This is a genomic window from Amycolatopsis sp. 195334CR, assembly GCF_017309385.1.
Classification (GTDB): domain Bacteria; phylum Actinomycetota; class Actinomycetes; order Mycobacteriales; family Pseudonocardiaceae; genus Amycolatopsis.
Window position 1 is genome coordinate 452949 of the sequence record NZ_JAFJMJ010000003.1, and the last position, 55630, is coordinate 508578.

A 55630-nucleotide genomic window follows, 5' to 3' on the forward strand; every position below is an offset into this window, starting at 1 on the left:
GGTCACCAACCTGACCGCGCCCTACCTGACCGTGGCCCGCGCGCACGGCATCCCCGAACGCCGCCTGGTGTGGGGGTACGCGCTGGGCAACTCGGCGATCCCGGTGCTCACCGCGCTGGGCACGCGCTTCGCCGCGATGCTCAACGGCGTCGTGGTGGTGGAGGTCGTCTTCTCCTGGCCGGGCGTCGGCTCGCTCGTGGTGCGCGCGCTGGAGACCCGCGACTACCCGCTGATCCAGGCGACCGTGCTGGTCACCGCCGCGCTGGCGATCCTGGCCCAGCTCCTGATCGACCTGCTCTACCCGCTGCTCGATCCGCGGGTGCGCCTCGGAAAGGCGGCAGCACGATGACGACGGTGGAAGAACGTCCCAGCCGCGTGACGCCGAAGCAACTGCGCGACGCCGGGGTCACCCGCCGCTCCCGCACGGCCCGCGCCAAGATCCGGATCGGCGCGGTGCTGACCGGGCTGGTCGTGCTGCCGGTCGCGCTGGCCGACCTGCTGCCGATCCCCGACGCCAACGAGCAGAACCTGGGCGAGCGGCGGCTGCCACCGCTGACCGGCGGGCACCTGTTCGGCACCGACCAGCTCGGCCGCGACATGCTCGCCAGGGTGCTCGACGGCGGTCAGGTCTCGGTGCTGATCGGCGTGCTGGCGGTGGTGGTCTCCGGGTTGATCGGGCTGGCCGCCGGTGCCGCGGCCGGCTACTTCGGCGGCTGGGTGGACGCGGTGGTCTCACGGCTGCTCGAAGCCCAGATGTCCTTGCCGCTGCTGATGATGCTGTTGCTGGTGGTGGCCCTGTTCGGCCCGTCGGTGCCGGTGATCACCACGGTGATCGCGATCGCGCAGTGGCCGGAGGTGGCCCGGCTGACCCGGTCGATGGTGCTGGTCGAACGCGAGAAGCCGTACGTGGACGCGGCCCGCACGCTCGGGCTGACCCATACCGGCGTGCTGTTTCGCCACGTGGTGCCGAACGTGGTGCGCCAGACCAGCCTGGTGGTGCTCCTGCTGCTGGCGCAGGCGGTGCTGCTGGAAAGCGCGCTGAGCTACCTGGGCGCCGGGCCGGAACGCCCGTTCGCCACCTGGGGCCGGCTGATCTCCGACGGCCAGGACTACGTGACCACCTCGTGGTGGCTGGTCACCCTGCCCGGGCTGGTGATCGTGCTGCTGGTGGTCGGCGTGAACCTGCTCGGCGACGGACTGCGCGATCGACGGGGCCGGAAGGGAGCTGGCGCATGAGCAGGCTGGTGGAGCTGGAGGACTTCCAGGTCGAACTGGTCACCGACCGCGGGGTGGTCCGCGCGGTGGACGGGATCTCGCTGCACGTCGATCCCGGTGAGACGGTGACGCTGATCGGCGAGTCGGGTTCGGGCAAGTCGACCACGGCGATGGGCCTGCTCCGGTTGCTGCCGCCGGATCTGGCCGTGCTGTCCGGGAAGGCGCTGCTGGCCGGGCACGACGTGGTGGCCGATCCGGCTGCGGTGACCGGGCTGCGCGGCCGGGTCGCCGGGCTGATCCCGCAGGACCCGATGACCGCGCTGAGCCCGGTGCACACGATCGGCCGCAGGCTCACCGAACTGGTGCGCCTGCGACACGGCGGCAGCCGCCGCGAAGCCCGCGAGAAGGCGCGTGAGCTGCTGGAACGGGTGCACGTGCCCGATCCGGAACGGCTGCTCGACCGCTACCCGCACGAGCTCTCCGGCGGCCTGCAGCAACGCGTGCTGATCGCCTGCGCGCTGGTGGGCGAGCCGTCGCTGCTGATCGCCGACGAGCCGACCAGCGCGCTCGACGTGACCGTGCAGGCCGGGGTGCTGGACCTGCTGATGGAACTGCAGGAGCGGACCGGGGTGGCGATCCTGATGATCACCCACGACCTCGGGGTGGCGCGCCTGGTGTCCGACCGGCTCCACGTGATGCGCCAGGGGCGGTTCGTCGAGAGCGGCGAGGTCGAGCAGGTCGTGCACGCGCCGGTCCACCCGTACCCGAAGCAGTTGCTGGCCGCCGTGCCGCGGCTCGCCGCGAAGGAGGTGCGGGCGTGACCGCCATCCTGAAGGTCGAAGACCTGGTCGTCGACTTCCCCGGCCGGGCGGGCCGGAAGTTCCGCGCGGTGTCCGGCGTCGGTTTCGAGCTGGGGCGCGGCCGGACGGTCGGCATCGTCGGTGAATCCGGCTGCGGCAAGAGCACCATCGCCCGCAGCATCGTCCGGCTGCAGCGGCCCACCTCGGGCCGCATCCTGCTCGACGGCACCGACATCACGCACCTGTCCGAACGGCGGCTGCGGCCGCTGCGCGCCCGGGTGCAGATGATCTTCCAGGACCCGTACGCCTCGCTCGACCCGCACCTGACCGCGGGCGAGATCGTCGGCGAACCGCTGAAGCTGCGCGGAATGCGCGAGGGCCGCCGCCAGGCCGCGCGGGAGCTGCTGGACCGCGTCGAACTGCCGGAAAGCGCGCTGGACCGGCGGCCCGCCGAGTTCTCCGGCGGTCAGCGCCAGCGCATCGGCATCGCGCGGGCACTGGCGTGCCGGCCGGACGTGCTGGTCTGCGACGAGGCGACCAGCGCGCTCGACGTGTCGGTGCAGGCCCAGGTCCTCGCGCTGCTCAAGAGCATCCAGGCCGAGACCGGCGTGGCCTACCTGGTCATCTCGCACAACCTCGGTGTGGTGCGGGATCTGGCCGACGAGGTGCTGGTGATGCGTCACGGCGAGGTGGTCGAGCACGGCCCCGCCGAGCGCGTGCTCACCGCACCCGAAGCCGGCTACACCCGCGCGCTGCGGGACGCGGCACTGGACCCGGCGGCCATCACCGGCCGCAAACCCCGGCACCTGCTCAGCGCCATCACCACGGAGAGGAATTCATGACACCCAGGCTGGTTCTCGGCACGATGACCTTCGGCGACACCGTCACCGCGGCCGACGCGGAGAAGATGCTGGACACCGCGCTCGACGCCGGGATCACCGACGTGGACACGGCGAACGGGTACGCGAAGGGCACCACCGAGGAACTGCTCGCCCCGCTGCTCGCGCCCCGCCGCGACCGGATCCGGCTGGCCACCAAGGCGGGTATGCCGCACCCGGACGCCGGTACGCACTCACCGCTCTCCCCGGCCGGGCTGCGGTCCAGTGTGGACGGTAGCCTGCGCCGCCTCGGCGTGGACCACATCGACCTGTTCTACCTGCACCAGCCGGACGGCGCGGCTCGCTTCGAGGACACCTTGGCCACCGTCGCCGAACTGGTCGAGGCGGGCAAGATCCGGCAGCTCGGCGTGTCGAACTTCGCCGCGTGGCAGATCGTCGAGCTGAACCGGGTGGCCGACCAGGTCGGTGCGCCGCGGCCGGTGGTGGCGCAGCAGCTGTACAACCTGCTGGCGCGGCGGATCGACGAGGAGTACGCGGCGATGGCGGCCGCGACCGGGCTGGAGACGATGGTCTACAACCCGCTCGGCGGCGGCCTGCTCACCGGCAGGCACCGGTTCGACAGCGACCCGGCGGCCGGCCGGTTCGGCGACTCGGTGCTCGCCGAGATGTACCGGAAGCGCTACTGGGACGCGCAGTTGTTCGAGGCGGTCGAAGCGCTGGCCGCGATCGCCGACGGCGCCGGGATCCCGCCCACCGAACTGGCGCTGCGCTGGCTGCTCTCGCGGCCCGTGGTGAACGCGGTGCTGCTCGGCGCTTCCAAGCTCGACCACCTCCTCTCGAACATCGAGTCGTTCGGCCGCGGTCCGCTGCCCGAGGACGTCGTCGCCGCCTGCGACGAAGTGGGCGCGCGGCTGCGTGGCCCGATGCCCGCCTACAACCGCTGAGAACAGGAGCAGTTTTTCCCATGAGCGCACTGGAATTCGCCCGCAAGGTCCGGAGCCGGCAGCAGGCCGTCGGGTACTGGGTGGTGCTCGACGACCCGATCGCCACCGAACGGCTCGGCCGCCTCGGTTACGACTACGTGGCCGTGGACGCCCAGCACGGGCTGATCGCCTACGAGGGCATCCGCAACGCGATGCTGGCGATCGACGCCGGGGCCACGTCGGCGGCCATGGTGCGGGTCGAGCAGAACGACCCGTTCGCCATCGGCCGGGTGCTCGACGCCGGGGCGACCGGGGTGATCGTTCCGTTGATCGACAACGCCGAGGACGCCGCGGCGGCCGTGCGCGCCGCGCGGTACCCACCCGAGGGCCGCCGGTCGTACGGGCCGATGCGGTCGCAGCTGCGCGTTGGCCCGACCCCCGCGGTGGCCAACGAATCCGTGCTGGTGCTGGCGATGATCGAGACGCCGGAAGGGCTGGACAACGTCGACGAGATCGCCGCGACGCCCGGCGTCGACGGACTGTACGTCGGCCCGTCCGACCTTCGCCTCGCCGTGGGCGGGGCCACCTCGACCGATCCGGCCGTCGACGAGGTTTTCGAGCAGGCGGTGGAAAAGATCGCCAAGGCGGCCGAATCGGCGGGCATCGCGGCGGGCATCCACACCCCGGCCGGCGAGGTCGCGAAGCGGCGGCTGGCGCAGGGGTACACCTTCGCCACGGTGGCCTGTGACCTCGTGCACCTGGAGCAGGCGGCCAGGGCGCACCTGCGGGCCGCGCGGGGTGAGCAGTGAAGCTGACCGAAGCCGGGCCCGGTCGTGTCGAGGCCCGGCTCACCGCGTCGACCGCGCAGTCCCACGCGGCCAATCTCGCCGTGCTGCCCGGTGGCGACCTCGGTTGCGTGTGGTTCGGCGGCACCCAGGAAGGCGTGCACGACATCCGGATCTGGTTCTCCCGGCTGGCGCCCGACGGTGACACCTGGTCGGAACCGGTCGCGCTGACCGGTGATCCCGAACGCTCCGAGCAGAACCCCGTGTTGTTCACCGCGCCGGACGGCGAGCTGTGGCTGTTCTGGACCGCGCAGCACGCGGGCCGCCAGGACACCGCCGAGGTCCGGGCGCGCCGGTCCGCCGACGGCGGCCGGACCTGGGGCGAACCCCGGGTCCTGCTCCCGGCGAGCCCCACCGGCGGGGTGTTCGTCCGGCAGCCGCCGCTGGTCACCGCGTCCGGTACCTGGCTGCTGCCCGCGTTCTGCTGCCTCACCCCGGCCACCGGCACCTGGTCCGGCGGCGACGACACCAGCGCGGTGTTCGCCAGCGAGGACGCGGGCGCCACCTGGACCCGGTACGACGTGCCGGGCAGCCGCGGCTCGGTGCACATGAACGTGCTGCCCGCCGAACACGGGTTCGTGGCGTTCTACCGGAGCCGCTTCGCCGACGTGATCCGGACGAGCACCTCGCCGGATGGTCTCAAGTGGACCGAGCCGGAACCGACCTCGTTGCCGAACAACAACTCCTCGGTGCAGGCGACCCGGCTCGCCGACGGCGGGCTGGCGCTGGTCTACAACGCGAGCAGCGCCGCCGACGCCACCCACCGGCGTGCCGGGTTGTACGACGAGGTGGACGACACCGGCGCGCTCGGCGGTGAAGAACGCCCGGCCGTGCCCGTTTCCGGTGACACCGGCGACCGGGAAGCGTTCTGGGGTGCGCCTCGCGCGCCGCTCGCGCTCGCCACCTCATCCGACGACGGCCGGGCCTGGCACCGCCACCCGGATCTCGCCACGGGCGACGGGTACTGCCTGACCAACAACTCCCGCGACGGCGTCAACCGGGAGCTGTCGTACCCGTCGATCGCGCAGGACGACCGGGGCCGGGTGCACGTGGCCTTCACCCACCACCGCTCATCGATCCAGTACGTCCGGCTCGACGCGGACTGGCCCGGCTGGCGGGAGCACGCATGAGCCTGACCCTGATCACCACGCCGACCTTCGGCCGGTACTCCGAGGAACCGTGGAACATGCTGCGCGAGGCCGGGGTCCGCGCCGAACGACCGCGGGAGGACGGCGCGCTACCACGTGCCGACCTGTTCGCCCGGTTGTCCGAAGTGGACGCCCTGATCGTCGGGCTCGACCCGATCGACCGCGAGGTGTTCGAGGCGGCACCACGGCTGAAGGTCGTCGCGAAGCACGGCGTGGGGTACGACAACATCGATCTCGACGCCGCCCGCGACCACGGCGTCCGGGTGGTCTACGCCCCCGGCAGCAATTCGCGCGCGGTCGCCGAACTGACCTTCGGCTTGCTGCTCGACGTGGCCCGCGGGATCGCCGAGAACGACCGAGCCGTGCGCGCGGGCCGGTGGCCGAAGACCTTCGGCGGTGAGCTGGCCGGGCGCAGCCTCGGCATCGTCGGCTTCGGCCGGATCGGGCGGATGATCGCCGGGTACGCGAGCGCGTTCGGCATGACCGTGGTGGCGCGCGACCCGTTCCTGCCCGCCGACGCCTTCGGTGCCGTGCCGTCCGCCGATCTGGAGACCACTTTGGACAGTGATGTGGTCAGCCTGCACCTGCCCGCGGTGCCCGGTGCGCCGCCGCTGCTGGACCGCGCCCGGCTGACCGCGATGCGGCCCGGCGCGATCCTGCTCAACGCCGCCCGCGGCGGGCTGGTCGACGAGGTGGCCGCCGCCGAACTGCTGCACAGCGGGCACCTCGGCGGCGCGGGCTTCGACGCGTTCGCCGTCGAGCCGCTCGCGGGCAGCCCGCTGCTGACCGCGCCCAACGTGGTGCTGACCGCGCACATCGGCGCGTGCACCAGGGAAGCCAACGCCGCGATGGGCACCGCCGTGGCCGAAGGCGTGCTGCGCGTGCTCGACGGAGCCGAGCCACGCCACGCCGCCGTCTGAACTCCCCCACCCCGCAAAGGAAATCATGAAGATCGAGCGCGTCCGCATCGACAAGGCCAAGTTCGACATGGTCGACTTCGCCAAGCACCCGACCGGGTTCTCCCTGGTGTACACCCCGGGCAGCCGCAAGCCGACCAGCGCCTACGCGATCCGGGTCTACACCGACGAAGGCGTGGTCGGGCAGTACGTCGGCGGCAACTCGATCGCCGCGGCGCAGGTGGGCATGTTCGGCGACTACCTGATCGGCAAGGACCCGCTGCAGCGCGAGCTGATCTACAACGACGTCAAACGGCAGCTGCGCAAGTTCGACAAGATGGGCATGGGCTTCGTCGACATCGCGCTGTGGGACCTGGCGGGCCGCACGCACGGCGCGTCCATCCGCACCCTGCTCGGCGGTTGGAAGACCCGGCTGCCCGCGTACGCCTCGACCGCCGCCGGCGACCGCAACGGCGGGCTGGACAGCCCCGAGGCGTACGCCGATTTCGCGGTGGCCTGCAAGGAACTCGGGTACCGCGCGTACAAGCTGCACGTCTGGGACGAGTACGACGTGCCGGAGGTCGTCCGGACCATCACCAAGGTGCGGGAGGCCGTCGGCCCCGAGATGGACCTGATGCTCGACCCCGGCTGCAAGCTGGAGACCTTCGCGCACGCGGTGCAGGTCGGCCGCGCCTGCGACGAGGCGAACTTCCTGTGGCTGGAGGATCCCTACAAGGACACCGGCATCTCGGTGTTCGGGCACAAGCGGCTGCGCGAGCTGATCCGCACTCCCCTGTTGCAGACCGAACACGTGCGCGGCCTGGAGCAGCACGTCGACTTCGCCATCGGCGGCGGCACCGACTTCGTGCGCGCCGACGCCGAGTACGACGGCGGCATCACCGGCGCGGTGAAGATCGCGCACGCCACCGAGGGCCTCGGCCTGGACGTCGAACTGCACACACCCGGCCCGGCGCAACGGCAGCTGATGGCCTCCCTGCGCAACACCAACTACTACGAAATGTCCTTCGTGCACCCCAAATCCAGTGAGATCGGGCGCAGTCAGCTGATCTACGCCGACGACTACCGCGACGGCCTCACCGCGATCGGCGCCGACGGCTGCGTGCCGGTCCCCGAAGGCCACGGCCTCGGCGTCACCTACGACTGGGAAGCCATCGAGGCGCACACCGTCGACACCGTGGAGTTCTCGTGACCACGGCCACGAAGGGCGACCTGTACGCGCTCAGCGCGGACGACGTGCGGGAGCCGCCTGCCACCCTGCGCGGGCGGCTGCGCTACCTCGGTCCCGGCATGATCCTGTCCGCCGCGGTGGTGGGTTCCGGCGAGCTGATCCTGACCACCTCGCTGGGCGCCCGCGCGGGCTTCGCGTTGCTGTGGCTGATCATCGTGGCCACCACGGTGAAGGTCTGGGTGCAGATGGAGCTGGGCAGGCTCACCGTGCTGTCCGGGCGGCCCGCGCTGGAGGCGTTCAGCGACGTCCCGCCCCGCACGCGGCGCGGCAGCTGGATCAACTACCTGTGGATCGGCATGGACTTCGCCAAGATGTTCCAGCGCGGCGGGATCATCGGCGGCACGGCGGCCGCCTGCTCGGTGCTGTGGCCGATCGCCGGCGAGCCGCTGAGCTCGACCTCCACCGCGGTGTGGACGGTGATCATCGTGGTGGTCACCATCGCGCTGCTGCAGAGCAGCCGGTACTCGGTGGTGGAGACCGCTTCGGTGATCGCGGTCGCGTTGTTCACCATGGTGACCGTCGGCCTGGCGCTGGCACTGCCGTTCACCCAGTTCGGCTGGGACGCCGGGGACATCGCGGGCGGGCTGGAACTGGCCGTGCCCGCCGGGGCGCTCGGGCTGGCGGTCGCGATGTTCGGCTCCACCGGCGTCGGCGCGGACGAGATGACCACCTACACCTACTGGTGCATCGAGAAGGGTTATGCCCGGTGGACCGGGCCCGCCGACGGCTCAGCCGAACGCGACCGCCGCGCCGAGGGCTGGCTCAAGGTGATGCGGCTGGACGTGGCGGTGTCGTGGCTGGTCTGCACCCTGTGCACGCTGTCGTTCTACGTCATCGGCGCGGCCGTGCTGAACCCGCAGCAGCTGGTGCCGCAGGGCAACGCGATGATCACCACGCTGTCCAGGATGTACACCGACACCCTCGGCCCGTGGGCGGAGGTGGTGTTCCTGGTCGGCGCGATCGCGGTGCTGTTCTCCACCAACGTCGGGTCCACCGCGAGCGTGCCGCGCCTGTGGACGAACACGCTCGGCGTGCTGGGCGTGCTGAACTGGCGCGACCCGGCGGTCCGGCGGCGCACGATCCGGGTGCTGACGTTCTGCTTCCCGCCGCTGTGGGCCTCGTTCTTCCTGTTCGTCCAGTCACCGGTGCTGATGGTGCAGATCGGCGGGATCGGCTCGGGCGTGTTCCTGATCGCGGTGGTGATCGCCGTGTGGTACCTGCGCTCGCGCGAACCCGACAAGCGGTTCCGGCCGAACCCGGTGCTCACCGGCGCGCTGGTGCTGAGCAGCCTGGCGATCATGGCGCTCGGGGCGTATTCCGCGCTGGAGGTCTTCGGCGTCTCGATCGGCTGACATGCTGGCGGCATGGAACTCTACGACCGGATCGGGACCGGCTACTCGCTCGGGCGCCGCACCGACCCGCGGTGGATGGCCGCCGTGCTCGGGGCACTCGGTGCCGCGCGCACGGTGGCCGACGTCGGTGCCGGGACCGGTTCGTACGAACCGGACGACCGGGCGGTGTTCGCCGTGGAGCCGTCGTCCGCGATGATCCGGCAGCGCCCGCCGTCCGCGAGCCCCGCCGTGCGCGCGGTCGCCGAGGCGCTGCCGATCCGCGACCAGGCCGTCGACGCCGCGCTGGCCGTGCTCACCGTGCACCACTGGACCGACTGGCGGGCCGGGCTCGCCGAGCTGCGGCGGATCGCGCCACGGCAGGTCGTGCTCGCCTACGACACCCGGCGCCACACCGAGTTCTGGTTCGTCCGCGAGTACGTGCCCGAGATCGCCGCGCTGGAACTCAGCCGTCCGTCCGCCGAGGACATCGCCGACGAGCTCGGCGCGGACAGCGTCACCGCGCTGCCCGTGCCGTGGGACTTCACCGACGGCGTGTTCCCGGCCTACTGGCGCCGCCCGGCGGCCTACCTCGATCCCGGTGTCCGGCGCGCGTGTTCCGCGCTGGCGCAAACCGATCCGGCCGCCGTCGACCGCGGCATCCGCCGCCTGCGGGAGGACCTGGATTCCGGGCGCTGGCAGGAACGCCACCGGGAACTGGTGGCGCTGGACGAATGGGACGCCGGTTTCCGCCTGATCACCGCCACGACTGGAACGCGGTGATGCCGACCGCTCCCCCGTCGTCGCGGACCGGGCGGACGCGCAGCGCGTCCGCGGTCACCGGCGGATCGACGAGCACGCGGTTCAGCCGTCCGCGTTCGGGGGTCGGCGGCACGCGCGTCTGCCCCGGGAGCGAAACCCATTCCCCGGCCGCGTTCCGGTATTCGACCGCGAACCGGTCCGGCGTGCGCACGCCCCCGCCGTCGTCGTAGAACGACAGGCGCAGGTCGGACACGGGCTTTGCGGCACCGAGTTCGACCGCGAGCCAGTCCTCCCGGTTCGGGCTGCCGTAGGAGGTCCAGCGCGTGGTGGGCACGTCGAGGTGGAAATCCTGACCGTCGATCGCGTCGGCCGGGGAGTCGGCGGGCCAGGTGTGCGAGGCGGTGGCCGACGGAAAGCCGGTGCCCGCCACGTTCACCAGGTCGTCGACGGCGGTGGGCAGCGACTGGGGCCGTCCCGTCTTCACCTTGAGGTCGACCGGCTTGAGGTCGGCCTGCCGGTGCACGCGCTTCCCGTCGAGCCACACGGTCAGCCCGGCGCCCTGGCCGTACCGCGTGCCGTCGCGGTCCCAGGCCACCGAGAGGTTCCGCCCGTGGTAAGGCACGTTCTCCACGGCGAAGTGGTCCCAGTCGGCGGGCACCAGCGGCGCCAGCCGGGCCCGCTCGCCCTCCTGCGGCCGGATCCCCAGCAGGCCGGAGAGCACCAGGTCGTTGAAGGTGGAGTGGTTGTAGTCCTCGCTGTGCCCGGGGCTGTCGTAGAGCCAGCGGTCCTCGTCGGGGTGGTGCGCCTCGGCCACGTACGGCACGCCGTTCTTGCGCTGGGTGGCCGCGTAACCCCGGAGCAGCCGGACGTAGTCGTCACGGTCCACAGAGGACTGCGCCGGGTAGTCGATCAGCAGGTTGGCCAGTGCGGTGAGCGTCTGGCTGGTGGCGAACGGCCAGCTCGGCCCGGACCAGCGGCAGCAGCCGAGCAGCGCGTCGTGCATGAACCACGGGCTGCGCCGTTCCACCGTGGTCGGCCCGAACGCCGCGGCGAACCCCGCCGGATCGGTCAGCTGCGCCCACGCGGCCGAGTTCGCCGCCGGCGCCATGTGGAAGTACCAGGGTATGAAGCCGATCTGCTCACGGTCTTCGAGCTGCTCACGGCCGGGATTGCCGTCTCGCATCACGTGCTTGTAGAACTGCGCGTCCGCGTCCCAGAGGTGGCTTTCCATCGCGGCTTTCAACGCGTTGGCGTCGTTCTCGTAGTCCTTGGCCTGGCGGCGGTCACCGCGCATCCGGAGCAGGCTCGCGATCGCCTTGGCGTCGCCGTACTGGTAGGCGTTCAGCGTGGGGCGGAAGCCCTCGCCGCCGTGGTAGGGGTCGTCGCTCTGGTACGAGCTGGCGGTGTACTCCATCGCGTCCCACACCGGGACCTGCCAGTACAGCCCGAGTTCGGCGTTGAACTGCGGTGACCAGGTGGCCCACTGCTTCTCCAGTTCGGGCAGCCGGTCCACGGCGAAGCCGAAGCGGCCGTCCACCGAGGCGCGGGCCAGCATCGCGTCGGCGGCCCAGAACGAGTACTGGTGCGCCCAGTCGGTGGTGTTCTCGTTGAGCTGGTCGGTGGCCGGCTTGGGCCCGGCGCCGCTGCCGCGCAGCCAGTAGTCGAGGTAGTCGTCGAGGTAGCGGTGGTCGCGCAGCCAGCGGCCCTCGTACACGTGGTGCCCCGCGGCGGCGACGATCCCGCCGTGGGGTGCGGAGTAGCCGACCGGCCCGAGGAACTCCGAGACGATCCAGCCCTCGCTGGTGTACTTGAGCGCTTCCTTGTAGGTGCGCCAGCGGTAGTAGTAGGTGTCCTCGATGGTCTGGTCGGGCAGGTCGACGAACGGGATGTTGGCCTCGTACCACTCGGGTTCGACGAATCCGGCCAGCTTGGCGCGGTGGTCCAGCAGCTGCGTCCCGGCGCCCACCGCGGGGTACAGCGGCGTCGGTGCCGCCGCCGCGGCGGACGGCGAGACCACCGTCGCCGCGAGCACGGCGACCGTGGCTCCCAGCACGGACCAGCGGACACGGTGACCGAGCGGCATGAGGGCTCCCGTTTTCACCAGAGCCGCAGCTCTGCGCCATGTTGTGTGGTTTTGTTTATAGCTGTTCGGTTCAGTCTTGTAAACGGGCCAGCCAGTCGAACCGACGGGCCTTCGTTGACCTCCAGCGTGGTGGAGCTAGCAGAATCGCGGCATGTCGCACACCATCGTGAATCCCGCGGGTCTCGCCGATCCCGTTCCCTACGGCTACAGCCACGTCGCCCGCACCGACGGCGGGCTGGTCTTCGTCGCGGGCCAGTGGGCCGCGGGCACCGACGGCCACCTCATCGACGGCGACTTCGCCGCGCAGGTGCGCCAGTCCTTCGCGAACCTGAAGATCGCGCTCGCCGCCTCGGGGCTCGGCTTCGAGTCCGTGGTGCGCCTCGGCACCTACATCGTCGACCACGACGAGGAAAAACTGACCGTGCTCGGCTCGCAGATCGCCGGGATCTGGGGCGGCAAACCGCCGACGCAAACCCTGCTGGGCGTGGCGAAACTGGCCCTGCCCGGCATGCTCTTCGAGGTCGACGCGGTGGCGGTCTAGTCCACCAGCTCGCCTTCGAGCACGCTCATCAGGAGCATGTCGTGCCACCGGCCGTCGCGGAAGAAGCTTTCGCGTTGCCGTCCTTCTTCGACGAAGCCGAGTTTCCGGTACACGTGGCAGGCACCGGCGTTCTCCGCGACCACCCACAGGCTGATGCCGTGCAGTCGCATCGAGTCGAAGCCGTAGCGGCACAGCACGCGGACGGCGTCGGTGCCGTAACCGCCACCGCGGAACTCCGCCTCACCGACGAAGATCGTCAGCTCGGCCCGGCCGGATTCGGGCTCGGCGCCGGTCAGCGCGGCGACGCCGATGGCCCGCCCCTCGGCCAGCGTCTCCACGCAGAGCGTCAGGTCGCCGTAGGTGTTGTGACTCCGTTCCTCGCACCGCTTGAGCACCTGCGCCCGCGACAGCGGGTAGTCGTTGACCATCCACCGGCCGACTTCGGGGTCCTCGTTCCAGCGGTGCAGGACCTCGGCGTCCGACGGTTCGAGTGCGCGCAGTTTCACCAGTTTTCCGGTCAGCACCCCGTCAAGCCTAGCCCGCGGCGAACAGCAGCCCGGCCGCGAACGCCTCCACCACGAAGTAGAACCAGATCGGGTAGAACGAAGTGCCTTTGTCGACGAGCCGGGAAAGCACCCGGCCCACCGCCATTCCGGCCAGCGCGATCCCGACGGTGACCACCACCCCGCGCCGGAACTCACCGCCGTCGGCCACCGCGAGCACCAGCACCGCGGCGATGGCGAGGCCGAACCCGCCGTAGACCGCGCGGATCTCCGACCGGCTCTCCGGCGCGTCGACGGTGAGGCGGAACGGGCGGGCCAGCGCGGCCGGGGCGGCGAGCGCGTAGGCACCCATGGCAAGGAAGAAGGCGGCCACCCCGAGGGGCACGATCGTGGTCATGGGCGCTCCTGTTCCGCGGTGCCGGGCTGTGCCAGCATGCTGGTGATGACCAACGCGGCGCTTCCGGAAACGTGCTGCCCCGAGGCGGTGCTGTGGGCCGGGATGGGGCGAGCGGCCTACCTCGGGCCGTCGCTGCGGTTGCGCGCGCACTCGGGTTCGGTGCACTGCTTCGCGCTCGGGGTCGACGGGCCGTTCACCGTGCGGGCCGGTGGCGTCGAACGCCGGGTGCGCAGTGCCCTGATCCCGGCGCGCACGCGGAACCAGATCGTTTCGGACGGCCGGATGCTGTTCCTCTACCGCGATCCGAGCGCCGCCTGGCTGGCGGGCATCCGCGCGAAGATGACCGCACTGCCCCCGCTCCACGTCGACCACGAGGACGAAGCCGCTCTGGCGCGGGAGGCGAAGGACGGCCGGTTGCCGATCTCGGTGCTCGGTCCTTCCGGCGAGGTGTCGGATTCCCGCGTCCACGCGGCGCTGGAGCTCCTGCGGACCGATCCCGGTGGCCGCTTGACGGCCGCGGAGGTGGCGGCTGCGGTGCACCTGTCGCCGTCGCGCTTCCAGCACCTGTTCTCGGCGGAGACGGGCACGAGCTTCCGGCGCTACCGGCTGTGGGCGCGCATGCAGCACGTCGGGGCCGCGGTCAGCCGGGGCACCACGCTGACCCAGGCGGCCACGGACGCCGGCTTCGCCTCGTCGGCCCACTTCAGCGACAGCTTCCGCGACATGTTCGGCCTCAGTGCCAGCCGCCTGCTCACCCCTGCCACCCGGCTGGTCGTGGAAACTTCCGCGGCGGGGGAACCGAACTGACCCCTCCGGACGTCGGACAGGCGCGTCGAAGGAGGGGATGAGCCGTGCCCGAAGGAAATCCGCTGGTCGCCCAAGCGCAGTCGCAGACGACCGGGGTCACGGGGATCGGGATCGCCGAGTCCGCGGTCGATCTGGCCAACGGCGTGTCGGATGGTTCGTGGGTCGAAGCCGGACTCGGGGCGGTCGGGGTCGGGCTCGAAGTGCTCTCCCTGGTCGTCGATCCCATCGGCACCCTCGCCTCCTATGGCGTGTCCTGGCTGATCGAGCATGTGCAGCCGTTGAAGGAAGCGCTCGACTGGCTGGCGGGTGATCCGCCGGTCATCCAGTCGTTCTCCGACACCTGGGCCAACGTCGCCGCCGAAGTCAACGCCATCGCCGGAGACCTGGGCAACGAAGTCACCAACGGCACCGCCGGCTGGCAAGGCGAAGGCGCCGAGGCCTACCGAGGCGCGGCTGCCGAGCAGGCTGATGCCCTGGCCGGGGCGGCTTCCCTCGCCGACGGGATCTCCGCCGGTGTGATGATCATGGGCACCGTCGTCGCCGCCGTCCGCGAACTCGTCCGCGACCTCGTCGCCGAGCTCGTCGGCAAGCTCATCACCTGGGCACTGGAGGCCGCGGGCACCCTCGGCTTCGCCACGCCGGTGATCGCCGTTCAAGCCACCACCGCGATCACCAAGACCATCAACAAGATCAGCGAGTTCATCCGCAAGCTGGTCAAAACCATCGGCAACGTCTCCCCGAAAATCAAGAAGATCATCGACAAACTCGGCGAGATCATCGAGAAGCTGTCGAAGATGCTGCGCAAGGGCGGCAAACCCGGCAGCAGCACCACCCCCTCCAGCACCAAGCCGAACACCACCAAAACCCCCGACACCAGCCCGAACTCCCCCGACACCACCCCCTCCGGCACCGACACCACCCCCGACAGCAGCCCCACCACCCCGGACAGCGGCAAACCCGGCAGCAACAACCCCGGCAGCGACTCCCCCAGCAACCGCCCGGACAACCCGCAGGACACCAAAACCCCGCCGGAACGCCGGTACTGCAAGGACGACCCGGTCGACGTCGTCTCCGGCGAGGTCATCCTCAGCCAGATCGATCTCGCGCTGCCCGCGGCGCTCCCGTTGGTCCTGCGCCGCGTGCACGTCTCGTCCTACCGCGCGGGCCGCGCGCTCGGCCCGAACTGGGCGTCCACAGTGGACCAGAGGCTGGAGTTCGACAGCGCCGGGATCGTCTACGTCTCCGACGACGGCACCCTGCTGACCTACCCCGTTCCGCTGGCCGACCACACGCCCGTGCTGCCCGCCGTCGGCCCCCGGTGGCCGTTGACCAGCACCGGCGACGGTTACCTGATCGGCAAGCCGGACGCCAACCAGTACCTGCACTTCGCCGGGGGCGGCAGGCTGGACGCGGTCGAGGACCGCAACCGGAACCGCATCGACTTCGACTACGCGCCCGACGGCACCCTTTCTCAGCTGCGCCACAGCGGCGGCTACCGCGTGCTCGTCGAGCAGAGCGACGGTCGGATCTCCCGGTTCCTGCTCGCCGACGAGTCCGACATCGAGGTCGTCCGGTACGAATACGACGACCGCGGCCGCCTCGCCAAGGTGTTCAACTCCTCGACCAAGGCGCTGGAGTTCCGCTACGACAGCGAGGGCCGCCTGGTCCGCTGGGACGACCGGACCGGTTCCTGGTACGGCTACCGCTACGACGCGCAGGGCCGCTGCGTGGCCAACGAAGGCGCGGGCGGTTTCCTCAACGGCACGTTCGACTACGACGCCGACGCGATGACCACCGTCTTCACCGACTCGCTCGGCGCCCGCACCACCTACCGCTACGACGAAGCACGCAACGTGGTCGAGCTGACCGACCCGCTCGGCAACGTCACCCACCAGGAGTGGAACGAACGCGACGAGCTCGTCACCCGCCGCGACCCGCTCGGCCGCATCACCCGGTTCACCTACGACGACCACGGCAACCTGGTCACCGCGACCCGGCCCGACGGCAGCCAGGGCATCGCCGAGTACAACGAGTTCGGCCTGCCCACCACTCAGGTCGACCCGGGCGGCGCGGTCTGGCGCTACGACTACGACGAGCGCGGCAACCTCGTCGCGGCCACCGAACCCTCCGGCGCGACCACCCGGTACCTGCGCGACGAGCGCGGCAACCTGGTCGGCAAGACCGATCCGCTGGGCGCCACCACCCGCCTCGAGGTCAGCGCGGCCGGGCTGCCGGTGGCGGTGACCGACGCGCTCGGCGCGACCACCCGGTACACCCGCGACCAGTTCGGCAGGCTGTCCACCATCGCCGACCCGCTGGGCAACCAGTCTTCGATCAGCTGGACGGTCGAAGGCAAGCTGCTGGCGAGGACCTACGCCGACGGCACGGTCGAGCGGTGGCGCTACGACGGCGAAGGCGCCAGGGTCGAGCACATCGACGCGCTCGGCCAGTCGACGCACACCGAGACGACCCACTTCGACCTGGTCTCGGCCATCACCGGCCCGACCGGGGCGCGCACCGAGTTCGAGTACGACACCAACCTCCAGGTCGTCGCGGTGCGGAACCCGGCGGGCCTGGTCTGGCGCTACCACTACGACGCCGCCGGGAACCGCGTCGGCGAAATCGACTACAACGGCCGCGAGCTCCGGTACACCTACGACCCGGCCGGCCAGCTGACCAGCGTGGTCAACGGCGCGGGCGAGACCACCAGCTTCGTCTACGACCAGCTCGGGCGGATCGCCGCGAAGCACAGCGGCTCGAACGTGTCCACCTTCGAGTTCGACGAAGCGGGCGCGCTGGTGCGCGCGGTCAACGCCGACGCGGAAGTGACCATGCGGCGGGACGCGAGCGGCCGGGTCGTCGCCGAGACGGTCAACGGCCGCACCATGTCCTACCGCTACGACGCCGCGGGCCGGATGGTCCACCGGCGGACCCCGTCCGGTCAGGAGAGCACCTGGGAGTTCGACCAGCTGGGCCGGGCGTCGCGCCTGGACAGCGGCGGGCGGACGCTGTCGTTCGGGTACGACGTGGCGGGCCGCGAGGTCGAGCGGCTGCTCGACACCGGCCTGATCATGGCGAGCGAGTGGGACGCCAAGCACCGCCTGGTCGGCCAGACCGTCAGCACGGTGACCGGGTACACCCGGCAGGCGACCGTGGTGCAGCAGCGGCACTACACCTACCGCGCGGACGACGCGGTGCTCGCCGTCCAGGACGCGCTCGGCGGCACGCGGAACTTCGGCGTGGACCCGATCGGCCGCATCACCGCGGTGGACGCGCCGGGCAGGCAGGAGCGCTACGCCTACGACCTCGCCGGGAACCTGGTCCGGGAGCCGTCGGCGCCGGAGGTGCCGGTGGCGCGGGCGACCGGCACGGTCGTGCACGAGAGCGGCGGCGTGCGGTACCAGTACGACCGGCAGGGCCGGGTGGTGCTGAAGCAGAAGAAGCGCCTGTCCCGCAAGCCCGACACCTGGCACTACCACTGGGACGCCGAGGACCGGCTGATCGGCGTGGTCACCCCGGACGGCACGCACTGGCGTTACCGCTACGACGCGTTCGGCCGCCGGATCGCCAAGCAGCGCCTCGGCCACGACGGTGCGGTGACCGGCCAGGTGCTGTTCAGCTGGGACGGCTCGACCGTCGCCGAACAGGTCGGCCCGCACGGGGAAGCGGTGACCTGGGACTTCGACGGCCGGAACCGCCCGGTGACGCAGATCGAGCACTCCTCGCAGGCGGAGATCGACCGGCGGTTCTACGCCATCGTGACCGACCTCGTCGGCACCCCGACCGAACTGGTCGACGACGCCGGGCAACTCGCCTGGCGCGCGCAGACCACGCTGTGGGGCGAGGCGCTCGCCGCGCTGGACCAGCGGACCGCGACCCCGCTGCGGTTCCCCGGCCAGTACCACGACGACGAAACCGGGCTGCACTACAACTTCTTCCGGTACTACGACCCGGAAACCGGGCGGTACCAGAGCAACGACCCGCTCGGCCTGTTCGGCACGCCGAACCCGCACGCCTACGTGGCGAACCCGATGCGGCTGACCGACCCGCTCGGCCTGATGACCTGCCAGGAGGCCGAGGACGCGCTCCGGAACCTCGACCCGGACGACCCGGCCAACCAGCAGGCACGCAGCGACGCGTGGAACCGCCTCTACGAGGACGCCGAGAACCACCCCGACCGGATCGCCGAGCAACAGGCGGCCGAGCGGAACCGGCTCATCCGCGAGGCGGGCCGCGATCTGCACAACAACGCGGGATCGGTGCCGAACGAGCTCCGCGGCGGACGGCTCGACGCCCCGCAGGCGAACATCCCCGGCAGCCAGTACCACGTGCAGGGCCCCGGCCGCGGCACGCCGGGGCTGAACATGGACGGCAGCTTCCACGACGGTGACCCCAACTGGAACCGGCGCACCTACGAATGGGCCTACGAGCACGGGTTCGCCTGGCCGACCGGTGGGCGCTGGGCCGGGCAGAGCCCCGGTCACCACCCGTGGTGATACCGTCCGGAATGGAGGGAGAGCCTGGTGAGCACTGAGATCGACCGGTTCGGCGAGGACTTCGAACGCCTGCTGGCCAAGGGGGATCTGCTCGATCTCGACGGGCTGATGCGTTACGACGGCTACTTCGACGAGTTGCCCCTCTACGCCACCTACGCGGACATCTCATTCTTGGACGAGCTGCCGTTGATGGAGCGCAACCGGGTGCTCGTGAAGGCCGCCGTCGCGCACCTCGGCCGGATCCTCGGGCACGCCGAAGCGTTCTACGCCGGGCGCGAGTTCGACTTCTTCTGCGCGGTGACGGTCACCGGCTGGGACTACCTTCCCGAAGGCGACCCGCTGACCCCCCGGTTCTGGCTGGCCAACCCGAGCCGGGGCGTGTTCGAGCACCTGCGGCTGCGGCCGCCGGGCAGCGAAGGCAGCACCATCGTCGCGTACCTGCTCGGTGCCGGCTCCGGTTTCCTGCTCAACGACGACATCGTGGACGGGCGGCTGGAGCGGGTGTTCGTCCAGCACCCCGAGCACCCGCTGCCGCCGGGGACGATCGAAGGCTGACGCCTCAGCCGCCGCACCGGTCGATCGAAGGCTGACGCCTCAGCCGCCGCACCGGTCGAGCGAGGGCTGACGCCTCAGCCGCGGCACCGGTCGAGCAGGGCGGCCGCTTCCTCGTTCAGTTTGGCGGCGAGTGAGCCGAACGCGTCGGTGTTGCCCGCGGCCAGGTGGTCGGCAACGTCCTGGTAGCCGTTCGCCAGGTCCTCCAGGGTCGAGTCCAGCGCGGATCCAGCGGTGTCGGCGATGGTGTCCAGCCGGTCGGCCAGCTTCCGGTAGGCGGCGGCGTTGACGTCGCGGTCGTCGCTGACGCGGGTGCTCTCCAGCGTGTCGAACGCGGCGGCTGCCTCCGAGCAGCCCTTCCAGGCGTTCCTCGTGGTGGTCGTGGTCGTGGTGGTCTTCCTGGTCGTGGCGGCGGCCTTGCGCGTGGTGGTTGTGGTGCGTTTCGTGGTGGTCGTGGTCCGTTTTGTGGTGGTCGACTTCGCGCCGAAGAACTCGCCCGCCGCGTCCATCACCCTCTCCGGTCCGACCGCGCCGAACACCGGGATCCCGATCAGCAGGGCCACGCCGAGCAGTCCACCAGCAAGCGAGCCACGATTCTTCGCCTGGGTGGGAGGCTCCTTCTTCGCCTCGCGCGGAGGCTCCACCTTCGTCTTGTGGACGGTGTAGAGCGCCGTGTCGTAGCGCTTGAACGCCCGCGTGACATCGTCGGGCAGCCACTCGCCGGGCATGCGTGGTTCCGTGTGCCCGGCGACGTCCGCCAGCACCTCCTCCAGCGACGGCCGGTCACCGGGCTCCTTGGCCAGGCAGCGCAACACGATCGACCGGAGGTCGTCCGGGCAACCGCTCAGTTCCGGTTCCTCCGACAGGATCCGGTAGAACATCGCGTCCCGGTTGCCCTCCCCGAAGGCGGGCCGCCCGGTGGCCGCGAACACCGCGAGGTGCCCCACCGCGAACACGTCGGTGGCCGCCGTCGCGGGACGGCCGCGGACCTGCTCGGGTGCCATGAACGCGGGCGTGCCGATGCTGATCCCGCTGCGCGTCAACGAGGTGGCCGCCGCCGCGTGCGCGATGCCGAAGTCGATGACCCGCGGACCGTCCTCGGCCAGCAACACGTTGGCGGGGGTCAGATCGCGGTGGACGATGTCGCACGCGTGCACCGCGGCCAGGCCCTCCGCCACCCCCGCGAGCAACCGGAACACCGTGTCCGACGGCAGCGCCCCGTGCTCCGCGACGGCCTGCCGCAACGACGGACCCGGCACGTACGCCGTGGCCAGCCACGGCACGGCCGCCTTGGCGTCGGCGTCCACCACCTCCGCGGTGTACATGCCCTGCACCCGCCGCGCGGCGGCGATCTCCTGCTCGAACCGCCGCCGGAACTCCTCGTCCTCGGCGTGCTCGGTGCGCACCACCTTGATCGCCAGCGCCCGCCCGCCGGGGCTGAACGCCAGGTACACCCGCCCCATCCCGCCGACGCCCAGCCGCGCCCGCAACCGGTAACCGCCGACCTCACCCGGATCGTCACCGGCCAGCGGGGTGAATCTGCTTTCCACCGGAAAACCCTACAATAAAAGCGCTCCCGCTAACGACTAAAATGGCGACCGAAGACCATTTCATCGAAATTTCATCGACCCCGGATAAAATGTCGGATGACGTGTGACCGGCACGGTTGATCACGGAAGGTGACGACCCCGTCCTCCCCCGCGGAGGGGAGATCCGCGATTTCGGCGGCGAACCGCCGTCATGAGGCGGACCCCGGGAGGTCGGCAGGGCATGACCGTCCCCACCGAGTCGCCGGAGGCCACTCCCATGCGCCGTTCCACCGCGGACACCCTGACCCTGCGCGCCGTGCTGCTCGCCGCCCTGTGCGGCAGCCTGGTGGTCGCCGCTTACACGGTGTTCAGCAGGTTGTGAGCCACGCCGCCAAATGGCCCAGCGGTACGGATAACACCGGTGCTATACCGCGGGCGCGATGGGCGGATGAATAGGTATTGCTGGTCTGGACCATCCGACTTTCGTCGGTTCCGGGGCCGCGCTTTCCGGTTCGAGAATTGGCGCATCCCCTCCCCCGGAACGCGGCCGTCATCCCGTGCCGCAGAAACGAGTCGGAACCATGCGCCTGCGCTCACTGGCCGTGCTCATCGGCAGTGCCCTGATGGCCCTGATCGGCCTGGCCGCCCCGGCCACCTCGGCCGCCGCGACCGAGTCCGGCGGCGTGCAACCGTTCATCATCGGCGGGCAGTACGCCACGAGCGGCCCGTGGGCCGCCCGGCTGTTCGCGAACGGACGGCAGACCTGCACCTCGACGATCATCGCGCCGCAGTACATCCTGACCGCGAAGCACTGCGTGGCCAGCAGCGGGACCTACACCTTCCGGATCGGCAGCCTGGACCAGCAGAGCGGCGGCACGATGGCCACCGGCAGCACGATCACGCGGTACCCCGGCTCGGCCGACCTGGCCATCGTCCGGCTGACCACCTCGGTCAACGCCACCTACTCCCCGCTCGGCACCACCAGTGACGTCGCCACCGGCCAGACCGTGCAGGTCTACGGCTGGGGCGCGACCAGCCAGTGCGGTTCGGAGATCAACTGCCAGTCGCGGTACCTGAAGTACGCCAACGTGCGGGTCAACTCGGTCAACTGCAGTGACTACTACGGCGGGATCTCGGTGTGCGCCAACCGCATCGACGGCATCACCGCCGGCGGCGACTCCGGTGGCCCGATGTTCGCCTCCGGCCGCCAGGTGGGCGTCGCGTCCACCAGCGACCGGTCGAACAACACCGCGTACACGAACATCACCCGGTACCGCAGCTGGATCCAGCAGGTCGCCGGCGTCTGAGCCAGGTCCACTCAGGACAGACCGCCACCTCGGCGCACCCCCGCGCCGAGGTGGCATTCCCGCGCGACCGCCGCGGGCGTCGCTTCACCGGTCATCCACCGCACCTCGCCCCCGCCAGCCGCGTGCTCGTCCGCCGTCCGCAGCCACCGCGCCCGCCGCCGGGCGGCACCGGGACGAGGCGGCCCCGCCGCGCTCCCGGCCGGGACGAATCCGGGCGGTACCACCACCACGGCCGCCACCCGGCCGGGATGCGCCGCCGCGCACCGGATCGCCGGACCGGCGGTGACCGGGTTCGCGACGAGCACCGGCCGCGTTCCGACCGGCTCCAGCAGTTCGGCCAGCCACTTGTGCGGAGCGACCGCCGCGGGTGCCGACCGTCCCAGCCCCGGCAGGTCGGCGACCATCACCGGCACGGGGCCGAGTTCGGCGATCACCTCCCGCCACGGTTCCGCGCTCGCCTCCGTTCCCTGCAGGAAGACGAATTCCGGCGTGACCCGGTCGCCCGCGACATAGGCGCGGGACCCGGCCACCTCCTCGAAGCCGCCGGGAAGGGTGGCCGGCGCCTCGCCGAAACCGTCCGCGACCAGGCGATCGACCCAGCGCCGCAGTGCGGTTTCGACCGCCGGGTGCCGGATGCCCACTCGATCGGCCGACGCCGTGTCGTACCGGTCCTCGGTCAGGAATGTCAGCGTCTCGGGGTCGGCGCCGGTCAGCGCGGCGGGAAGCCGCCGGATCACCCCGGCGGGCACCCTGAGCTTCGGCGCCCGGACCCCGAGGTGCGCGGCCAGCAGTCGCACCAGTTCGGGCAGTTCCGGCGTGCGTTCGTCGAGCACCCAGTACTTCCCGGCGGGGTGCTCGGGCACCGCGGCCACGAATTCGGCGAAGTGGTCCACGGTCACCACCGGAAGGAACGTCCGCGCATTCCCCGGCAGTACGGGGAGTTTGCCGGTCCACAGGTCGCGGACGAGCGCGGCCAGGCCGACGTACTGCCCGGCTTCACCGGTCACCGAATGCCCGATGACGGTGCTCGGGTTCACCACGCTCAACGGAACGCCGAGTTCCGCCGCGAGCACGCGCACGGCGGCGTCCGCCTCGGTCTTCGAGCCTTCGTAGGCGCCTTTGGCCCGGTAAAGCGCGGTCAGTTCGGTCTCCGGGATCGGGTACCGGGGCGTCGGATCCAGCCCCACCCGATATCCCGAAACGTGGACGAGCCGACGCAGCCGGGGCCGGGTTCCCGCCCACCGCAGTACGTTCACCGCGCCCTCGACGTTGACCGGCACCGCCTCCTCGCGCCGCAGGCCGAACCGGTAGACCGCGGCCGAATTGACCACGTCCCGCACGTCCATGAGGCGTTCGTCGTCAGCTGGGCTCAACCCCAGCCCCGGGCCCGCGGTGAGGTCACCGGTCAAGATCGCCAGCCGATCGACGGCCGCACCGTGCGCCAGCAGCCAGTCGCGCAGACCACCGGGGCGGCGCACCACGGCCGCGACCGCGCGCCCGCGGCCCAGCAGGTGCAGCACCGTCCACCGGCCGAGGAAGCCGTTCGCGCCGAACACCACACTGTCCACTGTGGTCACCCCCGGCCCAGCAGCAGGTCGATCCGGCGGGTGACCCGCTCGACCGGCACCCGGCTCCGATGGGCCCGCGCCAGCACCAGCGAACCCTCGATCAGGGCGAGCACGGTCGCCGCCAGCTCCTCGGCTTCGGCGGGCTCCCGTCCCTCGGCCCGCAGCGCCTCGGCCAGCACACCCTCCCAGCCCGCGTAGATCTCACCGCACAGCGCCTGGAGTTCGCCCTCCGAGGCCGCGACCTCCAGCGCCACGGTCGCCACCGGGCACCCCTTCGCGTAGTCCGCCGCCTGCATCCGGTCGGCCAGCGCGGCCAGGACCGCGGGCACCAGCGCCCGCGCGCCCGCCGCGGTGCGGGCCACCCCGGCCAGCAGTTCGTCGACCTCCTGGCCCGCGGCGGTCAGCGCCTCGCCGACCAGCTGGTCCTTGCCGCCCGGGAAGTGGTGGTACAGCGAGCCCCTCGGCGCACCGGCCAGCGCCAGCACCTCGTTGAGCGCGGTGCCGTGGTACCCCTTCTCCTCCACCAGCGTCCGGGCCGCGCCGATCAGCTTCGCCCGGGTCTGCTCACCCTTGATCACGCGGCCATAGTAGACCGATCTACATAATCTTTGCCAGCCCTGACCCAGCGGCACCTCCATGCCACTGACAGTGAATGGACCTTCAGCCGTTCGGGAGGGAAATGGCGCCGAATGTCGGTGTAACACCATTTCCGCACCGACCGGCAGGCGAGCCGATTAGGCCAGGCAGGCAACTCTGCCCGGCGCCCCGGCCACCCGAGGGTGAACCGCGTTCAGCCGCCTTGTCCGGACCAGGAAGCGAAGTCTAGCGTTGGCCGCATTCGACCCGACTTCGAACAAACATCCAGCATACTAGAGCTGCTGGATTCACAAGGAGCCGCTGGAATGACTTCTCTGGACAATCCTGTGCTGCGCACCGCCTACCAGCGTTCAGTAGCCGACTACTGGAACAAGGAGAAGGATCCGGTCAACCTTCGTTTGGGTGAGATCGATGGTCTTTTTCACCACCACTACGGAATCGGCGGTTTCGACCCGGCCGTTCTGGAGGCTCCCGCGGAAACCCGCGACGACGCGATCATCGCCGAAATGCACCGGCTCGAAACCGCGCAGGCGGACGTGCTGCTCGACCACCTCGGCCCCATTTCCCCCGGCGACCGCCTGCTCGACGCGGGCTGCGGACGCGGCGGCACCAGCGTGATGGCCCACCAGCGATTCGGCTGCCGCGTCGACGGGGTGTCGATTTCCCACCAGCAGGTGGAATTCGCGAATGCCCAGGCGGCCCGGCTCGGCGTGGCCGGGCACGTCACCTACCACGAGCGGAACATGCTCGACACCGGCTTCGAAACCGGCGCGTTCGCGGGCATCTGGAACAACGAGTCGACCATGTACGTGGACCTGACCGAACTGTTCGCCGAGCACGCCCGCCAGCTCGCCCCCGGCGGCCGGTACGTGACCATCACCGGGTGCTACAACGACGTGACCGGCGGGCGGTCGCGGGCGGTCAGCCAGATCGACCAGCACTACATCTGCAACATCCACGCCCGCGGCGACTACTTCAAAGCACTGGCGGTCAACGGTTTCGTGCCGATCAACGTGGTCGACCTGACCGCCGCGACCATCCCGTACTGGGAACTGCGCGCCCAGTCCTCGGTGGCCACCGGGATCGAGGACCCGTTCCTCACCGCCTACCGGGAAGGCAGCTTCCACTACCTGCTCATCGCCGCCGACCGGGTCTGAGGGAGGCAGCGCGATGACCGAGGCCGGAGCGCTCGCCGCCCTGCTGTCCGGGCCCTCCGGCCTCGGCACCTCGGCGGCCAGGATCGCGGCACAGGCCATGCCCGAACCCGAAATCGAACCCGCACCGGAGCCGGGCTACGCGGAGATGAGCTGGGGCGACGGGAGCGCGTCCCCGCTCTACTGCCCGGTGGTCCGGCGCGTCAACGAACCGCTCGCCGAGGAGGTGGACCGCCGCCTGGTGACCTGGGCGGCGGACTGCGGGTTCGCCGGCGCGGGCCTGGAGCAGATCGCCAAGGCGGGGTTCGGCAAGCTGGTCGTGCTCGCCCACCCCGACTCCGACGACCCCGACCACCTGCTGATCGCGGCCCAGCTGAACGCCGCCTGGTGGGCGGCCGACGACTACTACGCCGACGACAGCGAACTCGGCGCCTCACCGACCGAACTGCCGCCGCGGCTGGCGCTGGTGATGGCGGCGATGGACCCGGTGGCGCCCGCGGGCGAGTTCACTTCGGAACTCGACGACGCGCTGCGCGGCGACCCCATCCTGGTCGGGCTGAACTCGGCCATCGGCCACCTTTCCCGGCACAGCAGCGCCGTGGTGGTCCAGCGCGTCTGCTATTCGACGTTCGCGATGTTCGTGTCGTGGGACGCCTACGCGGCCTGGCGCTACACCGGTTCCTACCCGCCGGCGTGGGAGTACCTCGCCGCGCGGCAGCACGACAGCTTCTACACCTCGATGACGCTGATCGACGCCGTCGGCGGTTACGAACTGCCCGCGCACCTGTACTACGAACCCCGCGTGCGCCGGGCGCTGATGCAGGCGGGCACCGCGTGCGTGCTGGTCAACGACCTGTTCTCGGTGGCCAAGGACGCCGCCGACGAGCACCCGGTGTGCAACATGGTGCTGCAGATCGCGGCCGACCGGAACTGCTCGATCGAGGAGGCGACCGAGGCCACCGTCGAACTGCACAACTCGATCGTGCGTGATTTCGAGGAAGGGCACCGGAAACTGCGGGCCGTTCCGGCCCCCGAACTGCACCGCTTCCTCGACGGCGTCCGCGACTGGATGGGCGGCGGGTTCGAGTGGCACGCGACCAACCCGCGGTACCGCTGAGTCACCCGACGTGGATGCGGGGCCGGTGCGCGGGATCCCGTTCGGTGGTCCGCAGGATCTCGCGGACCACCGGCGGTGTGTCGCCCTGGCCGAGGATGAGGTAGCGGAACAGGTGCCCGAGCGGGCTGCCCTCGCTCCACTCGAAGTGGCAGTGCGGCCGCACCCCGGTGTGGTCGCGCAGGCTCAGCAGGATCGCCGCGAGCGCGTTCGGCACCGCCGGGCTGTCGGCGCGCAGGATCCGGAAACCGTCCACCTCCACCCCGCGCACCCGCAGCACGTCGCTGAAGTCCGACGGGTCGACCACGTCTATTTCCAGGAACAACACGTCCGCCGCACCGGGCACCGGGTTGAGTTCGCGCTGCGCCTCCTCCTTTTCCGCGTATTCGGCGTGATCACCGGCCTGGCGCTTGTTCGCGATCACGTTGAGCGCGCCGTCGTGGTTGAGGGAATCGGTGATGAACTTCCGGGCGGTTTCGTCGAATTCGAGGCGTTCGGCGCGGAGTTCGGTGGTCCGGGAGACGCGCGAGATCAGTGAGACCACGATGATGCCGCCGATGAACGCGGCCGAGATCAGGATGCCGTCCGGCTTTTCGATGATGTTCTCGACCAGGGCGTAGAGCAGCACCAGGGTCAGCACGGTGAAGGCGATCGCGGCCTTGGTGCGCCGCGCCCGCGCCGAGGAGATGGTCACCGCGACCGCGCCGGAGACCATCATCGCCAGGATCCCGGTGGCGTAGGCACCCGCCTGCGCGTTGACGTCGGCGCCGAAGGCGATCGTGATCAGCACGCTGATCAGCGTGTAGACCAGCACCACCGGCCGGACCGCGCGGCCCCATTCCGGCGCCATGCCGTAGGCGGGCAGGTACCGCGGCACGATGTTGATCAGCCCGGCCATCGCCGAGGCACCGGCGAACCACAGGATCAGGATGCTGCTGAGGTCGTAGGCGGTGCCGAAGAACTCACCGAGCAGCTCGTGGCCGAGGAAGGCCAGCGCGCGGCCGTTCGCCTGCCCGCCGGGCGCGAACTCGGCGGGCGGGACCAGCGTCACCGTGATCAGGCTGGTCGCCAGCAGGTAGACCGACATGATCAGGGCGGCGGTGGTGAGCAGCTTCCGGGTGTTGCGGATGCGGGCGGCGAGCCGTTCCTCGTCGCTGGCACCGTCCGCGGCGACCAGCGGCATCATGCTGACACCGGTTTCGAAGCCGGACAGGCCGAGCACCAGCAACGGGAAGGCGAGGATGGCGGGCCCGAGCACGTCACCGATCCCGGTGCCGCCCGCGGTCAGCGCGTCCACCCAGCGCGACAACGCGGCGGGCTCGGCGATCAGTTCGACCACTCCGGCGCCGACCACCACCGCGTTGAGCACCAGGAACACCGCGACCAGCGGGATGGCCACCCCGACCGCTTCGCTGGACCCGAGCAGGAAAACCCCGCCCAGCACCAGGAGCAGCACCACGGTCACGAGCACCTCGTGCCCGTGCAGGAAACCGGGCGTGAGCGGGTTCTCCAGCGCGTGCACGGTGGCGTCGGCCGAGGACAGGGTGATCGTGATGATCCACGAGGTGGCGACAAAACCCAGCAGCACCAACACGAAGAGCTTGCCCCGCCAGAACGGCAGCAGGTTCTCCAGCATGGCCACCGAACCCTGGCCGTGCGGGCTCTCCTTGGCCACCCGCCGGTACATCGGCAGCATGCCGAGCAGGGTCAGCGCGACGATGAGCACGGTGGCCAGCGGGGAAAGCGCGCCGGCCGCCAGCGCGGCGATACCCGGCAAATACGACAAAGTGGAGAAGTAATCCACACCGGTCAGGCACATGACCTTCCACCAGGCGTGTGGTTTCGCGTGGGACTCCCCCGCCGCCGGGCCCGCGGGGTGCACCTGGTCGCGCAGCAGCCACCGGGAAAACCCCGAAGCAGGCGGTTTCGGGCGTACCGGGCTGTCCACACTGGCCGGAATCGCCAGTTCGGCGCCTTCGCTCATTCGCCCAGAATGCCGCACCCATTACCGGTAATGCACTCCACCCGGCAGTTCCCGAGCCGAGCGCAAAGAAGTCGTAAAGATTCCGCCAAAGCCCTTTTCGGGCGTCCCCCGACCGGGTCTACTCGCGCCCCATGTGCCGACCTCGGCGGGGGACCCGTTGACCGCCCGCACCCTGATCATCGGTTTCGGCGCCATCGGCGCCTCGGCGGCCAGGCTGCTGCTCTCCAGCGGGATACCCGCGGGCGAGATCGTCACCATCGACCGGCGTCCCGGCGCCCTCGTCGAGGCGGCGAACCTGGGCGTGCGCACGGTGTCCGGTGACGCCACCGACCGCGCCGCCCTGCGGCAGACCGGCATCACCGAGGCGCGGCACGTGATCGTGGCCGTGCAGCCGGACGCCACGGCCGTGTTCATCACCATGGTCGCCCGAGAACTGTGCGGGCCGGAGGCGTTGGTGGTCACCGCGGTCACCGACCGGAAACACGCGGGCTTCCTCCGCGGCGCCGATCAGGTGGTCATCTCCTCGGACACCGCGGGCGCGGCACTGGCCACCGGCGCACTGGGCCAGCGCATCGCGCCCGCGCACCGGAACGGGTCCGGCTGGCTGGTGCAGTCGCGGCCGGTGCAGTCATCGGAAATCGGCCTGTTCCCGCGGGAATGCGATTCCGGTGCGGTCGGGGTGCTGCGCGGCGGCATCCGGCACCTGGGCGCCGACGCCGACGTGCTCCGGCTCACCGCGGGCGACCGGCTCCTGCTCGTGCGGCGCGGTGTGGTGCCGGGAACCCCGCCGGATCCCGGCACCACCGCGGCTACCCCAGCACCCCGCTGACCTCGTTCGGCACGCCGGGCAGCGCACCGGTCGCGGTCTTCGTGCCCGACGCGAGGTCCACCGCGTGGATCTCCTTCTTGTTCGGGTCGGTCACGTAGGCGGTCCCGCCGCGGACGAAGATCGCCGGGCGCGACTGCTGCCACTCCAGCGGTTCCTGCCAGGAGCCGGTCACCGCGATCTTGCGCGTCACCGTGCCGGCCACCGGGTCGATCACGTGGAGCTGCCCGTCGGTGCCGAGCACCAGCCCTTCGCCCTGCGGACCGCGGGCCAGCGAGCGGAAGGTGTAGCTGGTGCCGAGGTCGACGTGCCGCAGCGTGGCGTTCTCGGTGTCGATCAGGGAAATCCGGGTCGGGCGCTCCAGCTCCGCCGCTTCGTCCACTTTGTAGTCCCCGAGCGTGATCGGGGAGACGTCGGAACCGGCCTGGTTGCCGATCCGGCCGTACGGGTCGGGGCTGGTGACCTTGGTGATGGTGCCGTTGCGGTAGATCAGCGCGCCGGTCTCGCAGCCGATCACCACCGCCTCCCCCTTCGCGGCCGCTTCGCCGTGCACACCGGGGCACTGGTCGTTGCGCGCGATCTCCTTGCGGTCCTTGTCCAGCACCGCGATGCCGGGGCGTTCGTCCTCGTTGCCGATGGTGGTGACCAGCTCGCCGTTGGCCAGTTCGACGGCGACGCCGTGGTGCGGTTCCGGCGTTTTGTACTGCGGCGCTGGCAACGGCCCCGAGCCGAGCGACTTCGGGTCGAACACGGTCACCTCGCCGGTGCCGTCGGCGAAGAGCACGGTCTTCCCGGCGTGGCGGACGACGTGGCCCGGCTTGGGCGCCTTGACCTCGTTGTCGGTCAGCACCGCGCCGGCCGCGTCGAGCACGCGGAACCCGGTGGAGGTCGACACCATCAGGTGCTTGTCGTCACCCGCCGGGTTGAGGCGGTTGAAGCCGTCGAGCGGGATGTCCTTGGCCACCTGGAGGGTTTTGCCGTCGAGCAGGTAGATCCCGCCGTCGTAGGTGACGGCGACGGGCTCGGCCACGGTGGTCTTGGCCGGGGCCGCGGCGTTGTCCTGCTGTGCCGGTGGTTCGGAGCCACAGGCGGTCAGCGTGAGCACGCCCGCCGCGGTGAGCGCGGCGTACAGCTTCTTCGTCATTGCGTACCTTTCCATCAGGGGTTCAAGCTCGTCGCGATCGCCTCGGTGTTGGCGCGCATCATTTCCAGGTAGGTCGCCGCGCCCTGGCCGGGTTCGCTCAGCGATTCGGAGAACAACGGGGTCACAGCCACGTGCAGCCCGGCCTGGTCGGCGAGCACGCGGGCGAGCCGGTCCGGCTGCGAGGAGTCGGCGAAGATCGCCGGGACACCGGCGGTCCGAACCGCGTCGGCGAGCGACTTCAGGTCGGAGGCACTGGGTGAGGCGAGCGTGGTGCCACCGGGGATCACCGCGCCGATGACCTCGAAACCGAAGCGCTGCGCGAAGTAGCCGAACACGTGGTGGTTGGTGACGAGTTTCCGCCGCTCGGGAGGGATCCGCGCGAACCGTTCGGTCATGGTGGTGTCGAGCGCGTCGATCTCACCGCGGTAGCGCTCGGCGTTGGCCCGCACCACCGTCGCGTCCACGCCGTCCACCTGGGCGATCACCTGCTCCGCGATCACCGTCACCGCGTCGCGCACCCGGGCGGGGTCGGTCCAGAAGTGCGGATCGAGCGCTGTTCCGCCGGCGTAACCGATCGGGTTCACCCGCTCCCCCACCGGGAGGACCGGCACCCCGCTTTCCTGTGCTGCCTGGACGTTCCGCAGCATGCCCTCTTCGAGGCCGAGTCCGTTGTAGACGATCAATCCGGCGCGCTCGGTCTCCGCGGCCTGCTGCGCGGAGATGCCGAAGGAGTGCGGATCCGCGTTCGGTTTCATCAGCACGGTCACCGGCGCCTGGTCACCCACGATGGTGCGGGTGATGTCACCGAGGATGTTGGTGGTGACCACCACGGAGGACCGGCTCTCGCCCGACGCGCTGCAGCCCGTGACCACCAGCAGCGTGACGAGCGCCAGCAGCAGTCGCTTCATCGCCCGGTCTCCACCAGGTGGCTGGCCTTGCCCGCGACGGTGATCGTCCTGGCACGGCGCAGGTTGTCGTTGTAGTCGATCTCGTACACCTCTCCCGAAGCCGGGTTGTTGACGTAGGCGCGGGTGGTGTCCACCTGGATCGCGGCCCCGGTCGCGTCCGGCATCAGCGGGGTTTTCGCCCGCTCCTCACCGGTGGTTCCGTCGTAGGCGTGCAACACCCCGTCGCGGGTCAGCACGAGCAGCGGCGCGCCCTCGCCGACCGCGTTCACCGCGGCGACCGGCCCGGTTTCCACCCGCGTCCACGCCCGGCGGCTGACGTCCAGCGACCACACGGCGTTGTCCCCGGACTGGGCCGCGAGCGTGGTGCTGCCGGGGCGATGGGTGAACCGGGTCGCCCGTTCGTGTTCGTCCGGGTACGGGATCTTCTCGCCCGTGAAGGTTTTGTCCTTCTCGGTGACCAGCAACGCCCCGTCCGCGCAGCCGAACACCACCCCGCGCCGGGTGACCGCCTGGCCCTTGAGGTCCGGGCACGGGTGCTCGATGGTCGCGACCGGCTTGCCCTGACGGTCGTGGACACGCACTCCCTGCGTGCCGTCGGACGCGAGGACGTGTTCGCCGTAGGGCACCGCGGTGCTCTCGTGCGGCAGGCGGGTGATCCTTCCCAGTTCCGCGATCTCGCCCTTGTCGAGCTTCGCGCGGTCGAGCAGGATCGCCGTACCGTCCGGATAGGACAGTGCGGTCACCGCGGGATCGCTGTACGCCGCAAGCGCTTGCTTCCCCGGTACCACCCCGACTTCGCGGACGGCGGCGCGGTAGTAGTGCACGTGGTCGCCGTGGTCGACCATCCACGAGCCGCTGTCGACCACGTGGACGGCGCCGTCCTTTCCGGTGAGGTAGGCGAACCTGCCGTCGCCGGTGATGTCGCGCACCCCGTCGACCCGGCCCACCGGGTGGACCTGTTCGGTGATCAGGTCCACCACCTGCACGGCGCCCGTTCCGGCGTCGGCCACCACCAGCCGCGACTGCGCCTCGGCGGTTTCCTCGGCGCCCTCGACATACCCGTGCGGTGCTTCCGCGGCGGGTGCGGCTTGCTCCGGTTCGGCCGCACAGGCCGCGGGCAGCACGGCCGCGATGGCGAGCAGCCCCACGCGTTTTCTGAGTTTCATCGCTCGATCTCCGTTGTCGGGTCAAGGAATCGCCGCCGCGCGACGGACAGCAGCGCGGAGGCGAAGAACAGCAGGACGGAGGTGGCCGCGATGCTCGCCCCGGCGGCGGTGCCCCAGTGCCAGGACACGAGCAACCCGGCCACCGTGGCCAGCACCCCCAGCAGCGCGGCGAGCAGCATGATCGTGGTGATCCGGCGGGCCCAGAAGGTCGCCGCCGCGGCCGGGGCGATGAGCAGGCCGAACACCAGCAGCGTGCCGACCACCCGGAACGACGCGACGATGGTCAGCGTCACCAGCGCGAGCAGCACGCCGTTCGCCCAGCCGGGGCGCAGGCCCAGCGTGTGCGCCTTCCTGGCGTCGAAGGTCAGCGCGGCGAACGAGCGGAAACCCAGCAGCGACACCAGTGCCACGACGGCCAGCGTGATCCCGAGGATCCTCAGGTCGGCGGGTCCGACCGCGAGCACGTCACCGAAGAGGAAGCCGGTGAGGTCGACCGCGAACGACTGCGAATGCGAGACGATGATCACGCCGGCCGCGAGCATGCCGACGAAGAGCAGGCCGATGGTGGTGTCCTGCGAAAGCCGCCGCGACCGGCCGAGCGCGGTGACGCCGAGTGCCATCACCCCGGCGCTGAGCGCGGCCCCGAGCAGCGGGTTCACGCCGATCAGCGAGGCGATCGCGACCCCGGGCAGCATGCCGTGCGACATCGCGTCGCCGATGAAGGCCATGCCGCGCAGCACCACCCAGGTGCCGACGAGCGCGCACACCACCGACACCAGCACTCCGGCCAGCAGCGCACGCTGCACGAACGACACCTCGAAGGGGATGAGCAACCAGTCCACACGGGACACTATAGTGGTAATGATTGTCATTATCTTGGGCGGTGTCAGATGAGCGAGAACGTGGCGGCGGTCACCCTGGGTGAAGTACGCGCGGGTTATGACCACCGGGAGGTGCTCCGCGGAGTGACGGCGGTGGTGCCGGAAGGCCGCCTCACGGCGGTCGTCGGGGCGAACGGAGCCGGGAAGTCGTCCCTGCTCAACGTGATCGCCGGGGTGCTACCGGCCTCGTCGGGCACGGTGACACGGGGGGCGGCCCGCCCCGCGTACGTGACCCAGCACAGCGAGGTCTCCGACGCGCTGCCGATCACTGTGCGTGCCACCGTGGCCATGGGCCGCTGGGCCCACCGCGGCCCCTGGCGGCGACTGACCACAAAGGACCGCGCGGTGGTCGAGGAGTGCCTGGGGCGCCTGGACATCACCTCGATCGCGCACCGCAGACTCGGCACCCTCTCCGGCGGCCAGCGGCAACGGGCGCTGGTGGCGCAGGGCCTGGCGCAGCAGTCGGGCCTGCTGCTGCTCGACGAACCGGCGGCCGGACTGGACCTGCGTGCGCGAACCCTGATCGACGAGGCCCTGACCGCCACCCGCCGCGACGGCGTGACGATCGTGCGGGTCACCCACGATCTCGCCGTCGCCGAGCGGGCGGATCACTGCCTGCTACTGCGGGACGGGAGGCTCGTCGCCGAAGGCGCGCCCCGCTCGGTGCTGACCGCTGACCGAGTAGCCGACGCCTGGGGCGTCCCCCGATAGACCAGGCCGCGCCGTCCACGGTGCACACACGGGGAGCCGAGGCCTCCATGGTGCGCGGTCCGCCCGCGGCTTTCACAGTCAGGCCGGGATGTCCACGGCGCGCACAGTCAAGCTGGAGCGCCCACGGCGCGCACGGTCCGCCCGGGCCTTCACAGTGCGCACGGTCAAGCCGGAGCGTCCACGGCGCGCGCGGTCCGCCCGGTGGCGAGCAGCAGCAGGTCCGAGACGGTGCCCCGGATCTCCTGGGCCCCGTCGCCGCCGGTCCATTCCCGGTCGGTGGCGATGAGCCGGGTGCCGGGCAGGCGCTTCCGCGCGCCGTAGAACCGCGCGTTCCAGACGAACTCGAGCGCCTCGACAGCCGCGTCGAGTGGCATCGGGCGCGGCCTGCCCAGCGGCCGGGCGACGTCCTGCCCGTGAATGAGCGCGTCGACCAGCGGATCGAACGGGCTCGCCCCGAGTGTGAGGTGCCGGGAGTCAGCCGTCTCGCGGAGCTGGGCAACCAGTTCCGCGGGCGTGAACCGGGCGGCGCGATCCCGCGCGAGCACGTCGAACATCCGGTGCACGCTGCCACGCGAGCGCAACACGCCCTTGACGGTGAGCCGGAGGGACATGCGCGTGGACAACGTCATGTGCGCGGCGACATCACGCACCGTCCAGCCGTCGCAGAGGGACGGCACCTGCCACTCGTGCTCGTCCAGGCTTTCGAGGAAGTCGGCGAGGCCGAGCCGCTCGGCCTTGACCCAGGCGTGGACCTTGTCGTTGTTGTTCCGCACGGTGCGCTCCCTGTTGTCGGCTGCTCGTTCGCTGTCACTACGAACGAGCCACCGGCGGAAGGACACTCGCCCAGAAATTTCCCGCGGTCGTTTCAGCGAATGCCGGCGAGGCCGAAGAACTCCTGCCGCGACCGGGCGTCCTCCCGCAGCACGCCGTGCAGCGCCGAGGTGACGGTGCTCGACCCGGTGGCCCGCACCCCGCGCAACGACATGCACATGTGCTCGGCCTCGATCACCACGCCCACACCCTGGGGCGCCAGGTTCTGCTGCAGCCAGTCGGCCACCTGCTTGGTCAGGCGTTCCTGCACCTGGAGGTCGCGGGCGTACAGCTCGACCACGCGGGCCAGCTTCGACAGGCCGAGGATGCGCTCGCCGGGCAGATAGCCCACGTGCGCCACCCCGTGGAACGGCAGCATGTGGTGCTGGCACAGCGACTGCACCGGGATGTCGCGGGCCAGGACGAGCTCGTCGTAGCCCTCGTCGTTCGGGAAGGTGGTCAGGTTGAATTCGCGCGGGGTGAGCATTTCGCCGTACGCGTCGGCGACCCGCCTCGGCGTGTCGGCCAGGTGCTCCGACTCCGGATCCTGCCCCAGCGCGACCAGCAGATCCGCCACGGCGCGCTGCGCCGCCTCCGGATCGATGCCGGTCCGCCCGGACACCACCCGCAGCTGGCGGTGCGGTCCCGCCGAGATCGGCGCGGCCATAGGTCCTCCTTCTAACAACAACTCACGCTAACCTTAGAACCACCGAGCCAATTCAGTCAACGGAGATCGTTTTTAGAGATGGACCACACCTCTCGCGCCGCCCAGGTCGCCGCGGTCGCCGCACTCGACGAGCCGACCCGCCGCCGGTTGTACGACCTCGTCGTGCGCCGGCCCGACCCGGTCAGCCGGGACGAAGCCGCCGAAGCGGTGCGGTTGCCGCGCACCACCGTCGCCTTCCACCTCGACCGCCTCGTCGACGACGGCCTGCTCGACGTCGTCTACGAACGCCGCACCGGTCGCAGCGGCCCGGGGGCGGGACGTCCGGCCAAGCTGTACCGCCGCTCGTCGCGGCAGATCGCCGTCTCCCTGCCCGACCGCCGCTACGAACTCGCCGGCCGCCTGCTCGCCGACTCCCTGCAAGAAGCCGAAACCACCGGCGCTTCACCTCGCACCGTTCTGGACCGGCGCGCCCGCGAACTGGGCCGGGAGCTTGGCCAGGCAGCCCATACCGACCCGCCCGCCGACGACCCGGTGATGCACGCACTCGACCGATTTGGCTTCGAACCCCGGCGCACCGGCACCACCATCATGCTCGGCAACTGCCCGTTCCACAGCCTCGCGGTGCACCAGACCGAACTGGTCTGCGGCATGAACCTCCGTCTGTTGCAAGGAGTTCTAGACGGCCTCGCGTCCACCGGCCTGACCGCCCGCCTCGACGCGGCCGCGGGCCACTGCTGCGTGCGCATCACCCCGGAAAAGAAGTAGAGCGGCGCCCTCGTCCGTCGTTACCGTGCAGCCGGACCTGTCGGCTGAGCGAGGACGTGCCGTTGTACCACCTGTGAGACCTCCCAAGCGCTGATCTCGTCGCGCGTCGCGCCCTGAGCGCCGCGCTTCTTCTTGCTGCGGACTTCTCACAGAACGGTGTACTTCTGTGCTCAATCATTGGCTTGTCATGCCCACGCGCCTGCCCTTGGTCCAGCGCCGTTGCCACGCCTGCGCGTCCGACCGATTCCGGGCGAGCGGCAGGTTCCGGGTCAACGCCAACCACAAGCGCATCGATGCCTGGCTGCTCGTGCGCTGCACCGAATGCGGGGACACGGTGAAGCTCACCCTCTTCGAACGGCTGAACGTGCGCTCCATCCGCCCCGACCTGCTGAACCGCCTGCACGACAACGATCTCGGCCTCGTCGTCGCGCTGTTGCAGGACCCGGCCGTGCAGCACCGCAACCGCATCACGCTCGACTGGGGCGGCACCTGGCGCCTGGACACCGGCGGTACCGGTCATCTTGATCGCGAGGTGATCGACGTGTCGGTCCGCTTCGCCGCCCGGATCCCGGTCCGCCCGGTACGCCTGATCGCCGAGGGTTGCCGCCTCCCGCGGGCGGAGGTCGAAAGGCTTTTGACAGAAGGAAAACTCGTCTCGGCGGTGCGCCTGAACACCACGCTCTCCAACGATTTCACCTTCACGCTGAAACGCTGACCCGTTCCCGGGGCCTGTCCAGCGAACAGGCCCCGGGAATCATCACGGCATGTCGTAAACGGTGACGGGAATCCCTCTGCCGACGAGCTCACCGGTGATGAGCGATTCGATCTGCTCCCAACAACCTCCAGCCAAGCCAACACCGATCCGGGGCAGGTGGACGCTGGCACTGAGGCGGCCGGCCTGCGCGGCGAGATGGCGCAGGCACAACCGGACCGCGTCGTACCGAATGGGCGGCCCAGTACTGCGGCTGGTCTTGATGCCGTGCTGGCCAATCATGTTGGCCACCCAGAGTTCGGGCGCGACCTGGACGAGTTGGGTCGCTCCAAGCCCGAAGTCGTTGCCACCCCGGTCGCGATACCAACGGCGGTAAGCGGCCTCGGGCTCCGGCCACCGCCGGGAGACCGCCAGCACGAAGCCCCTGCCCCACCCGCCCCGGTCATTGCAGATGTGGGCGATGACCTTGGGCCCCTCGGCCGAGGGACTCGTCGCGTCGCCGGTCACCCAGCGGATCTCCACCATGATCGGGACCATAACCACGCACACCGACAAAACCGGCCCTCCCTGTTGGGCGGCCTTGTCGCGCCGCCCGGACAACGACCACGTCCTCCGGGCCCCCGCACCGCTACCGGTCTCGTTTTTCGTTGGCAGGAAAAGCATCCGCCCCCCGGCATCGGTACCGCGCTGGCAGACTCCGACCAAATCGCATTACCGAAGCCCCGCACTGGGTCAGCTCGCCCGGCCCAGCCCGAGATCGCACCTTATGGAGCCTGGACCTCACCCATCACCGCCGCGGACGTCGCCGCCGCCGGGAACACGCCCCAGTGGCTCGACGTCGTCGACGGCGAAGTCTGGTGGGCCGAAGCCCGGCCCGGCGAAAGCGGGCGCGTCGCACTGGTCAAGGCCGGCCCCGCCGGCACCGTCGAAGAACTCCTCCCCGCGCCGTGGAACGCCCGCAACCGCGTCCACGAATACGGCGGCAGGCCCTGGCTCGCCGTGCGAGCCGGGCGTCTGTCTAGGGCCTGCCTTGGTTCTGCGGCTCGGTTCTAAGGAGCGATCGCGGGCAACACCTCCGTCTTCGCCGCTCGCCGGGCGGGCCAAAGGGCGGCCAGCACCGCCGCGAGCACCATGCCGACCAGGCACACCCCGATCACCCCGAGCGGTATCGACGCGTCACCAAGCGACTGCCCGAGCATCGCGTGCTGCATCACCGCACCCGCGCCGAGCCCGGCGACCACCCCCAATACCGCCCCGAACAAGGAGATCGCGATGCTCTCGGCCTGCACCATGCGCCGGATCAGCGATCGGGACGCGCCGATCGCCCGCATCATGCCGATCTCCCGCGTCCGTTCCAGCACGGACAACGCGAGCGTGTTCACCACCCCGAACACGGCGATCACCACCGCGACCCCGAACATCGCGTACAGCAGCACAAACGCGAGCCGCTGCGACTCGATGCCCTGCGCGGCGAGCCCGTCCTGATCGGTGACCAGCACATCCGGCCGGTCGGCGAAAGCCGCTTCGATCGACCGGCGCACCGCGGTCGGATCGGAGCCCGTCGCGTAACCCAGGCTGACCCGCTCACCCACCTCCGGCGGAGCCAGCGCCAGGTCGTAGTAGATGCTCGCCTGCAGTTCGGTCGCCTCGTAGACCCCGGTGACCCGAGTGGCGATCGAGGTGCCCGGCCCAGGGCTCAAGGTGATCCGATCCCCCACACCCAGGCCGAGCATGTCCGCCTGGTTCCGGGAGACGACGACCCCACGGGTCAGGTCCGCGTCGCCGGCGGTGATTTTCGGTGACAGCACGCTGGTCAGCGCCGACGGTTCGATCGCCGAGATGTTGCGCCGGGTCTGCCCGCCGGAGTAGGAGATGTCAGCGATCCGGTCGCGGCTGCCCGCCACCGCGGTCACCCCGGGCACCTCGCTGAGCCGCGTCAGGTCCCCCGGCCCCAGCACGGCGTCCCCGCCCGCCGCCGGTCGCAGCACGGTCGTGGTCACCGGCACGTTGGCCCGGATGGTGGAGGCGATCAACTCGGTCAAGGTCGCGCTCAGGGTGCCGAACGCGCACACCAACCCCAGGCCGACGGTGATCGCCGCCGCCGAACCCGCCGTCCGGCGCGGATCCCTGGCCGCGTTGCGCACCCCGAGCCTGGTCGCGGGCGAGCCGCGGCGGAACCGCCGGAAGAACAACGCGGCCAGCGCCGGGGTCAGCAGGAGCAGGCCACCCGTACCGGCCGCCGCCGAGACGAGACCGATGATCCTCGGCAGGTTCTCCGCCGAGGGGTCCGCTGTCAGCGCGACCCCGGTCACCGCGGCTGCCAGCAGCACCAGCCCGGCCACCGTGCGCCCGGCGAAGGCCCGGCCGCGCAGCACCGGATCCGTGCGCAGGGCCGCCATCGGCGTCACCTTCGACGCGCGCCGGGCCGGACCGACCGCGGCCAGCACGGTCACCCCGACCGCGACGAGGTACCCGAGTCCGATCGCAAGCGGCGAAACCCGGTAGAGCACCTCCTCCCCCGGCCGGACCAGCGCGAGGACCACCGGTCCGAGCCCGGCCCCGAGCAGGCAGCCGAGGGTGCCCCCGGCCAGGCCCAGCACCGCGGCTTCGATGACCACCGTGCGGCGGACCTGCCGCCGGGTAGCGCCGACCGCGCGCAGCAGCGCCAGCTGCCGGGTCCGCTGGGTGATCAGCACGGTGAAGGTGTTGCCGATGACGAACATCCCGGCGAGCAGGGCGATCGCCGCCAGCGGCAGCACGGTGAGCCGGAGGTCCGTCCGCGAGGACTCGATGTCCGCCCGTGCCGCCGCGGCCAGCTCGGCACCACTGGACACCAGCCCGGCCGCCACCGGTGGCACGCCCGCACCCGGCGCCAGCGCCAACTCGATCCGGTGATACCTGGCGCCGAACCTGGACTCGGCGGCCGCTTCCGGATAGGCGACCGACGGCACGACTTCGGCCGCGTCCCCGGAATCCGGCCCCATGGTCAGGTAGTCGAACAACCCGGCGACCCGCACCTGTTCGGAGCGCCCCTCCCCGAGCAAGACCCGCACGCCCTCACCTGGCGCGAGCCCGGCCTGCTCCGCGTCGGGCCGGTGCAACACCACCTCGCCGGCTCCCGGGGCCGTTCCGGCAGTCAGCCGGAACCGGCCGGTGTCGTCCCAGTTGGTGCCGGCCCGATCCGGCGCGGTCTCCGTGCGGACCAGCTTGCCGTCGGCTCCGACCAGACCGGCGTGACCCACGCGCACCCCCGCGGCGGCGACCACCCCCGGTGCATTCGCCAGGCGGCCGCGATCGGCTTCGGTGAGCGACGGCCCGGTACCCGCGCTCACCCAGGCCCCGGTGCCGTCCCGGACCGGCCGCTCGGCCAGGGTCGCGGTGATCGAATCGGCCAGCACCCAGCCCGCCACGGTGGCCGCCACCCCGAGCGCGATCGCGCACAGCGTGGCCACCAGCCTTCCCTTGTGCGAGAGCAGATCCCGCAGTGCCGAACGGATCATCGGACGGCACTCCGGTCCCCGGCGAGCGCACCGTCGGGGAGCAGCAGCACCCGGTCCGCGTACTCGGCGGCGCCGGGATCGTGGGTGACCATCACGATGGTCTGGCCGAGTTCGTCCACACTGGTCCGCAGGAAGCGGAGCAGTTCGGCGGAACTGTCGGAGTCCAGCGCACCGGTCGGTTCGTCGGCGAAGACCACCGCGGGCTCGGTGATCAGCGCCCGCGCGCACGCCACTCGCTGCTGCTGCCCGCCGGAGAGCTGGCTCGGGCGGTGGCCGAGCCGGTCGTCCAGTTTCAGAGTGCCGACCAGCCGGTCCAGCAGCCGGGGATCGGCGCGGCGCCCGGCCAGGTCGAGCGGCAGGGTGATGTTCTCCAGCGCGGTGAGCGTCGGCAGCAGGTTGAACGCCTGGAAGACGAAGCCGATCCGGTCCCGCCGCAGTTCGGTCCGCGCGTCGTCGGACAATGTGGACAGTTCCACGCCATCGAGCAGCACCTGCCCGGCGGTGGCCTGGTCCAGCCCCGCCGCGCAGTGCATGAGGGTGGACTTGCCGGAACCGGACGGGCCCATGATGGCGGTGAACTCACCGCGCCGGAAGGTCACGTCGATACCGCGCAGCGCGGCCACCTCGGTCTCGCCGGAGCCGTAGACCTTGGTGAGCCCGCGGACTTCGATCGCGCTGGCTGTTTCTGTCATGGCGCCATCGTCGGGGGCGGGCCGCGGGCCCGGCGTCGGCCGAAAGTCGATCGCACCCCCTACTAAAGAGACACCATCGTGCCGACTTAAGAACGATGGGAGCGGCCACCACCGCCGATATGCTCACTCGGTGCCGGTCCTCGATTTCCTTCGGCGCCCGCCGAGCCGGGACGTGAGCAAAGTAGAAGGAGGCGTGCTGTGTTTGATCGTCATGGGCAGCATGTTTCTGTCGCCCGGCCAGGGAAACGTGATCGGGATACTGGCGGACGGGAACGCGACGGTCGTCAGCGTGCTCAAGGGCACGCTGATGGGGATGACCGTGCTCGGGGTCTACCTGCTGCTCTGGCGGACCTGGCCGCTGTTCACGGCGGCGGCACTGGCGATGGCGCTGGCTTCATTGTGGCCGGGGCTGGTAGCGGCCTCCTACCTGGCGGGTACCCACTACCGGCGGCTCGCGCACCTGACCGCCTACATCGCGTGCGCCAGCGTGGTGACCCTGTCGCCGACGGTGTTCGCCATCGTGCTGGGGCGGCCGGGCCAGGTTTGGTCGCGGTTGCTCCAGGCCTCGGGCGGGATCTCGCTGTTCGTGTGGCTGCCGCTGGCGATCGGGTTGTGGGTGGGCGCCCGGCGCCAGGTGGTGGCCGGACTGCGCCGGCAAGCCGAGCACCAGGAGATCCAGCACGCGGCGCAGGTCCGTGAACTCCGCGCGAGGGAGCGCGCCCGGATAGCGCATGAGATGCACGACGTGGTCGCCCACCGCGTGTCGTTGATGGTGCTGCACGCCGGAGTGTTGGAGGTGAACACCAAGGAAGAGAAATCCGCGGAAACGGCCGCGTTGATCAGGACGACCGGACGCGAGGCACTGGCACAGCTGCGCGATGTGCTCGGGGTCCTGCGCACCGGGGCGCCCGCCGAACCGACCGAACAACCCGTGTCCACTTTGGAGGAGATCGGCGAGCTGGTGGCTGATTCGCAGGCAGCCGGGATCCCGGTGCAGTGGTATCGCGAGAGCGTGCCGGAGGTGCCCCCGATGGTGGCGCAAACCGCGTTCCAGGTGGTGCGGGAGGCGCTGACCAACGTGCACAAGCACGCCGGAGCGGTGGACACCGAGGTCGAAGTGGTGGAGATGCACAACGGCCAGGCCATCGAGGTGCGGGTGTGCAACGCCGCACCGGCCGAACGACCGGAACCGCTGCCCGGCAACGGGCTCGGGCTGCTGGGACTGCGGGAGCGGGTGGAACTGGTCGGTGGCACCTTCCGTTCCCGGCGCTTGGCCAGCGGCGGCTGGCTGGTGACGGCACGACTGCCCTACGCCGGGAAGGAAGCGCCGTGATCAAGGTGGTGATCGCCGACGACGAGGCGCTGGTGCGGGCGGGGCTCCGTGGTCTGCTCGAACCCACGCCCGACCTGGAGGTGGTGAGCGAGGCCGAGGACGGACGGGAGGCGGTGGAGGCCGCGTTGCGGTACCAGCCGGACGTGCTGCTGATGGACATCCGGATGCCGGTGCTGGACGGGCTTCGCGCCCTCGAGCAGGTGGCGCGGCTGGAGCGGGCGCCGAGGGTGATCATGCTGACCACCTTCGACCTGGACGACTACGTGCATCGGGCGTTGCGAGCCGGGGCAGCCGGGTTCCTGCTCAAGGACACGCCGCCGGTGGAACTGACCGCCGCGATCCGCACCGTGGCGGCGGGCAACGCGATGCTGGCCCCGACGGTCACCCAGCGGTTGATCACCGCGTTCGCCGAACAGCATCCGGAACGGGCCCGCCGGGCGAGGGAGAAGCTCACCGCGTTGACCGAGCGGGAGCGCGGGGTGATCAACGCGGTCGCCAAGGGCTTGTCGAACGCCGATATCGCGAAGGAGTTGCTGATGAGCGAGGCCACGGTGAAGGCGCACGTGAGCCGGTCGCTGGCCAAGCTCGGGCTGACCAACCGCGTCCAGGCAGCGATCCTGGCGCACGATGCCGGGGAGGGCTGACCACGCACCAGGCACAAGGAACATTTCCGTCCGCGCCTGGGAGAACGACCGGGGCAGTGAGCGGAGCGGCCGGGTAGGCCAACAGGGTGACCGAGTCGGCCAGTGGAGCGACTGGAGGCAATCCGGGTGACCCGGCGCACGTGTGCCCGCGTTCCCCGTACCCTGCTGGGTGCAAAATGCGCTGACGTTGCTCAGGAGGTCGCCTCGACGTGCACTGGCCGTTCCGTCAGCCGGTACCCGCTTCCGGCCGCCTCGTGCGGATCGATGAGGTGCACTGCTGCAAGCCCAGTCAGCTGCGCGCCCGGCTGGCCGCGCACGCGAGGGGCGCGACCGTGTGGACGGCCGGGAACTTCACCGACATCGGGTTGACCGGGGCACGCGACCTGGAAGCCCCGATCCAGCGGCGGTTCCGGTCGGCGGCGGCGTTGTGCAAGGCCGCGCTCAAAACGGCGTCGGGACGGGAACCGCTCGTGCTGCTGATGTCCGAGCACCAGTTCCACGCGCACAGCGGGGACCAGCGCCTGCGCGCCGTGGTCGACCACGAGCACTGCTGCGTGCTCGTGCTGTGCAGCTGGCTGCAGCCGTCCACATAGGACTGGCAGTCAACGTCCCCGCAGCGCGCGCCTACGGGGCGAACGGGCCGCCGGGGCTGAAGGCGTGGTCGGCGAAGCGGGTGCCGATGCGCTCGTGGGCGGCGGTGTCCGGGTGCAGCCGGTCGGGCAGGGGCAGTTCGGCGGCATCAGCCTCGCCGTAGAGGGTGCGGCCGTCGAGGTAGTGCAAGTGGGGGTCGTCGGCGGCGCGCTGGGCCACGATGCGGGCGAGTTCTTCGCGGATGACGGTCAGCGTGAGCTTCCCGGCGGCGCGCTCGGCGGGGTCGCCGGTGGCCCGGAATCGCAGCACCCCGTCGCTGAAGTCGACCGCGCCCGGACCCGGGGTGTCCTCGTGGATCGGGCAGAGGATGGCCGAGACGACCAGCAGCGGCGTGGTCGGGTGGCCGTCGCGGATGGTGTCGAGGAAGCCGTGCACGGCTGGGCCGAAGGCACGCAGGCGCATCAGGTCGGCGTTGACCAGGTTGATGCCGATCTTGACGCTGATCAGGTCGGCCGGGGTGTCGCGCAGGGTGCGCGCAGTGAACGGGTCGAGCAGCGCGCTGCCGCCGAAGCCCAGGTTGATCAGGTCGACCCCGGCGCGCGTGGCGGCCAGCGCGGGCCAGGTGGTGGCCGGGCTCGCGGCGTTCGAGCCCTGGCTGATCGAGCTGCCGTGGTGCAGCCAGACCCGGGCCTTGGCTGGTGCGGGTTCGACGGGCGCGTCGGTGCGCAGCTCCACCAGTTCGGTGATTTCGGTGTGCGGCAGCCAGATTTCGACTTCCTTCACCCGATCGGGCAGGCCGTCGAACCGGACCGTGCCGACCGGGCCGGGCTGGACCTCGGCGGTGCCGGTGGCCATGTCCAGCAGCTGGACCTTGCCGCCGGTGGTCGGGGCCTGACCGGCCGGGACGCCGTCGACGAGCAGGTCGTACCGGCCGTCCGGGCGGAGCGGGAGGTCGCGGTAGCCGACCCGGGTGCGCAACGTGTCCAGCTCGATGGCGGTGGCGCGGGTGCGGAACACCAGGCGCACGCCGGACGGCTGGGCCTCGGCCATGGCCAGCTGCCCGTCGGCGCCCTGCGCCCGCGCCCAGGACGGCAGGCGGTGGGGCTGCACGCCGTGCTCGGTGTGCTCCAGTTCGATCGCGCCCCGCAGCAGGTCCGCGGTGATGGGCGTGGTGGTCCACGAGGCGGCGGCAGGGTGCTGGGTCATGATCACAGTCTGCCAACCGCGAGCGGGCGGGGCGCTAGGCGGGGGAAAGCTTGATCACCGCACGGCCGTCGGCGAGGTGGAGGGTGTCGAGGTTCAGCGCGTTGTTCATGGTGATGCCGCCGTTGACGGTGGTGGTCATGCCGCCCGAGATGTTGACCGTCAGGCTCTCGGGGCCGACGTCCAGGACGGTCAGGGCGCTGATCTTCGGGGTGGCCTTCACCTGGTTGCCGATGCGGATGACGTCGCCGGGTTTCACCTCGACCTCGCAGGTGCCGTCCGCGCAGGCGCGGAGGTTCGTGCCGTCGGCGGGGATGGGCGGGGCTGTGGTGGCGGGGGTGGGCGGGGCTGTGATGGCAGGGGTGGCCGGTGGCGGGGTGGTCGTCGTGGTGGGTGGTGCTGTCGTGGGTGGGGCCGTGGCTGCGGCGGTGAGTGGTGCTGTGGTGGGTGGCGGAGCCGAGGGTGTCGGGGCGGCGGATGGTGGGGCTTCGCTCCCGCATCCGGCAAGGGTGGCCAGTGCGGCGAACGGAACCACGACGGCGAGCGCGGCGGTGGGTTTCCTGCCGCGGGTTGCGGTGGGGTTGTTGGGGGCCATGGGTTGTCCTTCCCGGGGAGCGTGGCCCTGACCGTGGCATGGATGGTCGGGGGTGGTCCCGGGGTGGCCGTTAGCGGACAAGCAGGTCCTGCGCCAGGGCGACGATCGGCGCCCGGAGGGCAACCAGGTCGTCCGGGGTGTTGGCGACGAAGTGGGCGGTTACCAGCGAGACGATCGAGCCGACCAGGGCTTGGCAGGCGAAGCGGTCCCGGGCGGACCGGGCATCGAAGGTTTTCGCCAGCAGGTTGACGAAGTGTTGCTGCAGTTCCAACCGGCGGCGCATCGCATCGGGGCCCGCTGAGTAGGTCTCGATCAGAAAAAGCCTGGCGAGCGCCGGGTTCTCCGCCAGCGCGTCCAAGTACGTGCCCACAAAGCGGTCGAAACGCTCCACCGGGGTGCCCGCCGACGGTGGTTCGACCGCGGCGGCCAGCACCTCGATCGCGGCCTCCAGTGCCGCGATGAAGCAGGCCTGTTTGTTCGGGAACTGCTGATAGAACGTCTCCCGTGACACGCCTGCCCGCTTGATGATGGCGGCGACCGTCGCGGCTGGGTAGCCCTGGGTGGCCATCACCTCGGCGGCGGCCTTCAACATCCGGGCCCGTTGCGCGCCGGCCACCTCGTCCCGGCTGAGGTGGTGGCGTCCGCTCGGGAGGCGCGTCATCGCCGCGGGGAATCCGGGGTGATGCGCAGGGTCTCCAGGAACATGGCCAGCATGTCGTAATGTCCTACCAGCAACAGGAACTCGACCGCCGAAGGCTCGTCGAGGTGCGCGCGCAGGGCCGCCCAGGTGTCGTCGTCGAGGTCGCGGTTTGCCAGCAGGGCGTCGGCCGCGTGGAGCAGGGCGCGTTCGCGCGGGGTCCAGGCCGGGTCGTCGGGGCCTGCCTGGATGCGGTGCAGGTCGTCCTCGCGGACGCCCGCCCGGGCGCCGAGGCGGCGGTGGTGCTCGAATTCGTAGGCGCACCCCCGAACCTGCGCCACCCGCAGGATGACCAGCTCGGTCTCGCGCCGGGGCAGGGTGCCGCCGGGCATGAGGCGGGCGGCGAAGCGCAACCAGCCGCGGAACAACCGCCGCCGCCGGGCCATGGTCAGGAACAGCTTGGGCGGCGCCGTCCCGGTGACCCGGCCGCTGACCTGGGCGAACACCCAGGCGAACAGGCCGACCTCGGCGCGCCCGCCGGGCGTGACCCGTGGCGCGGTCATCGCACGACGTCCACATCGGCGCGCCCGCCGGGCGCGACGCGTGGCGCGGTCATCGCACGGCCGTCCGCAGCAGCCGCCGCATGGCGAAGTTCGCCAGGCGCATGAGCCCCACGTAGACCGGCGGGCACACCCGCTGGAGCAGGTGGATCAGCTGGACGTCGCGCGAGGTGTACACCAGGTACCGGTTGCGCCGCACGCCGCGCAGCGTCGCCTCGGCCACCCGTTCCGGGGTGACCGCCCGCCGCCGGAAACCTTCGCGCAGGCGCACCCACCTCGCGCTCGTCGTGTCGATCCCCGCGACCTCCACCGTCTCGGTCAGCGGGGTGCGCACGCCACCGGGGCAGACCAGGCTGACCCCGATGCCGTGCTCCCGCAGGTCGAACCGCAGCACCTCGGACACCCCGCGCAGGCCGAACTTGCTGGCGCTGTACGCCGCGTGCCACGGCAGGCCGATCAGCCCGGCCGCGGACGAGACGTTGACCAGGTACCCGCCCCGGCCCGCGGCGATCATCGGCGGCAGGAACGTCTCGATCACGTGGACCGGCCCCATCAGGTTGACCTCGACCAGGCTCCGCCAGTGCCGGTGCTCGAGCCGGTCCACCGTGCCCCAGGCGGAAATGCCCGCCACGTTCATCACCACGTCGACGTGCCCGCAGGCGGCGTGGACCCGCTTCCCCAGCCCGGTCACCGCGTCCAGGCTGCTGAGGTCGGCGGGCTCGGCGAAGTCCACCACGCCACCGGCGTCGCGGATCTCCCGCACCGCCTCCGCCAAACCCGGTTCGTCGAGGTCGGTCAGGTACAGCCGCGCACCCCGCGCCGCCGCGAGCGCGGCCGTCGCCCGGCCGATGCCGCCCGCCGCGCCGGTGATCAGCACTCGTTTGCCCGCCAGTTCCACCGGGGCGACGTTATTCACGAACACCGGTGTTCGTCAATGGCCGATCTCGAGCACCGCCTTGCCGGACAGGCGGCGTTCGCGCAGCGCCGCGATGGCCGTCGCCGCGTCGTCCCAGCTGCCGCGCCAGGCGATGTGCGGGTCCAGTTCCCCCGCCGCCACCAGTCCGGCGAGCCAGCTCAGATCCGGGGCCAGGCCGGTGAGGTTGAGCAGGAAGAACGTGGTGATCGAGCGGTCGTGCCCGCCGAAGCCCTGCAACGACGCGGGCGGGAGCACGGCGTCGGCACCGGAGGAACGCCCGACCGAGACGAGCGTGCCGTGCTCGGCGAGCTTGCCGTAGGCCTCCACCAGGTGGTCACCGCCGACCACGTCGATCACCACGTGCACCGGTTCGTCCACTGAGGCCGGTCCGTCGACCACCTCGTGCGCACCGAGCGCACGCAGGCTTTCCCCGTGCTTGGCGGGGTTTCCGGTCGACGCGAGCACGTGCGCGCCACCGCGGCGCGCGAGCTGGACGGCGTACCGCCCCACTCCCCCGGTCGCACCGGTGACCAGGACCCGCCTGCCCAGGATCGGCCCGGCGCGGTGCAGCGCGCGCAACGCGCTCGCCCCGGCGACCGGCACCGTGCTGATCGCGCCGAGGTCGGCCCCGGCGGGCACCACGCCCAGCAGGTCCGTGTCGACGGCCCGCAGTTCGGCCCACGCCCCGGCCATGCCCAGGGTCACCACCGGCGTGCCCGCGGCGGGCCCGGTGCCGTCGGCCGCGGCGCGTTCGACCACGCCGGCGGCGTCCCAGCCCAGCACCGCGCCGGGCTCCGCCTCCGGGAGCAACGCGACCACCTCGCCACTGTTGAGGGAGGTGGCCGCCACCCGCACCAGCGCCTGGTTCGGCGCCGGGACGGGGTCGGGCGCCTCGCCGAGGCGGAGGCCACCGGGTGCTCCGGGGTCAGCCAGCAATGCACGCATCAGGACCTGCTTTCGCTCAAAGTGCCACTCGGTGGCATTAGCCTACAAGAGGCAAACGCCGCTCCGCTACGCTGACCGCATGAACACCGACCGGCTGCCGCTGCGCGAGCGCAAGAAACTGCAGACCAGGGACGCCCTGATCGGCACCGCGCTGGAGCTGTTCACCACGCGCGGCTTCGCGGCCACCACGCTCGACGAGCTGTGCGACGCGGTCGGCGTGTCGAAGCGGACCTTCTTCCGCACCTTCGGCAGCAAGGAAGAGGTCGCGCTGGCGCCGTCGGAGGACCTGTGGGTCGCGTTCCTGGCCGAGCTGCGGGTCATCGATCCCGGCGGGCGCACGGTGGTCGACGTCCTGCGGGCCACCCTGATCACCGCGCTCGACGAGATGACGGGCGAGGACTGGGCGCACCGCGTGCTGCTGGGCCGGCGGTTGGCCGCCGAAACGCCGTCCGTGGACGCGCACGGGCTCTACTTCTGCGAACGCACCAGCCGGACCGCGCTGGAGATCCTCCACACGCGACTCGAGCTCGACGATCCGGCGGATCCGCGTGTGCGCCTGGCGATGGACATGCTCGTCTCGGCGTTCCACCTCGCGCAGGAGACGTGGGCCGAGCAGCCGGGCGAACCCTCCAAAAAGGACTTCGCCCGGCACCTCGACCGGTCCTTCGACCTGCTGCCCGAGAGCTTGGCGCTCACCGTCCCGGCGCGGCGGTGACCGCCAGAGCTCCCGTCGTCAGCGAAACCGGCGCAACCGCAGGCTGTTCGCCACCACGAAGACTGAGCTGAACGCCATGGCCGCGCCCGCGATCATCGGGTTCAGCAGGCCCGCGGCGGCCAGCGGCAGCGCCGCCACGTTGTAACCGAAGGCCCAGAACAGGTTCCCCTTGATCGTGCCGAGGGTCCGCCGCGACAACCGGATCGCGTCGACGGCGGCCAGCAGATCGCCGCGCACCAGGGTCAGGTCGCTCGCCTCGATCGCCACGTCGGTGCCGGTGCCCATGGCCAGGCCGAGGTCGGCCTGCGCCAGTGCGGCGGCGTCGTTGACCCCGTCCCCGGCCATGGCGACCACCTTGCCCTCGTCCTGCAGCTGCTTGACCACGTCCACCTTGTCCGACGGCAGCACCTCGGCGATCACCTGGCCGATGCCCACTTCGGCGGCCACCGCCCGGGCCGCCGCCTCGTTGTCCCCGGTGAGCAGGACCGGGGTCAGGCCGAGGTCGCGCAGCCCCCGGATCGCCTCGGCCGAGGTCGGCTTGACCGTGTCGGCGACGACCAGCACCGCCCGCGCCCGGCCGTCCCAGCCGACGGCGACCGCGGTCTTGCCGTCCGCTTCGGCCGCCGCCTTGGCGTCGGCCAGCGACGGCGGCAGGTGCTGGCTCCAGTCCGCCAGCAGCGCCGTCCGCCCGACGAGCACCGCCTTGCCGTCCACGATCCCTTGCACGCCAAGGCCTTCGAGGTTGGTGAAGCCCTCGACCGGGGGCAGCTCGGCACCGGCCGCGGTGGCGATGGCCTTCGCGATCGGGTGCTCGGAGGCGTGCTCCAGCGCCCCGGCCAGCCGCAGCACCTCGTCCGCGTCCTCGCCGTCGGCGACGTGCACCTCGGTCAGTGACATCTTGCCGCTGGTCACGGTGCCGGTCTTGTCCAGCACCACGGTGTCGATGCGGCGGGTGGACTCCAGCACCTCCGGTCCCTTGATCAGGATGCCCAGCTGCGCGCCCCGGCCGGTGCCGACCAGCAACGCGGTCGGCGTGGCCAGGCCCAGCGCACACGGGCAGGCGATGATCAGCACCGCGACCGCGGCGGTGAAGGCGGCGGCCGCCGAGCCACCGGCCCCGAACCAGAAGAACAATGTGCCCACCGCCAGCGCGATCACGATCGGCACGAACACCGCCGAAACCCGGTCCGCGAGCCGCTGCACCTGCGCCTTGCCGGTCTGCGCGTCCTCGACCAGCTGGGCCATCCGCGCCAGCTGCGTGTCGGCACCGACGCGCGTCGCCCGCACCACCAGGCGCCCGCCCGCGTTGACCGTGGCACCGGCGACCGCGTCGCCCGGCCCGACCTCGACCGGTACGGACTCGCCGGTCAGCATGCTCGCGTCGACCGCCGAGGTGCCCTCCTCGACCACGCCGTCGGTGGCGATCTTCTCGCCCGGCCGCACCACGAACAGATCGCCGGTCCCCAGTTCGCCGACCGGGACGCGGGTCTCCTTGCCGTCGCGCAGCACGGCCACGTCCTTCGCGCCGAGTTCGAGCAGCGCGCGCAGCGCGGCACCGGCCCGGCGCTTGGACCGCGCCTCGAAGTACCGCCCGGCCAGGATGAAGGTGGTCACCCCGGCGGCGACTTCGAGGTAGATGCTGCCGTCCCCGCTCATCCGCTCGATGGTCAGCTCGAACGGGTGCGTCATGCCCGGTGTGCCCGCGATGCCGAACAGCAGCGCGTACAACGACCAGGCGAACGCCGCGAGCGTGCCCATCGAGATCAGCGTGTCCATGGTCGCCGTGCCGTGGCGCAGGTTCGCCCACGCCGCGCGGTGGAACGGCCACGCCGCCCACAGCACGACCGGGCCGGCCAGGGCGAGTGAGATCCACTGCCAGTAGGTGAACTGCAGCGCCGGGATCATCGCCAGCGCGATCACCGGCACGGACAGCACGGCCGAGCCGACCAGCCGCTGCCGCAGCGTCCGGACCGGGTCGTCCTCGACCGGTTCCGCGGTCTCCCGGCGCTCAGCGGCCTCCCGCTGTTCCGACGCGGTGTAACCGGCGGCCTCCACCTGGGCGATCAACTGCGCCGCGTCGACGTCGCCCGAGTAGGTGACGTTGGCCTTCTCCGTGGCGTAGTTGACCGTCGCGGTGACGCCGTCCAGCTTGTTCAGCTTCTTCTCGATCCGCATGGCGCAGGACGCGCAGGTCATGCCGCCGATGGTGAGCGTGGCCGTGGTCATGCGTGCTCCTCCCCGTGCGTCGCGATGGTGAACTCCGCCGTGCGGACCACGCCGCCGTGCTGGAAGTCCAGGAACAGCCGGTAGGTACCGGCCGAGGGCACCTCGGCGTGGAAGGTCACCCCTGGACCGGCGGGTGTCCGGCCGTCGCCCGGTTCGCCGTCCGGGTGGACGTGCAGGTAGGCCAGGTCGCCGCCGCGCAGGGCCACCAGGTGGCCGTAGGCGCCCAGGTACGGCTGCAGGTCGGTGACCGGCGTGCCGTCGCGGTCGACGGTGAGCGTGACCTCCGACGACCGGCCGGGCTCGAGGTCCCCGGTCAGGCGCACGCGATAACCGTCCACTTCGGCCTCCCGGGACGGCTCGAAGGCGCGCGGCTGGAAGTCACCGGCGACCGCGGTGTCCACCCCGAGCGTGAGCGCCTCGCCCCCGGTGGGCTTGAAGTCGGCGAAGACGCGGTAGACGCCCGCCCGCGGCAGGTCCAGTCCGGTGCGGCAGGTCCAGTCCGGTGCGGCAGGTCCAGTCCGGTGCGCCAGACCCCGTCGGCGCCCAGTTCCGGGTGGACGTGCTGGAACCCGGACGTGTCGCGGCGGACAGCGATCAGGTGGAGGCGCTTCTCGTGCTCGACCTCGTAGGCGGTCACCGGGTGGCCGTCCGGCCCGGTGATGGTGAAGGCGAAGGGCTGGTTCGGCCCCGGTGCCAGCGTCGTCGTGGCGGGGGTGAAGGTGTACCCGCCGCTGGACGAGGCGAGGCCGCCGGGTTGTTCGGGTGCCTCCGCGACGGTGCCGCCGTGGGTGTCCCCGTGCCCGGCGGCCGGCGCCGGCTCCTCCGGGAAGGGACCGACAGCGGTACCGGTGGCCCAGCCGCCACCGGCGACCAGGGCGACCACCGCACCGTAGGCGGAGAGCTTCACTGCTGTGTTCATCGGACTTCCTCCGTTCCGCCGACGTTTATACCCTAGGGGGGTACCCTAAAGAAAGACTTGCGCCGCTACCCCCTAGGGGTATACAAACCAGGGGCGGTCGACGAGAGAGGGTCAGCCAGTGAGCGAGACACACGAACACCACGGTCACCACCAGCACCACGGCGGCGGGGCGAGCTGGCGCACGGCGGCGTCGGCCACGCTGCACTGCCTCACCGGCTGCGCCATCGGCGAGGTGCTCGGCATGGTGATCGGCACCGCGCTCGGGTGGCACAACCTGCCCACCATCGTGCTCGCGGTCGCGCTGGCCTTCGTGTTCGGTTACGCGCTGAGCATGCGCGGCGTGCTGCGCGCCGGTGTCGGTTTCAAGCAGGCGCTGAAGGTGGCGCTGGCCGCGGACACCGTGTCGATCACCGTGATGGAGCTCATCGACAACGGCGTGATGCTGGTGGTGCCCGGCGCGATGGACGCCGGACTGGGCACCTGGCTGTTCTGGGGTGCGCTGGCCTTCGCCTTCCTGGTCGCGTTCCTGGTCACCATGCCGGTGAACAAGTGGCTGATCGGGCGCGGCAAGGGGCACGCGGTGGCGCACGCCTATCACCACTAAGCGTCTTAGTAGGACGTTGTAGAGTGGGCGCATGACCGGACACCAGCGCGGACGGCGGGTACTCCTGCTGTGCGCGCTGGTGTTCGCCGTGCTGGGCATGCACCACCTGACGGCCACCGCGCACGCGGCCGCGCCGATGGTCCACAGCGCACCGGCGGAGCACTCCCCCGAGGCACCCGCGCACGAACTCGGGCACCAGTGCCCGGCGATCCTGCACTGGCTCGGCGTGGGCCTGATCGCGTTGGCACTGCTGTGGTTCCGCCCGCTGCCGGCGGTTCCCCGGCCGGCCGGGCGGCGTCTCACCTGGCCGGAGTGGCGGCCGCCCGACAGATCGGGGCGCCTGCTGCTGACCGCGCTCTGCGTTCATCGACAGTGAGGGAAACGGGTCACCCGATTTTCCGCACAACTTCGATGAAGAGGGTTTCCGATGAAAAAGGCATTCGTGCTGGCGGTGCTCGCTGTCCTGGTGACGGCGTGCGGTGGCACCGAGCAGGCGCACAACGACCAGGACGTCAGTTTCGCCAAGGAGATGGTCCAGCACCACCAGCAGGCGCTGGAGATGTCGCGGCTGGTGCCCGATCGCAGCAGCAGCGCGCCGGTACTGGACCTGGCCGCACGCATCGAAAAGGCGCAGGACCCGGAGATCAAGGAGATGGAGGGCTGGCTCGGCGCGTGGGGCGCGGCCCCGGCGGACGAGCACGGCGGTGGCCACGGGGACATGGCCGGGATGATGACCGGTGCGGAAATGACGCAGCTGGCACAGGCGTCGGGCACCGAATTCGACCGGCTGTGGCTGGAGCTGATGATCAAGCACCACCGGGGCGCGGTGGACATGGCGAAGAAGCAACTCGCCGAGGGCGCTGATCCGGGTGCGAAGGCGTTGGCGCAGCGGATCATCGACGCGCAGCAGAGCGAGATCGGTGAGATGGAGCAGTTGCTGAATCAGGGCTGACCGGGGTGGTGCCGGGGGTTCGCCTCCGGCACCACTCAGCCGAAGCGGCGGGCGAGGTCCTGGTGTCGCTCCACCGCTTTGGCCGCGTCCTCCGGGGTCATGATCGAACCCGGCATGACGCTCAGCTTCCGCACCTGCACGGCGAAGTCCCGGTGTTCGCGGGCCGCGTGTTCCCGGCACGCCAGGCACGTCACGCTCTCCGGGTGCGGCGAGGTCATCGCGTACGGCACCTCGATCCCGCACCCGGTGGCGACCACGGCCGGCGCATCGGCCACCGCGCCGAACATCGAGGCGATGACGTTGCGGTAGTCGGCGCCGGCCTGCAGCACCTTCCGCTCGACGTGGATGTGCGGATCGTCCATCCGCCCTCCCTAACCGGTGATCAGCTCGGCCGCCTTCTCCCCCACCATGATGGCCGGTGCGTTCGTGTTGCACGAGGGCACCTTCGGCATGATCGACGCGTCCGCGACCCGCAGCCCGGCCACGCCCCGCACCCGCAGCTCCGGATCGACCACGGCCAGCTCGTCCACGCCCATCCGGCAGGTGCCGACCTGGTGGTGGTACGTGCCGACCGACCGCCGCGCGAACTCGCGGACGTGCTCCCGGGTGGTGGCCTCCGGCCCTGGGGCGACTTCCCGCTTGCGCCACGGGTCGAACGCGCGCTGGCGCCCGACCTCCCGGCTCATCTCGATCGCGTCGCACAGCGCTTCGAGGTCGTACGGGTCGGCGAGGATCCGCGGGTCGACCAGCGCCGGTTCGGCCGGATCCGCCGAGGCCAGCCGCAGCGTGCCGCGGGATTTCGGGGCGACGATCCCGGCCGCGATGGTGTACCCGTGCTCGGGCATCTCGTAGCCCTCGGCCGGGTAGACCAGGTGCAGGAACAACGGCTGCAGGTCCGGCGCGGCCCCGGTCCACCCCGCGCTGTCGGCGTAGAACTGGGCTTCGAGCAGGTTCGCGCGCCCCTCCGGGAGCGGGCCGGGCGACTCGTAGACCACGCTGATCAGCGGGTGGTCGTGCAGGTTCTCCCCGACGCCCGCGACCTCCGCGACCACCTCCACGCCGACCTCCCGCAGGTGCGCGGCCGGGCCGATGCCGCTGCGCAGCAGGATCGCCGGTGAGCCGATGGTGCCCGCGGACAGCACCACCTCCGCGTCGGCGCGGGCCACGCGCCGCTCGCCTCCGGCGACGTACTCGACCCCGACGGCTCGCCCGCTTTCGACGACCACCTTGTCGATCAGGGCGCCGGTGGTGACCGTCAGCGCCGGGTTGTCCAGCACCGGTGCGACGAAGCTCTGCCACGCGCTCATCCGGCGGCCGTCGCGCACGGTCATCTCGTTGAACCCGACACCACGCAGGTCGTCGCCGTTGAAG

General features: G+C 71.1%; 55 protein-coding genes and 2 pseudogenes (2 of these 57 only partly in view). 31 read left to right on the plus strand and 26 right to left on the minus strand.

Going from position 1 to position 55630, the window contains the following annotated elements:
* The 11 genes in view from JYK18_RS48190 to JYK18_RS39240 are tightly spaced (at most 25 nt apart) and all read left to right on the plus strand, a layout consistent with a single transcriptional unit that may run on beyond the window.
* A protein-coding gene (locus JYK18_RS48190) for an ABC transporter permease (protein ID WP_206808898.1) crosses the window boundary here: on the plus strand, positions 1-349 show its 3' portion. 587 nt of this gene lie to the left of the window's left edge; only the last 349 of its 936 coding nucleotides appear in the window; its start codon lies beyond the left edge, outside the window; the stop codon is at positions 347-349.
* Positions 346-1236, plus strand: a complete 891-nt coding sequence (locus tag JYK18_RS39195; protein ID WP_206808899.1) for an ABC transporter permease — start codon at positions 346-348, stop codon at positions 1234-1236. The genes JYK18_RS48190 and JYK18_RS39195 overlap by 4 nt, the downstream gene beginning before the upstream one ends.
* Positions 1233-2036: an ABC transporter ATP-binding protein gene (locus JYK18_RS39200; RefSeq protein WP_206808900.1), complete on the plus strand. Its 804-nt coding sequence runs from the start codon at positions 1233-1235 to the stop codon at positions 2034-2036. The genes JYK18_RS39195 and JYK18_RS39200 overlap by 4 nt, the downstream gene beginning before the upstream one ends.
* Entirely contained in the window at positions 2033-2857 is an 825-nt protein-coding gene (locus JYK18_RS39205; RefSeq protein ID WP_206808901.1) for an ABC transporter ATP-binding protein, read from the plus strand. The genes JYK18_RS39200 and JYK18_RS39205 overlap by 4 nt, the downstream gene beginning before the upstream one ends.
* Positions 2854-3798, plus strand: a complete 945-nt coding sequence (locus JYK18_RS39210; protein ID WP_206808902.1) for an aldo/keto reductase — start codon at positions 2854-2856, stop codon at positions 3796-3798. Before JYK18_RS39205 ends, JYK18_RS39210 begins: the two co-directional genes overlap by 4 nt.
* A 20-nt stretch (positions 3799-3818) precedes the next feature.
* Complete coding sequence (locus JYK18_RS39215; RefSeq protein WP_206808903.1) at positions 3819-4586, plus strand: HpcH/HpaI aldolase/citrate lyase family protein; 768 nt, start codon at positions 3819-3821, stop codon at positions 4584-4586.
* Complete coding sequence (locus JYK18_RS39220) at positions 4583-5752, plus strand: sialidase family protein (protein ID WP_206808904.1); 1170 nt, start codon at positions 4583-4585, stop codon at positions 5750-5752. The genes JYK18_RS39215 and JYK18_RS39220 overlap by 4 nt, the downstream gene beginning before the upstream one ends.
* On the plus strand, positions 5749-6690 hold the full coding sequence (locus tag JYK18_RS39225; RefSeq protein WP_206808906.1) for a phosphoglycerate dehydrogenase: 942 nt from the start codon (positions 5749-5751) through the stop codon (positions 6688-6690). The genes JYK18_RS39220 and JYK18_RS39225 overlap by 4 nt, the downstream gene beginning before the upstream one ends.
* A gap of 25 nt (positions 6691-6715) precedes the next feature.
* Positions 6716-7876, plus strand: coding sequence for an enolase C-terminal domain-like protein (locus JYK18_RS39230; protein ID WP_206808907.1), 1161 nt, complete (start codon positions 6716-6718; stop codon positions 7874-7876).
* The gene (locus JYK18_RS39235; RefSeq protein ID WP_307796261.1) at positions 7873-9267 is read left to right on the plus strand and encodes an Nramp family divalent metal transporter; all 1395 of its coding nucleotides are present in this window, start codon (positions 7873-7875) and stop codon (positions 9265-9267) included. The genes JYK18_RS39230 and JYK18_RS39235 overlap by 4 nt, the downstream gene beginning before the upstream one ends.
* Positions 9268-9279: 12 nt before the next feature.
* Entirely contained in the window at positions 9280-10026 is a 747-nt protein-coding gene (locus JYK18_RS39240) for a class I SAM-dependent methyltransferase (protein WP_206808908.1), read from the plus strand.
* Here JYK18_RS39240 and JYK18_RS39245 read toward each other — a convergent pair.
* Entirely contained in the window at positions 10001-12088 is a 2088-nt protein-coding gene (locus tag JYK18_RS39245; protein WP_206808909.1) for a discoidin domain-containing protein, read from the minus strand. The two genes, JYK18_RS39240 and JYK18_RS39245, sit on opposite strands and share 26 nt — an antisense overlap.
* Positions 12089-12239: 151 nt before the next feature.
* Between JYK18_RS39245 and JYK18_RS39250 the strand changes: the two genes are divergently transcribed.
* A complete protein-coding gene (locus JYK18_RS39250) occupies positions 12240-12629 on the plus strand; it encodes a RidA family protein (RefSeq protein ID WP_206808910.1) in 390 nt (129 codons plus the stop codon).
* Here JYK18_RS39250 and JYK18_RS39255 read toward each other — a convergent pair.
* Together JYK18_RS39255 and JYK18_RS39260 are read right to left on the minus strand one after the other, a co-directional pair.
* Positions 12626-13153 (minus strand): GNAT family N-acetyltransferase, encoded by a 528-nt coding sequence (locus tag JYK18_RS39255; RefSeq protein WP_206808911.1) that lies wholly within the window; start codon positions 13151-13153, stop codon positions 12626-12628. The genes JYK18_RS39250 and JYK18_RS39255 overlap by 4 nt on opposite strands.
* A 10-nt stretch (positions 13154-13163) precedes the next feature.
* Entirely contained in the window at positions 13164-13529 is a 366-nt protein-coding gene (locus tag JYK18_RS39260; protein ID WP_206808912.1) for a DUF4345 family protein, read from the minus strand.
* Between the two features lie 45 nt (positions 13530-13574).
* Here JYK18_RS39260 and JYK18_RS39265 point away from each other — a divergent pair, with 45 nt between their 5' ends.
* From JYK18_RS39265 to JYK18_RS39275, 3 genes are read left to right on the plus strand one after another with little or no spacing between them, the layout of a single operon-like run.
* On the plus strand, positions 13575-14336 hold the full coding sequence (locus tag JYK18_RS39265; RefSeq protein WP_242583967.1) for an AraC family transcriptional regulator: 762 nt from the start codon (positions 13575-13577) through the stop codon (positions 14334-14336).
* 44 nt (positions 14337-14380) lie between these two features.
* Positions 14381-18832, plus strand: coding sequence for an RHS repeat-associated core domain-containing protein (locus JYK18_RS39270; protein ID WP_206808915.1), 4452 nt, complete (start codon positions 14381-14383; stop codon positions 18830-18832).
* Positions 18833-18859: 27 nt separating this feature from the next.
* Complete coding sequence (locus JYK18_RS39275; RefSeq protein WP_206808917.1) at positions 18860-19387, plus strand: Imm15 family immunity protein; 528 nt, start codon at positions 18860-18862, stop codon at positions 19385-19387.
* A 74-nt stretch (positions 19388-19461) separates the two neighbouring features.
* On the opposite strand, the gene JYK18_RS39280 is transcribed toward JYK18_RS39275, so the two are convergent.
* Entirely contained in the window at positions 19462-20934 is a 1473-nt protein-coding gene (locus tag JYK18_RS39280) for a serine/threonine-protein kinase (RefSeq protein WP_206808918.1), read from the minus strand.
* 220 nt (positions 20935-21154) lie between these two features.
* On the opposite strand from JYK18_RS39280, the gene JYK18_RS39285 reads away from it, so the two are divergent.
* Together JYK18_RS39285 and JYK18_RS39290 are read left to right on the plus strand one after the other, a co-directional pair.
* Positions 21155-21295, plus strand: a complete 141-nt coding sequence (locus JYK18_RS39285; RefSeq protein WP_206808919.1) for a hypothetical protein — start codon at positions 21155-21157, stop codon at positions 21293-21295.
* A gap of 199 nt (positions 21296-21494) precedes the next feature.
* Positions 21495-22220, plus strand: a complete 726-nt coding sequence (locus tag JYK18_RS39290) for a trypsin-like serine protease (protein WP_206808920.1) — start codon at positions 21495-21497, stop codon at positions 22218-22220.
* Between the two features lie 11 nt (positions 22221-22231).
* Here the strand turns inward: JYK18_RS39290 and JYK18_RS39295 are convergent, their stop codons facing one another.
* A complete protein-coding gene (locus JYK18_RS39295) occupies positions 22232-23788 on the minus strand; it encodes an SDR family oxidoreductase (RefSeq protein WP_206808921.1) in 1557 nt (518 codons plus the stop codon).
* 5 nt (positions 23789-23793) lie between these two features.
* A complete protein-coding gene (locus JYK18_RS39300; RefSeq protein WP_206808922.1) occupies positions 23794-24426 on the minus strand; it encodes a TetR/AcrR family transcriptional regulator in 633 nt (210 codons plus the stop codon).
* Positions 24427-24690: 264 nt separating this feature from the next.
* On the opposite strand from JYK18_RS39300, the gene JYK18_RS39305 reads away from it, so the two are divergent.
* Together JYK18_RS39305 and JYK18_RS39310 are read left to right on the plus strand one after the other, a co-directional pair.
* Positions 24691-25542: a geranyl diphosphate 2-C-methyltransferase gene (locus JYK18_RS39305; RefSeq protein ID WP_206808923.1), complete on the plus strand. Its 852-nt coding sequence runs from the start codon at positions 24691-24693 to the stop codon at positions 25540-25542.
* A gap of 13 nt (positions 25543-25555) precedes the next feature.
* Positions 25556-26656, plus strand: a complete 1101-nt coding sequence (locus JYK18_RS39310; RefSeq protein ID WP_206808924.1) for a family 2 encapsulin nanocompartment cargo protein terpene cyclase — start codon at positions 25556-25558, stop codon at positions 26654-26656.
* 1 nt (position 26657) lies between these two features.
* On the opposite strand, the gene JYK18_RS39315 is transcribed toward JYK18_RS39310, so the two are convergent.
* On the minus strand, positions 26658-28637 hold the full coding sequence (locus tag JYK18_RS39315) for an amino acid transporter (RefSeq protein WP_206808926.1): 1980 nt from the start codon (positions 28635-28637) through the stop codon (positions 26658-26660).
* A gap of 157 nt (positions 28638-28794) precedes the next feature.
* Here JYK18_RS39315 and JYK18_RS39320 point away from each other — a divergent pair, with 157 nt between their 5' ends.
* Positions 28795-29466 (plus strand): NAD(P)-binding protein, encoded by a 672-nt coding sequence (locus tag JYK18_RS39320; RefSeq protein ID WP_206808927.1) that lies wholly within the window; start codon positions 28795-28797, stop codon positions 29464-29466.
* On the opposite strand, the gene aztD is transcribed toward JYK18_RS39320, so the two are convergent.
* Genes aztD through aztB form a run of 4 tightly spaced genes read right to left on the minus strand, consistent with a single transcriptional unit; the run spans position 29447 to position 33523 of the window.
* The gene (gene aztD / locus JYK18_RS39325; RefSeq protein WP_206808928.1) at positions 29447-30607 is read right to left on the minus strand and encodes a zinc metallochaperone AztD; all 1161 of its coding nucleotides are present in this window, start codon (positions 30605-30607) and stop codon (positions 29447-29449) included. The two genes, JYK18_RS39320 and aztD, sit on opposite strands and share 20 nt — an antisense overlap.
* A gap of 14 nt (positions 30608-30621) precedes the next feature.
* A complete protein-coding gene (gene aztC / locus JYK18_RS39330) occupies positions 30622-31515 on the minus strand; it encodes a zinc ABC transporter substrate-binding protein AztC (RefSeq protein WP_206808929.1) in 894 nt (297 codons plus the stop codon).
* The gene (locus JYK18_RS39335) at positions 31512-32681 is read right to left on the minus strand and encodes a hypothetical protein (protein WP_206808930.1); all 1170 of its coding nucleotides are present in this window, start codon (positions 32679-32681) and stop codon (positions 31512-31514) included. Before JYK18_RS39335 ends, aztC begins: the two co-directional genes overlap by 4 nt.
* Positions 32678-33523 carry a zinc ABC transporter permease AztB gene (gene aztB, locus JYK18_RS39340; RefSeq protein WP_206808931.1) on the minus strand — a complete coding sequence of 282 codons (846 nt, stop codon included), beginning with the start codon at positions 33521-33523 and terminating at the stop codon, positions 32678-32680. Before aztB ends, JYK18_RS39335 begins: the two co-directional genes overlap by 4 nt.
* Positions 33524-33571: 48 nt before the next feature.
* On the opposite strand from aztB, the gene aztA reads away from it, so the two are divergent.
* Complete coding sequence (gene aztA / locus JYK18_RS39345; RefSeq protein WP_206808932.1) at positions 33572-34273, plus strand: zinc ABC transporter ATP-binding protein AztA; 702 nt, start codon at positions 33572-33574, stop codon at positions 34271-34273.
* A 164-nt stretch (positions 34274-34437) separates the two neighbouring features.
* Here aztA and JYK18_RS39350 read toward each other — a convergent pair whose 3' ends face one another.
* Positions 34438-35046 (minus strand): maleylpyruvate isomerase family mycothiol-dependent enzyme, encoded by a 609-nt coding sequence (locus JYK18_RS39350; RefSeq protein ID WP_206808933.1) that lies wholly within the window; start codon positions 35044-35046, stop codon positions 34438-34440.
* 92 nt (positions 35047-35138) lie between these two features.
* The gene (gene folE / locus JYK18_RS39355; RefSeq protein WP_206808935.1) at positions 35139-35750 is read right to left on the minus strand and encodes a GTP cyclohydrolase I FolE; all 612 of its coding nucleotides are present in this window, start codon (positions 35748-35750) and stop codon (positions 35139-35141) included.
* Between the two features lie 78 nt (positions 35751-35828).
* Between folE and JYK18_RS39360 the strand changes: the two genes are divergently transcribed.
* Both JYK18_RS39360 and JYK18_RS39365 read left to right on the plus strand, forming a co-directional pair.
* A complete protein-coding gene (locus JYK18_RS39360; RefSeq protein ID WP_206808936.1) occupies positions 35829-36515 on the plus strand; it encodes a metalloregulator ArsR/SmtB family transcription factor in 687 nt (228 codons plus the stop codon).
* Between the two features lie 187 nt (positions 36516-36702).
* Entirely contained in the window at positions 36703-37230 is a 528-nt protein-coding gene (locus JYK18_RS39365) for a DUF1062 domain-containing protein (RefSeq protein ID WP_242583969.1), read from the plus strand.
* 42 nt (positions 37231-37272) lie between these two features.
* On the opposite strand, the gene JYK18_RS39370 is transcribed toward JYK18_RS39365, so the two are convergent.
* Positions 37273-37752, minus strand: coding sequence for an Appr-1-p processing protein (locus JYK18_RS39370; RefSeq protein ID WP_206808938.1), 480 nt, complete (start codon positions 37750-37752; stop codon positions 37273-37275).
* 180 nt (positions 37753-37932) lie between these two features.
* On the opposite strand from JYK18_RS39370, the pseudogene JYK18_RS47270 reads away from it, so the two are divergent.
* A pseudogene (locus JYK18_RS47270) lies at positions 37933-38229 on the plus strand (hypothetical protein); the annotation flags it as partial.
* 47 nt (positions 38230-38276) lie between these two features.
* Here the strand turns inward: JYK18_RS47270 and JYK18_RS39375 are convergent.
* Both JYK18_RS39375 and JYK18_RS39380 read right to left on the minus strand, forming a co-directional pair.
* The gene (locus JYK18_RS39375) at positions 38277-40727 is read right to left on the minus strand and encodes an ABC transporter permease (protein WP_206808939.1); all 2451 of its coding nucleotides are present in this window, start codon (positions 40725-40727) and stop codon (positions 38277-38279) included.
* Positions 40724-41419: an ABC transporter ATP-binding protein gene (locus tag JYK18_RS39380; RefSeq protein WP_206808940.1), complete on the minus strand. Its 696-nt coding sequence runs from the start codon at positions 41417-41419 to the stop codon at positions 40724-40726. The genes JYK18_RS39375 and JYK18_RS39380 overlap by 4 nt, the downstream gene beginning before the upstream one ends.
* Positions 41420-41630: 211 nt before the next feature.
* On the opposite strand from JYK18_RS39380, the gene JYK18_RS39385 reads away from it, so the two are divergent.
* From JYK18_RS39385 to JYK18_RS39395, 3 genes are all read left to right on the plus strand, one after another.
* Positions 41631-42752 carry a sensor histidine kinase gene (locus tag JYK18_RS39385; protein ID WP_206808941.1) on the plus strand — a complete coding sequence of 374 codons (1122 nt, stop codon included), beginning with the start codon at positions 41631-41633 and terminating at the stop codon, positions 42750-42752.
* On the plus strand, positions 42749-43396 hold the full coding sequence (locus JYK18_RS39390; RefSeq protein WP_206808942.1) for a response regulator transcription factor: 648 nt from the start codon (positions 42749-42751) through the stop codon (positions 43394-43396). Before JYK18_RS39385 ends, JYK18_RS39390 begins: the two co-directional genes overlap by 4 nt.
* Positions 43397-43605: 209 nt before the next feature.
* Positions 43606-43989 carry a hypothetical protein gene (locus tag JYK18_RS39395; protein WP_206808944.1) on the plus strand — a complete coding sequence of 128 codons (384 nt, stop codon included), beginning with the start codon at positions 43606-43608 and terminating at the stop codon, positions 43987-43989.
* 31 nt (positions 43990-44020) lie between these two features.
* Here the strand turns inward: JYK18_RS39395 and JYK18_RS39400 are convergent, their stop codons facing one another.
* The 6 genes from JYK18_RS39400 to JYK18_RS39425 form a co-directional block, all read right to left on the minus strand.
* On the minus strand, positions 44021-45193 hold the full coding sequence (locus tag JYK18_RS39400; RefSeq protein WP_206808946.1) for a GDSL-type esterase/lipase family protein: 1173 nt from the start codon (positions 45191-45193) through the stop codon (positions 44021-44023).
* 34 nt (positions 45194-45227) lie between these two features.
* Positions 45228-45449, minus strand: a complete 222-nt coding sequence (locus tag JYK18_RS39405) for a hypothetical protein (RefSeq protein ID WP_206808947.1) — start codon at positions 45447-45449, stop codon at positions 45228-45230.
* Positions 45450-45855: 406 nt separating this feature from the next.
* Positions 45856-46446, minus strand: a complete 591-nt coding sequence (locus JYK18_RS39410) for a TetR/AcrR family transcriptional regulator (RefSeq protein WP_206808948.1) — start codon at positions 46444-46446, stop codon at positions 45856-45858.
* Positions 46443-46985 (minus strand): carboxymuconolactone decarboxylase family protein, encoded by a 543-nt coding sequence (locus JYK18_RS39415; RefSeq protein WP_206808949.1) that lies wholly within the window; start codon positions 46983-46985, stop codon positions 46443-46445. The genes JYK18_RS39410 and JYK18_RS39415 overlap by 4 nt, the downstream gene beginning before the upstream one ends.
* A gap of 49 nt (positions 46986-47034) precedes the next feature.
* Positions 47035-47904, minus strand: a complete 870-nt coding sequence (locus JYK18_RS39420) for an SDR family oxidoreductase (RefSeq protein ID WP_206808950.1) — start codon at positions 47902-47904, stop codon at positions 47035-47037.
* A 9-nt stretch (positions 47905-47913) separates the two neighbouring features.
* Complete coding sequence (locus JYK18_RS39425) at positions 47914-48843, minus strand: zinc-binding dehydrogenase (protein ID WP_206808951.1); 930 nt, start codon at positions 48841-48843, stop codon at positions 47914-47916.
* Between the two features lie 79 nt (positions 48844-48922).
* Between JYK18_RS39425 and JYK18_RS39430 the strand changes: the two genes are divergently transcribed.
* Entirely contained in the window at positions 48923-49558 is a 636-nt protein-coding gene (locus JYK18_RS39430) for a TetR/AcrR family transcriptional regulator (RefSeq protein WP_206808952.1), read from the plus strand.
* A gap of 18 nt (positions 49559-49576) precedes the next feature.
* Here JYK18_RS39430 and JYK18_RS39435 read toward each other — a convergent pair whose 3' ends face one another.
* Positions 49577-51784 carry a cation-translocating P-type ATPase gene (locus tag JYK18_RS39435; RefSeq protein WP_206808953.1) on the minus strand — a complete coding sequence of 736 codons (2208 nt, stop codon included), beginning with the start codon at positions 51782-51784 and terminating at the stop codon, positions 49577-49579.
* A pseudogene (locus tag JYK18_RS39440) lies at positions 51781-52703 on the minus strand (hypothetical protein). Before JYK18_RS39440 ends, JYK18_RS39435 begins: the two are co-directional and overlap by 4 nt.
* Before the next feature lie 118 nt (positions 52704-52821).
* Here JYK18_RS39440 and JYK18_RS39445 point away from each other — a divergent pair.
* From JYK18_RS39445 to JYK18_RS39455, 3 genes are read left to right on the plus strand one after another with little or no spacing between them, the layout of a single operon-like run.
* Positions 52822-53307, plus strand: a complete 486-nt coding sequence (locus tag JYK18_RS39445; protein WP_206808956.1) for a DUF4396 domain-containing protein — start codon at positions 52822-52824, stop codon at positions 53305-53307.
* 31 nt (positions 53308-53338) lie between these two features.
* A complete protein-coding gene (locus tag JYK18_RS39450; RefSeq protein WP_206808957.1) occupies positions 53339-53683 on the plus strand; it encodes a hypothetical protein in 345 nt (114 codons plus the stop codon).
* Positions 53684-53734: 51 nt separating this feature from the next.
* On the plus strand, positions 53735-54259 hold the full coding sequence (locus JYK18_RS39455) for a DUF305 domain-containing protein (protein WP_206808958.1): 525 nt from the start codon (positions 53735-53737) through the stop codon (positions 54257-54259).
* Positions 54260-54294: 35 nt separating this feature from the next.
* Here the strand turns inward: JYK18_RS39455 and JYK18_RS39460 are convergent, their stop codons facing one another.
* Both JYK18_RS39460 and JYK18_RS39465 read right to left on the minus strand, forming a co-directional pair.
* Positions 54295-54621 carry a hypothetical protein gene (locus tag JYK18_RS39460; protein ID WP_206808959.1) on the minus strand — a complete coding sequence of 109 codons (327 nt, stop codon included), beginning with the start codon at positions 54619-54621 and terminating at the stop codon, positions 54295-54297.
* A gap of 9 nt (positions 54622-54630) precedes the next feature.
* A protein-coding gene (locus JYK18_RS39465; protein WP_206808960.1) for a GMC family oxidoreductase crosses the window boundary here: on the minus strand, positions 54631-55630 show its 3' portion. The gene runs 518 nt beyond the window's last position; the window shows 1000 of its 1518 coding nt (coding positions 519-1518); its start codon lies off the right edge, out of view; its stop codon occupies positions 54631-54633.

Excerpts from the sequence above, each read along its gene's own strand:
- JYK18_RS39195 (WP_206808899.1), top strand. The coding sequence starts at position 346 with ATGACGACGGTGGAAGAACGTCCCAGCCGCGTGACGCCGAAGCAACTG.
- JYK18_RS39200 (WP_206808900.1), top strand. The coding sequence starts at position 1,233 with ATGAGCAGGCTGGTGGAGCTGGAGGACTTCCAGGTCGAACTGGTCACC.
- JYK18_RS39210 (WP_206808902.1), top strand. The coding sequence starts at position 2,854 with ATGACACCCAGGCTGGTTCTCGGCACGATGACCTTCGGCGACACCGTC.
- JYK18_RS39215 (WP_206808903.1), top strand. The coding sequence starts at position 3,819 with ATGAGCGCACTGGAATTCGCCCGCAAGGTCCGGAGCCGGCAGCAGGCC.
- JYK18_RS39225 (WP_206808906.1), top strand. The coding sequence starts at position 5,749 with ATGAGCCTGACCCTGATCACCACGCCGACCTTCGGCCGGTACTCCGAG.
- JYK18_RS39230 (WP_206808907.1), top strand. The coding sequence starts at position 6,716 with ATGAAGATCGAGCGCGTCCGCATCGACAAGGCCAAGTTCGACATGGTC.
- JYK18_RS39240 (WP_206808908.1), top strand. The coding sequence starts at position 9,280 with ATGGAACTCTACGACCGGATCGGGACCGGCTACTCGCTCGGGCGCCGC.
- JYK18_RS39245 (WP_206808909.1), bottom strand. The coding sequence starts at position 12,088 with ATGCCGCTCGGTCACCGTGTCCGCTGGTCCGTGCTGGGAGCCACGGTC.
- JYK18_RS39250 (WP_206808910.1), top strand. The coding sequence starts at position 12,240 with ATGTCGCACACCATCGTGAATCCCGCGGGTCTCGCCGATCCCGTTCCC.
- JYK18_RS39260 (WP_206808912.1), bottom strand. The coding sequence starts at position 13,529 with ATGACCACGATCGTGCCCCTCGGGGTGGCCGCCTTCTTCCTTGCCATG.
- JYK18_RS39265 (WP_242583967.1), top strand. The coding sequence starts at position 13,575 with ATGACCAACGCGGCGCTTCCGGAAACGTGCTGCCCCGAGGCGGTGCTG.
- JYK18_RS39285 (WP_206808919.1), top strand. The coding sequence starts at position 21,155 with ATGACCGTCCCCACCGAGTCGCCGGAGGCCACTCCCATGCGCCGTTCC.
- JYK18_RS39290 (WP_206808920.1), top strand. The coding sequence starts at position 21,495 with ATGCGCCTGCGCTCACTGGCCGTGCTCATCGGCAGTGCCCTGATGGCC.
- JYK18_RS39300 (WP_206808922.1), bottom strand. The coding sequence starts at position 24,426 with ATGGAGGTGCCGCTGGGTCAGGGCTGGCAAAGATTATGTAGATCGGTC.
- JYK18_RS39305 (WP_206808923.1), top strand. The coding sequence starts at position 24,691 with ATGACTTCTCTGGACAATCCTGTGCTGCGCACCGCCTACCAGCGTTCA.
- JYK18_RS39310 (WP_206808924.1), top strand. The coding sequence starts at position 25,556 with ATGACCGAGGCCGGAGCGCTCGCCGCCCTGCTGTCCGGGCCCTCCGGC.
- JYK18_RS39315 (WP_206808926.1), bottom strand. The coding sequence starts at position 28,637 with ATGAGCGAAGGCGCCGAACTGGCGATTCCGGCCAGTGTGGACAGCCCG.
- aztD (WP_206808928.1), bottom strand. The coding sequence starts at position 30,607 with ATGACGAAGAAGCTGTACGCCGCGCTCACCGCGGCGGGCGTGCTCACG.
- aztC (WP_206808929.1), bottom strand. The coding sequence starts at position 31,515 with ATGAAGCGACTGCTGCTGGCGCTCGTCACGCTGCTGGTGGTCACGGGC.
- JYK18_RS39335 (WP_206808930.1), bottom strand. The coding sequence starts at position 32,681 with ATGAAACTCAGAAAACGCGTGGGGCTGCTCGCCATCGCGGCCGTGCTG.
- aztA (WP_206808932.1), top strand. The coding sequence starts at position 33,572 with ATGAGCGAGAACGTGGCGGCGGTCACCCTGGGTGAAGTACGCGCGGGT.
- folE (WP_206808935.1), bottom strand. The coding sequence starts at position 35,750 with ATGGCCGCGCCGATCTCGGCGGGACCGCACCGCCAGCTGCGGGTGGTG.
- JYK18_RS39360 (WP_206808936.1), top strand. The coding sequence starts at position 35,829 with ATGGACCACACCTCTCGCGCCGCCCAGGTCGCCGCGGTCGCCGCACTC.
- JYK18_RS39365 (WP_242583969.1), top strand. The coding sequence starts at position 36,703 with ATGCCCACGCGCCTGCCCTTGGTCCAGCGCCGTTGCCACGCCTGCGCG.
- JYK18_RS39370 (WP_206808938.1), bottom strand. The coding sequence starts at position 37,752 with ATGGTGGAGATCCGCTGGGTGACCGGCGACGCGACGAGTCCCTCGGCC.
- JYK18_RS39375 (WP_206808939.1), bottom strand. The coding sequence starts at position 40,727 with ATGATCCGTTCGGCACTGCGGGATCTGCTCTCGCACAAGGGAAGGCTG.
- JYK18_RS39380 (WP_206808940.1), bottom strand. The coding sequence starts at position 41,419 with ATGACAGAAACAGCCAGCGCGATCGAAGTCCGCGGGCTCACCAAGGTC.
- JYK18_RS39385 (WP_206808941.1), top strand. The coding sequence starts at position 41,631 with ATGGGCAGCATGTTTCTGTCGCCCGGCCAGGGAAACGTGATCGGGATA.
- JYK18_RS39400 (WP_206808946.1), bottom strand. The coding sequence starts at position 45,193 with ATGACCCAGCACCCTGCCGCCGCCTCGTGGACCACCACGCCCATCACC.
- JYK18_RS39410 (WP_206808948.1), bottom strand. The coding sequence starts at position 46,446 with ATGACGCGCCTCCCGAGCGGACGCCACCACCTCAGCCGGGACGAGGTG.
- JYK18_RS39415 (WP_206808949.1), bottom strand. The coding sequence starts at position 46,985 with ATGACCGCGCCACGGGTCACGCCCGGCGGGCGCGCCGAGGTCGGCCTG.
- JYK18_RS39425 (WP_206808951.1), bottom strand. The coding sequence starts at position 48,843 with ATGCGTGCATTGCTGGCTGACCCCGGAGCACCCGGTGGCCTCCGCCTC.
- JYK18_RS39430 (WP_206808952.1), top strand. The coding sequence starts at position 48,923 with ATGAACACCGACCGGCTGCCGCTGCGCGAGCGCAAGAAACTGCAGACC.
- JYK18_RS39435 (WP_206808953.1), bottom strand. The coding sequence starts at position 51,784 with ATGACCACGGCCACGCTCACCATCGGCGGCATGACCTGCGCGTCCTGC.
- JYK18_RS39450 (WP_206808957.1), top strand. The coding sequence starts at position 53,339 with ATGACCGGACACCAGCGCGGACGGCGGGTACTCCTGCTGTGCGCGCTG.
- JYK18_RS39455 (WP_206808958.1), top strand. The coding sequence starts at position 53,735 with ATGAAAAAGGCATTCGTGCTGGCGGTGCTCGCTGTCCTGGTGACGGCG.
- JYK18_RS39460 (WP_206808959.1), bottom strand. The coding sequence starts at position 54,621 with ATGGACGATCCGCACATCCACGTCGAGCGGAAGGTGCTGCAGGCCGGC.